This is a genomic window from Pantoea dispersa, assembly GCF_019890955.1.
GTDB lineage: Bacteria > Pseudomonadota > Gammaproteobacteria > Enterobacterales > Enterobacteriaceae > Pantoea > Pantoea dispersa.
On sequence record NZ_CP082346.1, the window covers coordinates 1030046 to 1086635 of the forward strand.

The 56590-nt window shown below is 55.9% G+C and carries 54 protein-coding genes, 1 other RNA gene and 1 pseudogene (2 of these 56 cut by a window edge); 32 read left to right on the forward strand and 24 right to left on the reverse strand.

All coding sequences use genetic code 11. The annotated features are described in order from the left end of the window. The 4 genes from K7H94_RS04695 to K7H94_RS04710 form a co-directional block, all read left to right on the forward strand. Window positions 1-230 carry the 3' portion of a DUF2002 family protein gene (locus K7H94_RS04695; RefSeq protein WP_021506475.1) on the forward strand. 109 nt of this gene lie to the left of the window's left edge, so 230 of the gene's 339 nt are visible here — the last part of the coding sequence; the start codon falls outside the window, past its left edge; it ends in the stop codon at window positions 228-230. A 133-nt stretch (window positions 231-363) separates the two neighbouring features. Beyond that, window positions 364-1779: an S-methylmethionine permease gene (mmuP, locus tag K7H94_RS04700; protein WP_058776476.1), complete on the forward strand. Its 1416-nt coding sequence runs from the start codon at window positions 364-366 to the stop codon at window positions 1777-1779. Beyond that, a complete protein-coding gene (gene mmuM, locus K7H94_RS04705; protein ID WP_222952023.1) occupies window positions 1769-2701 on the forward strand; it encodes a homocysteine S-methyltransferase in 933 nt (310 codons plus the stop codon). The genes mmuP and mmuM overlap by 11 nt, the downstream gene beginning before the upstream one ends. A gap of 99 nt (window positions 2702-2800) precedes the next feature. Further along, complete coding sequence (locus tag K7H94_RS04710) at window positions 2801-3223, forward strand: hypothetical protein (RefSeq protein ID WP_058758247.1); 423 nt, start codon at window positions 2801-2803, stop codon at window positions 3221-3223. Window positions 3224-3310: 87 nt separating this feature from the next. Here K7H94_RS04710 and speG read toward each other — a convergent pair whose 3' ends face one another. The 6 genes from speG to K7H94_RS04740 form a co-directional block, all read right to left on the reverse strand. Then, window positions 3311-3856: a spermidine N1-acetyltransferase gene (gene speG / locus K7H94_RS04715; protein ID WP_021506478.1), complete on the reverse strand. Its 546-nt coding sequence runs from the start codon at window positions 3854-3856 to the stop codon at window positions 3311-3313. Between the two features lie 89 nt (window positions 3857-3945). After that, window positions 3946-4611, reverse strand: coding sequence for an ABC transporter ATP-binding protein (locus K7H94_RS04720; RefSeq protein ID WP_222951724.1), 666 nt, complete (start codon window positions 4609-4611; stop codon window positions 3946-3948). Next, complete coding sequence (locus tag K7H94_RS04725) at window positions 4604-5437, reverse strand: ABC transporter ATP-binding protein (RefSeq protein WP_222951725.1); 834 nt, start codon at window positions 5435-5437, stop codon at window positions 4604-4606. Before K7H94_RS04725 ends, K7H94_RS04720 begins: the two co-directional genes overlap by 8 nt. Continuing rightward, complete coding sequence (locus tag K7H94_RS04730) at window positions 5427-6284, reverse strand: ABC transporter permease (RefSeq protein ID WP_088515751.1); 858 nt, start codon at window positions 6282-6284, stop codon at window positions 5427-5429. Before K7H94_RS04730 ends, K7H94_RS04725 begins: the two co-directional genes overlap by 11 nt. Continuing rightward, complete coding sequence (locus K7H94_RS04735; RefSeq protein WP_021506482.1) at window positions 6281-7333, reverse strand: ABC transporter permease; 1053 nt, start codon at window positions 7331-7333, stop codon at window positions 6281-6283. Before K7H94_RS04735 ends, K7H94_RS04730 begins: the two co-directional genes overlap by 4 nt. Beyond that, a complete protein-coding gene (locus K7H94_RS04740; protein WP_150058790.1) occupies window positions 7333-8901 on the reverse strand; it encodes an ABC transporter substrate-binding protein in 1569 nt (522 codons plus the stop codon). Before K7H94_RS04740 ends, K7H94_RS04735 begins: the two co-directional genes overlap by 1 nt. A gap of 751 nt (window positions 8902-9652) precedes the next feature. Between K7H94_RS04740 and mgtA the strand changes: the two genes are divergently transcribed. Continuing rightward, complete coding sequence (gene mgtA, locus K7H94_RS04745) at window positions 9653-12376, forward strand: magnesium-translocating P-type ATPase (RefSeq protein ID WP_222951726.1); 2724 nt, start codon at window positions 9653-9655, stop codon at window positions 12374-12376. A gap of 159 nt (window positions 12377-12535) precedes the next feature. Next, on the forward strand, window positions 12536-13213 hold the full coding sequence (locus tag K7H94_RS04750; protein ID WP_058781696.1) for an SDR family oxidoreductase: 678 nt from the start codon (window positions 12536-12538) through the stop codon (window positions 13211-13213). Between the two features lie 37 nt (window positions 13214-13250). On the opposite strand, the gene K7H94_RS04755 is transcribed toward K7H94_RS04750, so the two are convergent. The 4 genes from K7H94_RS04755 to K7H94_RS04770 form a co-directional block, all read right to left on the reverse strand. Next, window positions 13251-13907 carry an epoxyqueuosine reductase QueH gene (locus K7H94_RS04755; RefSeq protein ID WP_031279356.1) on the reverse strand — a complete coding sequence of 219 codons (657 nt, stop codon included), beginning with the start codon at window positions 13905-13907 and terminating at the stop codon, window positions 13251-13253. A 198-nt stretch (window positions 13908-14105) separates the two neighbouring features. Then, on the reverse strand, window positions 14106-14291 hold the full coding sequence (locus K7H94_RS04760) for a YegP family protein (protein WP_222951727.1): 186 nt from the start codon (window positions 14289-14291) through the stop codon (window positions 14106-14108). A 190-nt stretch (window positions 14292-14481) separates the two neighbouring features. Further along, entirely contained in the window at window positions 14482-14835 is a 354-nt protein-coding gene (locus tag K7H94_RS04765) for a hypothetical protein (protein WP_021506488.1), read from the reverse strand. A 261-nt stretch (window positions 14836-15096) separates the two neighbouring features. Continuing rightward, window positions 15097-16008, reverse strand: a complete 912-nt coding sequence (locus K7H94_RS04770) for an AraC family transcriptional regulator (RefSeq protein ID WP_222952024.1) — start codon at window positions 16006-16008, stop codon at window positions 15097-15099. Window positions 16009-16238: 230 nt separating this feature from the next. Here K7H94_RS04770 and K7H94_RS04775 point away from each other — a divergent pair, with 230 nt between their 5' ends. The 4 genes from K7H94_RS04775 (at window position 16239) to K7H94_RS04790 (ending at window position 18508) form a co-directional block, all read left to right on the forward strand. After that, on the forward strand, window positions 16239-16994 hold the full coding sequence (locus K7H94_RS04775; RefSeq protein ID WP_058758256.1) for an SDR family NAD(P)-dependent oxidoreductase: 756 nt from the start codon (window positions 16239-16241) through the stop codon (window positions 16992-16994). 68 nt (window positions 16995-17062) lie between these two features. Then, window positions 17063-17491 (forward strand): tautomerase family protein, encoded by a 429-nt coding sequence (locus K7H94_RS04780; protein WP_222951728.1) that lies wholly within the window; start codon window positions 17063-17065, stop codon window positions 17489-17491. Window positions 17492-17756: 265 nt separating this feature from the next. Then, a complete protein-coding gene (locus tag K7H94_RS04785; RefSeq protein ID WP_222951729.1) occupies window positions 17757-18215 on the forward strand; it encodes an STM2901 family protein in 459 nt (152 codons plus the stop codon). Then, entirely contained in the window at window positions 18209-18508 is a 300-nt protein-coding gene (locus tag K7H94_RS04790) for a DUF1493 family protein (RefSeq protein WP_150058786.1), read from the forward strand. Before K7H94_RS04785 ends, K7H94_RS04790 begins: the two co-directional genes overlap by 7 nt. A gap of 562 nt (window positions 18509-19070) precedes the next feature. Here the strand turns inward: K7H94_RS04790 and K7H94_RS04795 are convergent. The 5 genes and pseudogenes from K7H94_RS04795 to smpB form a co-directional block, all read right to left on the reverse strand. Further along, the gene (locus K7H94_RS04795) at window positions 19071-19775 is read right to left on the reverse strand and encodes a hypothetical protein (protein ID WP_222951730.1); all 705 of its coding nucleotides are present in this window, start codon (window positions 19773-19775) and stop codon (window positions 19071-19073) included. A gap of 599 nt (window positions 19776-20374) precedes the next feature. Beyond that, window positions 20375-22306 carry an ORC-CDC6 family AAA ATPase gene (locus K7H94_RS04800; protein ID WP_222951731.1) on the reverse strand — a complete coding sequence of 644 codons (1932 nt, stop codon included), beginning with the start codon at window positions 22304-22306 and terminating at the stop codon, window positions 20375-20377. A 114-nt stretch (window positions 22307-22420) separates the two neighbouring features. After that, a pseudogene (locus tag K7H94_RS04805) lies at window positions 22421-23500 on the reverse strand (integrase arm-type DNA-binding domain-containing protein); the annotation flags it as partial. Window positions 23501-23689: 189 nt separating this feature from the next. Then, window positions 23690-24054, reverse strand: a transfer-messenger RNA (tmRNA) gene (ssrA, locus tag K7H94_RS04810). Between the two features lie 43 nt (window positions 24055-24097). Next, window positions 24098-24580, reverse strand: coding sequence for an SsrA-binding protein SmpB (gene smpB / locus K7H94_RS04815; RefSeq protein ID WP_021506506.1), 483 nt, complete (start codon window positions 24578-24580; stop codon window positions 24098-24100). 159 nt (window positions 24581-24739) lie between these two features. Between smpB and K7H94_RS04820 the strand changes: the two genes are divergently transcribed. Both K7H94_RS04820 and K7H94_RS04825 read left to right on the forward strand, forming a co-directional pair. Further along, window positions 24740-25174, forward strand: coding sequence for a type II toxin-antitoxin system RatA family toxin (locus tag K7H94_RS04820; RefSeq protein ID WP_021506507.1), 435 nt, complete (start codon window positions 24740-24742; stop codon window positions 25172-25174). Then, complete coding sequence (locus K7H94_RS04825) at window positions 25167-25457, forward strand: RnfH family protein (protein WP_021506508.1); 291 nt, start codon at window positions 25167-25169, stop codon at window positions 25455-25457. Before K7H94_RS04820 ends, K7H94_RS04825 begins: the two co-directional genes overlap by 8 nt. A gap of 51 nt (window positions 25458-25508) precedes the next feature. On the opposite strand, the gene bamE is transcribed toward K7H94_RS04825, so the two are convergent. From bamE to nadK, 3 genes are all read right to left on the reverse strand, one after another. After that, the gene (gene bamE / locus K7H94_RS04830) at window positions 25509-25856 is read right to left on the reverse strand and encodes an outer membrane protein assembly factor BamE (RefSeq protein WP_021506509.1); all 348 of its coding nucleotides are present in this window, start codon (window positions 25854-25856) and stop codon (window positions 25509-25511) included. A gap of 184 nt (window positions 25857-26040) precedes the next feature. Then, window positions 26041-27702 carry a DNA repair protein RecN gene (gene recN, locus K7H94_RS04835; RefSeq protein ID WP_222951732.1) on the reverse strand — a complete coding sequence of 554 codons (1662 nt, stop codon included), beginning with the start codon at window positions 27700-27702 and terminating at the stop codon, window positions 26041-26043. 85 nt (window positions 27703-27787) lie between these two features. Continuing rightward, complete coding sequence (gene nadK / locus K7H94_RS04840) at window positions 27788-28666, reverse strand: NAD(+) kinase (RefSeq protein WP_222951733.1); 879 nt, start codon at window positions 28664-28666, stop codon at window positions 27788-27790. 122 nt (window positions 28667-28788) lie between these two features. Here nadK and grpE point away from each other — a divergent pair, with 122 nt between their 5' ends. After that, entirely contained in the window at window positions 28789-29367 is a 579-nt protein-coding gene (gene grpE / locus K7H94_RS04845; protein ID WP_222951734.1) for a nucleotide exchange factor GrpE, read from the forward strand. Window positions 29368-29412: 45 nt separating this feature from the next. Here the strand turns inward: grpE and ung are convergent, their stop codons facing one another. Next, window positions 29413-30090 (reverse strand): uracil-DNA glycosylase, encoded by a 678-nt coding sequence (gene ung, locus K7H94_RS04850; protein WP_127834787.1) that lies wholly within the window; start codon window positions 30088-30090, stop codon window positions 29413-29415. A gap of 263 nt (window positions 30091-30353) precedes the next feature. On the opposite strand from ung, the gene grcA reads away from it, so the two are divergent. Beyond that, window positions 30354-30737, forward strand: coding sequence for an autonomous glycyl radical cofactor GrcA (grcA, locus tag K7H94_RS04855; RefSeq protein WP_021506514.1), 384 nt, complete (start codon window positions 30354-30356; stop codon window positions 30735-30737). A gap of 186 nt (window positions 30738-30923) precedes the next feature. Here the strand turns inward: grcA and srmB are convergent, their stop codons facing one another. Further along, window positions 30924-32252: an ATP-dependent RNA helicase SrmB gene (gene srmB, locus K7H94_RS04860; RefSeq protein ID WP_222951735.1), complete on the reverse strand. Its 1329-nt coding sequence runs from the start codon at window positions 32250-32252 to the stop codon at window positions 30924-30926. Between the two features lie 137 nt (window positions 32253-32389). Here srmB and trmN point away from each other — a divergent pair, with 137 nt between their 5' ends. Further along, a complete protein-coding gene (gene trmN / locus K7H94_RS04865; protein ID WP_222951736.1) occupies window positions 32390-33139 on the forward strand; it encodes a tRNA(1)(Val) (adenine(37)-N(6))-methyltransferase TrmN in 750 nt (249 codons plus the stop codon). Here the strand turns inward: trmN and nadB are convergent. Continuing rightward, window positions 33136-34743: an L-aspartate oxidase gene (gene nadB, locus K7H94_RS04870; RefSeq protein ID WP_058758275.1), complete on the reverse strand. Its 1608-nt coding sequence runs from the start codon at window positions 34741-34743 to the stop codon at window positions 33136-33138. The two genes, trmN and nadB, sit on opposite strands and share 4 nt — an antisense overlap. A 442-nt stretch (window positions 34744-35185) precedes the next feature. Between nadB and rpoE the strand changes: the two genes are divergently transcribed. The 11 genes from rpoE (at window position 35186) to acpS (ending at window position 44527) form a co-directional block, all read left to right on the forward strand. Then, entirely contained in the window at window positions 35186-35764 is a 579-nt protein-coding gene (gene rpoE, locus K7H94_RS04875; protein WP_010617748.1) for an RNA polymerase sigma factor RpoE, read from the forward strand. 27 nt (window positions 35765-35791) lie between these two features. After that, window positions 35792-36448 carry an anti-sigma-E factor RseA gene (rseA, locus tag K7H94_RS04880; protein WP_127834454.1) on the forward strand — a complete coding sequence of 219 codons (657 nt, stop codon included), beginning with the start codon at window positions 35792-35794 and terminating at the stop codon, window positions 36446-36448. Further along, on the forward strand, window positions 36448-37404 hold the full coding sequence (gene rseB, locus K7H94_RS04885) for a sigma-E factor regulatory protein RseB (RefSeq protein ID WP_031279374.1): 957 nt from the start codon (window positions 36448-36450) through the stop codon (window positions 37402-37404). The genes rseA and rseB overlap by 1 nt, the downstream gene beginning before the upstream one ends. Continuing rightward, window positions 37401-37865, forward strand: a complete 465-nt coding sequence (rseC, locus tag K7H94_RS04890; RefSeq protein WP_021506520.1) for a SoxR-reducing system protein RseC — start codon at window positions 37401-37403, stop codon at window positions 37863-37865. The genes rseB and rseC overlap by 4 nt, the downstream gene beginning before the upstream one ends. Before the next feature lie 218 nt (window positions 37866-38083). Further along, on the forward strand, window positions 38084-39883 hold the full coding sequence (gene lepA, locus K7H94_RS04895; protein ID WP_031279376.1) for a translation elongation factor 4: 1800 nt from the start codon (window positions 38084-38086) through the stop codon (window positions 39881-39883). 9 nt (window positions 39884-39892) lie between these two features. After that, window positions 39893-40864, forward strand: a complete 972-nt coding sequence (gene lepB, locus K7H94_RS04900) for a signal peptidase I (protein WP_021506522.1) — start codon at window positions 39893-39895, stop codon at window positions 40862-40864. Window positions 40865-40982: 118 nt separating this feature from the next. Beyond that, window positions 40983-41663 (forward strand): ribonuclease III, encoded by a 681-nt coding sequence (gene rnc / locus K7H94_RS04905; RefSeq protein WP_021506523.1) that lies wholly within the window; start codon window positions 40983-40985, stop codon window positions 41661-41663. A 48-nt stretch (window positions 41664-41711) separates the two neighbouring features. Further along, complete coding sequence (gene era / locus K7H94_RS04910) at window positions 41712-42614, forward strand: GTPase Era (RefSeq protein WP_058758278.1); 903 nt, start codon at window positions 41712-41714, stop codon at window positions 42612-42614. 3 nt (window positions 42615-42617) lie between these two features. Further along, the gene (gene recO, locus K7H94_RS04915) at window positions 42618-43355 is read left to right on the forward strand and encodes a DNA repair protein RecO (protein ID WP_058775641.1); all 738 of its coding nucleotides are present in this window, start codon (window positions 42618-42620) and stop codon (window positions 43353-43355) included. Between the two features lie 60 nt (window positions 43356-43415). Then, complete coding sequence (gene pdxJ, locus K7H94_RS04920) at window positions 43416-44147, forward strand: pyridoxine 5'-phosphate synthase (RefSeq protein WP_021506526.1); 732 nt, start codon at window positions 43416-43418, stop codon at window positions 44145-44147. Further along, window positions 44147-44527 carry a holo-ACP synthase gene (acpS, locus tag K7H94_RS04925; protein ID WP_222951737.1) on the forward strand — a complete coding sequence of 127 codons (381 nt, stop codon included), beginning with the start codon at window positions 44147-44149 and terminating at the stop codon, window positions 44525-44527. The genes pdxJ and acpS overlap by 1 nt, the downstream gene beginning before the upstream one ends. Here acpS and K7H94_RS04930 read toward each other — a convergent pair. Together K7H94_RS04930 and K7H94_RS04935 are read right to left on the reverse strand one after the other, a co-directional pair. Beyond that, window positions 44524-44772 carry a YfhL family 4Fe-4S dicluster ferredoxin gene (locus K7H94_RS04930; RefSeq protein WP_058775643.1) on the reverse strand — a complete coding sequence of 83 codons (249 nt, stop codon included), beginning with the start codon at window positions 44770-44772 and terminating at the stop codon, window positions 44524-44526. The genes acpS and K7H94_RS04930 overlap by 4 nt on opposite strands. A 55-nt stretch (window positions 44773-44827) precedes the next feature. Next, window positions 44828-45667, reverse strand: a complete 840-nt coding sequence (locus K7H94_RS04935; RefSeq protein ID WP_021506531.1) for a MurR/RpiR family transcriptional regulator — start codon at window positions 45665-45667, stop codon at window positions 44828-44830. 216 nt (window positions 45668-45883) lie between these two features. Here K7H94_RS04935 and yfhb point away from each other — a divergent pair, with 216 nt between their 5' ends. Then, entirely contained in the window at window positions 45884-46522 is a 639-nt protein-coding gene (gene yfhb, locus K7H94_RS04940) for a phosphatidylglycerophosphatase C (protein ID WP_059009946.1), read from the forward strand. A 57-nt stretch (window positions 46523-46579) separates the two neighbouring features. Further along, window positions 46580-47074 carry a tRNA adenosine(34) deaminase TadA gene (gene tadA / locus K7H94_RS04945; RefSeq protein ID WP_071813580.1) on the forward strand — a complete coding sequence of 165 codons (495 nt, stop codon included), beginning with the start codon at window positions 46580-46582 and terminating at the stop codon, window positions 47072-47074. Here tadA and mltF read toward each other — a convergent pair. After that, on the reverse strand, window positions 47071-48528 hold the full coding sequence (mltF, locus tag K7H94_RS04950) for a membrane-bound lytic murein transglycosylase MltF (RefSeq protein ID WP_021506534.1): 1458 nt from the start codon (window positions 48526-48528) through the stop codon (window positions 47071-47073). The genes tadA and mltF overlap by 4 nt on opposite strands. Window positions 48529-48798: 270 nt before the next feature. Here mltF and purL point away from each other — a divergent pair, with 270 nt between their 5' ends. The 4 genes from purL to glrR form a co-directional block, all read left to right on the forward strand. Next, window positions 48799-52689, forward strand: coding sequence for a phosphoribosylformylglycinamidine synthase (purL, locus tag K7H94_RS04955; RefSeq protein WP_222951738.1), 3891 nt, complete (start codon window positions 48799-48801; stop codon window positions 52687-52689). 641 nt (window positions 52690-53330) lie between these two features. Further along, a complete protein-coding gene (locus K7H94_RS04960) occupies window positions 53331-54758 on the forward strand; it encodes a sensor histidine kinase (protein ID WP_215480607.1) in 1428 nt (475 codons plus the stop codon). 3 nt (window positions 54759-54761) lie between these two features. After that, on the forward strand, window positions 54762-55433 hold the full coding sequence (gene qseG, locus K7H94_RS04965) for a two-component system QseEF-associated lipoprotein QseG (RefSeq protein WP_021506537.1): 672 nt from the start codon (window positions 54762-54764) through the stop codon (window positions 55431-55433). A gap of 2 nt (window positions 55434-55435) precedes the next feature. Then, window positions 55436-56590, forward strand: the 5' portion of a protein-coding gene (gene glrR / locus K7H94_RS04970; protein WP_058758284.1) for a two-component system response regulator GlrR. Its footprint extends 177 nt past the window's final position; the window shows 1155 of its 1332 coding nt (coding positions 1-1155); its start codon is at window positions 55436-55438; its stop codon lies off the right edge, out of view.

A 56590-nucleotide genomic window follows, 5' to 3' on the forward strand; every position in this document is an offset into this window, starting at 1 on the left:
ATGTGAATCGCGAAGCCCGCATGGGGCGCACAGCGTTGATCATTCATCCGACCCTGAAAGAAAAAAGTCAGCATTTCGCTGAACCCGCATCAGAGATGAAAACCTGCGACCACTACACGCAGTTCCCTCTCTACCTGATGGGGGATTCGCAGGAGCACTACGGTATTCCCCACGGTTTTAGCTCGCGCATGGCGCTGGAGCGTTATCTGCAGGGCGTCTTCGGCGCCTGACTGGTGTGCCCCGTTGCGGCGGGGCCGCACACGCTTTCCCAATCCTTACCCTTTCCCACGTTGCAAATTGCCGCGCGGATGCGTATAACTCTGTGTCCATATAGAAGTTTAGACGTCCATATGGATATACAGAATGCAAACTGAACCGACGCCTTCGCAGGCAAACTTCAAGCGCAGCATGAAGGTGCGGCATCTGGTGATGCTGTCGCTCGGCGGCGTGATTGGCACCGGGCTGTTTTTCAACACCGGCTACATCATCTCCACCACCGGCGCAGCGGGCACGCTGCTGGCCTATCTGATTGGTGCGCTGGTGGTATGGCTGGTGATGGTGTGTCTTGGCGAGCTGGCGGTGGCGATGCCGGAAACCGGCGCGTTTCACGTCTACGCCGCGCGCTACCTCAGTCCGGCGACCGGCTACACCGTGGCCTGGCTCTACTGGCTCACCTGGACGGTGGCGCTCGGCTCCAGCCTGACCGCCGCCGGTTTCTGCATGCAGTACTGGTTCCCAACGGTGCCGGTGTGGCTGTGGTGCCTGGTGTTCTGTGTCGCCATCTATCTGCTGAATAGTGTCTCGACGCGCTTCTTTGCCGAAGGAGAGTTCTGGTTCTCCATCATTAAAGTGATCACCATCATTGCCTTTATCGTGCTGGGCGCAGCGGCGATGCTGGGGTTCATCCCGATGAAAGACGGCAGCGCGGCGCCGGGATTACATAACCTGACGGCTTCCGGCTGGCTGCCGCACGGTACGCTGCCGATTCTGATGACCATGGTGGCGGTGAATTTTGCCTTCTCCGGGACCGAGCTGATCGGCATTGCGGCGGGTGAAACCGAGCAGCCGCAGAAAGCGCTGCCGCTGGCGATTCGCACCACCGTGGCGCGCCTGATCATCTTCTTTATCGGCACGGTGTTTGTGCTGGCCGCGCTGATCCCGATGGATCAGGCGGGCATCGTTAAAAGTCCGTTCGTACTGGTGTTCGAAAAGATCGGCATCCCGTACGCGGCGGATATTTTCAACTTCGTGATCCTCACCGCGATCCTGTCAGCGGCGAACTCCGGACTGTACGCCTCGGGACGGATGCTGTGGTCGCTGGCCAATGAAAACACGCTGCCGCGCTGCTTTGCCCGGGTCAACCGGCGTGGCATTCCGCAGCTGGCCATCACCGTCAGTATGCTCGGTGGCCTGCTGGCGCTGTTTTCCAGCGTGATCGCGCCGGATACGGTGTTTGTGGCGCTGTCAGCGATTTCCGGCTTTGCCGTGGTGGCGGTGTGGCTGAGCATTTGCGCCTCACACTACATGTTCCGTCGTCGCTATCTGCAGGCGGGCAATGCGCCGCAGCAGCTGGCGTACCGCGCGCCGTTCTATCCGCTGGTGCCAATCCTCGGATTTACCCTGTGTCTGCTGGCGTGCATCGGGCTGGCCTTTGACCCGTCACAGCGCATCGCGCTATGGTGCGGCATTCCTTTTGTACTGTTCTGCTACGCTGCTTATTATCTGACGCAAAAACGCCAACACGCTTTCAACGCTAAGGAGACCGATGATGTCGCGTAACCCCATCGCTGCGGCCCTGACCCACACTGATACCCTGATTCTGGATGGCGCGCTGGCGACAGAGCTGGAGGCGCGCGGCTGTAATCTGGCCGATACGCTGTGGTCAGCCAAAGTGCTGATGGAAAATCCCGAGCTGATTTATCAGGTGCACTATGACTATTTCGCCGCCGGCGCTAATGTGGCGATCACCGCCAGCTATCAGGCGACGCCGCTGGGCTTTGCCGCCCGCGGACTGGATAGCGGCCAGGCCAGCGCGCTGATCCGCCAGAGCGTGGCGCTGGCCCAGCGCGCGCGCGACGATTATCGTGCTGCTTCTGGCAGCGAGGCACCGCTGCTGGTGGCCGGATCGGTCGGTCCTTACGGCGCTTATCTGGCCAACGGCGCCGAGTATCGCGGCGACTACGGCTTGCCGGCTGCTGAAATGAAGGATTTCCACCGTCCGCGCGTGGCGGCGCTGCTGGAGGCGGGCGTGGATTTGCTGGCGTGTGAAACGCTGCCGTCGTTTGGTGAAATTCAGGCGCTGATTAGCCTGCTGGCGGAGTTCCCGCACAGCAGCGCGTGGTTCTCCTTCACGCTGCGCGATGCGCAACACCTGAGTGACGGCACGCCGCTGAGCAAGGTGGCGGAAGTCATCAATGCCGCGCCACAGGTGGTCGCTGTCGGCCTCAACTGCGTGGCGCTGGAGAGCGTGACGCCAGCGCTGCAAACGCTACAGGCGCTGACGGACAAGCCGCTGCTGGTCTATCCTAACTCCGGCGAGCAGTATGATGCGGTCAGCAAAAGCTGGCACTCGGCGCCGTCTGGCTGCACGCTGCACGATAAATTCCCCGAATGGCAACAGGCGGGCGCACGGCTGATAGGCGGCTGCTGTCGCACCACGCCACAGGATATCGCGGCGATTGCCGCCTGTTGTCAACCGTAATAAAGCGCAGAAAAGCGCCACTGATAGCGCGATTGAGGCGGGTGAAAAGGTCGAGAGGGCAGTTTAGACTGTCCTTTCTGATTCTGAAGCGGACCTGCTATGAACCTGCGACATCTTCTTCCCGCCTGTGCGCTGCTGCTGAGCGGCTGTGCCACCATTGTTGGCACCGAAACGCAACCGGTAAAAATTGACTCTGTGCCGCAGGGCGCGCGTTTCACCGTGCAGGATGAAACCGGCCGCGCGGTGGCGCAGGGCTATACGCCGCAGACGGTGGATCTGGCGAAATCCAATGGCACCTATTTTGGTAAGAAACATTATCAGGTGATGCTGGAGAGTCCGGGCTATGTACCGCTGACGCTGCCCATCGAGGCCAGCGCCAACCTGTGGTACGTGCTGGGCAATATTCCGCTGCTCGGTTTCCCCGGCTGGCTGGTGGTCGATCCGTTTTATGGCGGCATGTATGACCTGAAGCCAGCGCACCCGCAGCCGCATCTCAACGTGGTCGGCGCGCGCGGCGGATAATTTGCACTGATGCGTAGCGGCGCGATTTATCGCGCTTAGTTAAATACGCGCAATAAATTGCGCCGCTACGGTTCGTGCCGAGGGTTATTATTGCGCGGTAGGCTTCACCATCGCATTACCGGATTTATGCTGCGCCAGGTACTGCTGCTGGAAAATGCACATGCGGATGGTGTTGCGGTACTCGCCGTTGATGAAAAACTCGTGCTTCAGCACGCCTTCCACCTCGAAACCGAGCTTGGTGTAGATATGAATCGCCTTCTCGTTCTCCTGATCGACAATCAGATACAGCTTGTAGAGATTGAGCACCGAAAAGCCGTAATCCATCGCCAGCTTTGCCGCTCTGCTGGCTAAGCCCTTGCCCTGATGCGCCGGGTCGATGATGATCTGAAACTCCGCCCGGCGATGCACGTGGTTGATCTCCACCAGCTCCACCAGCCCGGCTTTTTGCCCGTCGTGTTCCACCACAAAGCGCCGCTCGGTCTGATCGTGGATGTGCTTATCATACAGGTCAGAAAGCTCCACAAACGCTTCGTACGGCTCTTCAAACCAGTAGCGCATTACGCTGGCATTGTTATCCAGCTGATGGACAAAGTGCAGATCTTCCCGCTCCAGCGGACGTAATTTTACCGTCATACGGTGTTCCTTTAGATGACTGAATGGCTGTTGGGCAGCGGCGCAATCTGCCTTCGGGATAAACCGCGCCGCGTTGCGCTCATGCCATGCTAACCAACAATCCGGCCCTGCGCCATGCGCGCGGCGCGATCGCACATATGATCGATCACGTCAGGATCGTGGCTGACCAGCACCATCGTCAGGCCATCATTCTGTTTCAGATCGTTAAGCAGGTTCAGGATCTCGGCCTGTACAGACATATCCAGCGCCGACGTCGGCTCATCCAGCAGCAGGATCTTAGGCTCCAGCAGCAGGGCGCGCACAATGGCCACGCGCTGACGCTGTCCGCCGGACAGCTGATGCGGATAGCGATCCGCCAGCGCCGGATCCAGCCCGACATGGCGGAAGCCCGCGTTGATGCGATCGTCGATGTTATCGCGTCGCAGCAGCTTAAGCGGTTCCGCCAGCGTGCGGCGCAGCCGGTGGCGGGGATGCAGCGAAGCGTAGGGATCCTGAAACACCATCTGCACATCGCGCCGCAGCTGGCCGGTAAAGGGTTTGCCCGGCTGCACGGCGGTATTCGCCAGCGTCATCTGGCCGCGCCAGTGCGGATTCAGTCCGGCCATCACCCACAGCAGCGACGATTTACCGCAGCCGGAAGGCCCCACCAGACCGAAGCACTCGCCGGCCGCCACCAGCAGGTTCACATCGTGCACCACGGTGCGCAGTTCATAACCCTGTTTATGCGAGACGCTCAGGTTGGCTAATTCAATCATGCATTTTCTCCAGCGCCGCGCGATCCAGCACCGGCAGGCGTTCGCCGTGCGTCGCTTTACCCGGACGGCAGGCCCACAGCGTGCGGGTATAAGGATGGCTGGCGTCCGACAGCTGCGCCGCCGGCAGCGTGTCCAGCAGGCGGCCTTTGTACATCACCATCACCCGCTGACAGTGCTCGGAGACCTGTTGCAGATCGTGACTGATCAGCAGCAGGCCCATATTGCGCTGCTCCACCAGGCGACGAATCAGCGCCAGCACCTGATCGCGCATGGCGTGATCGAGCGCCGAGGTCGGCTCATCGGCAATCAGCAGATCGGGATCGGTAATCAGTGCGATCGCCAGCATCACGCGCTGGCCCATGCCGCCGGAGAGCTGATGCGGATAGCGCTTCATCAGCTGGCGCGAATCGGGCAGGCCCACCGCGTCCAGCATCTCGCACACTTTCTCTTTGCGCTCGGCGCGGCTCAGCTTGCGGTGCAGCACCAGCGGCTCTTCAACCTGCCAGCCAATGGTGCGCGTCGGGTTGAGCGCGTATTTCGGATCCTGCATGACCATCGCCACTTTGCCGCCGCGCAGGCCGATCCAGTCGCGCTCGCGCAGGTGCAGGGCGTCTGCGCCCGCCACCTGTAGCCGGTCAGCCTGCAGCTGCAGCGCGGGCGACAGCAGGCCCATCAGCGCACGCGCGGTCAGGGATTTGCCCGAGCCGGATTCGCCGACCAGCGCCACGCGTTCGCGGCCAAGGGTAAAGCTGATGTTATCCACCAGCAGCGCGTCGTGGCTGCGAATCGTCAGCCCCTGCGCATCAATTAACAGATCATTTGGCATGGCGGGTATCCAGTCGGTCACGCAGGCCGTCGCCTGTCAGGTTAAACGCCAGGCTGGCGAACAGAATGGCTGCGCCGGGCGCTGCCGCCACCCACCATTGGTCGAAAATCACTTTACTGCCTTCTGCTACCATCGAGCCCCATTCGGCGGTTGGCGGCTGCACGCCCATGCCGAGGAAGCCCAGACCGGCGGCAGAAAGAATAATCCCGCCGAGGCTCAGCGCGGCACGTACCACGGCGGTGGGCAGGCAGAGCGGCAGAATGTGGCCAAACATCAGGCGCAGGCCGGTAATACCCTGCATGCGCGCGGCGGCGAGGTAATCGCTGCGGCGCAATGCCAGGGTTTCCGCGCGTGCCTGCCGGGCAAACGGCGGCCAGCTGGTGAGCGCCAGTGCCAGCGCACCGTTCATCAGGCCCGGGCCCAGCATTGCCACCAGCGCCAGCGCAATCACCAGGTTGGGCAGCGACAGGAAAATATCGGTGATGCGCATCAGCACGCGTTCGGTCCAGCCGCCGACGTAGCCGGCGGTGATGCCGACTAACAGGCCAACCGGGATGGTCAGCACCAGAATCAGCGACACCAGCAGCAGCGTCGGACGTGCGCCGTAAATCACGCGCGACAATAAATCGCGGCCGAAGCCGTCGGTGCCGAACCAGTGCAGCGCCGACGGTGCCAGCAGACGTTGTTCAATCACCTGCGCGTTAGGATCAAACGGCGCCAGCAGCGGCGCCAGCAGCGCCATAGCCATTAGCACGATCACCAGCGTCAGGCCGATGGTCAGCGAAGTGATACGCGCCCGGCGCCGGCGCGGGCGCACGGTTTCCAGTTCATGAAGTTGTTGAGTCATCGGGTTCTCGGATCGGTTAACCAGGTGAGGGCGTCGGCCACGGCATTGAGCAGGATGAAGCAGCTGCCAATCAGCAACGTAGCGCCGAGAATCGCCGGAACATCCGCGGAAAACAGCGCGTTGGTCATATAGCGACCGACGCCCGGCCAGGCGAATACGGTTTCCGTCAGCACGGACCCTTCCAGCAGCGTGGCGTAGGAGAGGGCGATAACGGTGATCAGCGTGCCCAGCACGTTGGGGAAAATATGACGCAGCAGAATGCGCGCCCGGCCAGCGCCTTTCGCGCGCGCCAGCACCACATACTCTTTGCTGCTCTCTTCCAGCAGTGCCGCGCGCAGCAGGCGCGTAATGCCTGCCATCGCCAGCAGGCCGAGAATCACCACCGGCAGCCACAGATGGGCAATCGCGTTGCGAAACATTTCCGCATCGCCGGAGAGCCAGCTATCAATCAGTACAAAGCCGGTCTTCGGTTCGAGGGTATAAATCCAGATATCATCCAGCTGGCCCGGACCGGCGGACCAGTGCAGCACGGCGTAAAACAGCAGCAGGCCCAGCAGGCCGAGCCAGAACACCGGTACCGAGTAGCCCAGCAGCGAGATAAAGCGCGCCACGTTATCGATGACGCTGCCCGGTTTCCACGCCGCCAGCAGCGCGAGCGTCACGCCGAACACCGCAGCGAAAATCATCGAACAGGTCGCCAGCTCAAGCGTGGCGGGGAAGGTGCGCATCAGGTCGGCGCTGACTGGCTGATTGGTCAGGTGCGACAGGCCGAGATTGCCCTGCGCCAGATGGCTGATATAGCGCCAGAACTGCACCAGCACCGGCTGATCCAGTCCCAGGTCGTGACGCACCTGAGCATAGGTGGCCTCGCTGGCGTGATCGCCGGCGATTTGCTGCACCGGGTCGACTGGCGACAGGTGCGACAGCATGAAGGTAAACGCTAACAAACCCACCAGCGTCACCAGCAGCGACAGCAGGCTGGTGACGAGGCGGCTGAAGCGCTGCCAGAGTGGCCGGGCGAACCCGGCCGATGACGCTGACGCTGCCATTACTTCGAAACCTGCGCGTAATACACCATGTCCGGGTTGATCCCCTGCACATAGCCCTGCAGATTGTCGCGCAGCGCAATCAGGTTACGCGCCTGCAGGCCAATCACGTACGGCGAGTTCTTCAGCACTTCACGCTGCATCGCCTGATAAAGCGCAACGCGCTTATTGCTGTCGGCTTCGGCCGTCGCCGCCAGCGTCTGTTTGCTCAGCTCCGGGATGTGCCAGTCTGAACGATAAGCAATGGTTTTGCTGCCATCTTCCGGGTTGTAAGCGAAGGACGCGGCGTTGGTGTTCGGGTCGAAGTAATCCGCGCCCCAGGCGTTGAGCGTGGCTTCATACTGATGCGCCTTCACGCGGGTGGAGACTTCAGAGCTTAAGCCCGGCTGCACTTCCACCTTCACGCCGCCTTTGGCGAAGCTGCCCTGCAGCGCCTGCGCGATATCAAGGTACGGCGGCTGATTGCTGGTGGAGAGCTTAAAGCTGACGTTGGTCAGGCCGGCCTTTTGCAGAATCGCTTTGGCTTTCTCCGGATCGTAGCTGTAAGGCGTGTCGTTCAGCGCACCGAGGAAACCCTTCGGCAGGAAGGTCTGGTGCACTTCAAACTGGCCTTTCAGTAGGTCATTGGCGATACCTTTATAGTCGAACAGGTAACGTGCCGCTTCCCACAGCGCCGGGTTCTTCAGTACGGGACTGGCACCGACGTTGAACTGAATGTAGTAGAGCGACGCCATCGGAATCGCTTCGGTCTTCACGCCGGCTTTGCCCTTCAGCGCAGCGATCTGGTCAGCACCGAGGTTACGCGCGATATCGACATCGCCCTGTTCCAGCAGCAGACGGCGCGCTGCCGGCTCCGGCACGTTTTTGATCAGAATGTTTTTCAGCTTCGGTGCACCGGCCGGTGAGGTCGGGTTGGCGCTGAGCAGTATCGCTTCATGCAGCACCACTTTGCGAATCTGGAACGGGCCGCTGCCGGCCGAGTGGGTGCCGAGCCACGCGTGGCCGAAATCACCGTTTTTGGCGTTGGCCTGCGCGGTTTTTTCATCAACGATCGAGGAGACCGGCGCGGACAGCAGGCTCAGCACGTAGGCCGGGCTGACGTTGGCGCTCCAGCTAATCTGTACGTGGTCTTCATCGACCTTTTTCAGGAAGCTGTCGACGTTGTCTTTGTTCCAGCCGAGCTGGGTCAGAATAAAGGACGGATCGAGGTTGAGTTTCACCACGCGGCCCAGCGAGAAGATGACATCTTCCGGGCGCAGCGGGTTACCGCTGGCAAACTTCGCGTCTTTGCGCAGCGCAAACGTCAGGCTGCGGTTATCGCTGCCCGGCTGCCACGACGTCGCCAGCGTTGGCTTAAGATCGGTCGGATTGGCCGGATCGGACTGCACCAGGCGCTGATAAATGTTAGTGAACGCTTGCACCGTGGTCAGTTCAAAGCCCTGGGCCGGATCAAAGCTGTCCGCATCATCCGTAGACTGCGCAATCACCAGCGTATCTTTCGGCGTGGCGGCCTGCGCAGAGAAGGCGGCTACCAGCGACAGCGCCAGCAGTGAGGGAATAATTTTTTTCATGTTGTTTCCTTGCCTTAAAAAAGTAACGCGAGTTTACGAGAGCGCTACAGTGAAGAATAGTCAATTTATGGCTATGCATATGCCGTAAGGTTCTAAGCGGTGCGCTTCAGTTATAAGCAAGAGGGCGTAACGCGATCGGATTAATCTGGCGCACCTTATTCCCACGCGTTTTATCAACCAAATCGCAACGAAAATTAAATCAACCTGAACCCCGGAATAATTAACTTTACTTCGCTTTTCGCCCTCCTATAATAGCCGCAACTTCACACAGGAGAATTCAGTTGGACAGTCACCCTTATCGATGGCAATACAAGGCAAGCTGACGCGCGAATTCTTTTGTCGCTGCTTGCCAACATGGCGGGCAGCAATCCTCACCTGTTTCTGATGATTGTTCCCTGATAATGACACCATAGCGGGCTGATGCCCGTGGGAATAGCATCATGCACATGATTTTAAACGCACTTTTTCCTCCGCCTCGATGCGCGCGCTGATCTTCAGCGTGCTGAGCTTCCCTGCGCGTTAAGCCGCTTCAGGCTGCTGCTGCGCGCAGCGTTATTCAGGATTATGTTATTTCACTCGTTATTCAGCGAGCGACTTTCTTCGCCCATTATTTCCGGGAGGTAATATGGAAATTCCCGACAGGTTATTTTTAATTTAATCCGGTCACGCCGTGACAATTAATGTTTTCGACCTGTGCGCCTGGCGCGCAGGGATCGTTATTGCCGTAAAAAAATAAACGAGGAGTGTCATCATGACTGACATGAAACTCAACCAGGAAAAAAAAGCCTGGAACACCGTGCGTCCGGCACGTCAGAAAACCGCACGCTATCTGATTGAAGATGAAGCCGCTTTTACCGCCGACGAAACGCTGCTGCGCCTGCGCAGCGATGCGCTGGGGCTGGTCGAACGCGAAGCGGAAGCGCGGCTGCAGATTTATGGTCGCAATCAGGTGGAGCATGATAAAGCGCCACCGGCGCTGGTGCAGCTGATTCAGGCTTTCAATAATCCGTTCATCTATGTGCTGCTGGCGCTGGCGCTGGTGAGCTTTTTCACCGACTACTGGATGCCGCTGCGCCATGGCGAGGAGACCGATCTGACCGGTGTCATCATCATTGTGACGATGGTAACGCTCAGCGGTTTGCTGCGCTTCTGGCAGGAGTTTCGCACCAACAAAGCGGCACAGGCGCTGAAATCGATGGTGCGCACCACCGCCACCGTGCTGCGCCGGGAATCGGTACAGCAGGCGCCGCAGAAACAGGAAGTGGACATCACCAGCCTGGTGCCCGGCGACATCATTTATCTCTCTGCGGGCGATTTGGTGCCAGCCGATGTGCGGCTGCTCGACTCACGCGATCTGTTTATCAGCCAGGCGATTCTGACCGGCGAATCGCTGCCGGTGGAGAAATATGACGTTACCGGCCACGTGGCCAGCAAACAGGCCAGCGCCAGAGATAAAGATGCATCGTTGCTGGAACTGGGCAGCGTATGTCTGATGGGCACTAACGTCTCCAGCGGCAGCGCCAAAGCGGTGGTGGTGGCGACCGGCGGGGAAACTTACTTCGGCAGCCTGGCGAAATCGATTGTTGGTAACCGCACACAAACCGCTTTCGATCGCGGCGTGAACAGCGTCAGCTGGCTGCTGATTCGTTTCATGCTGGTGATGGTGCCGGTGGTGCTGCTGATTAACGGCCTGACCAAAGGCGACTGGCTGGATGCTTCTCTGTTCGCGCTGGCGGTGGCGGTGGGGCTGACGCCGGAAATGCTGCCGATGATTGTCAGCTCGAATCTGGCCAAAGGGGCGATTGCCATGTCGCGCCGTAAAGTGATTGTCAAACGCCTGAACGCGATCCAGAACCTCGGTGCCATGGATATTCTGTGTACCGACAAAACCGGCACGCTGACGCAGGACAACATTATTCTCGAGCACCATCTCGATTGTGCCGGGGTAGAGAACTCGCGCGTCCTGATGCTGAGCTGGCTCAACAGCCATTACCAGAGCGGCACGCCTAACCTGATGGACCGCGCCATCCTGCGTTACGGCAAAGGACGCATCAGCGCGGACATGAGCGACTACTACAGCAAAGTGGATGAGCTGCCGTTTGATTTTGTGCGTCGTCGCGTTTCAGTGGTGGTGCGTGACCGCCGCCTCAACCAGCAGATGCTGATCTGTAAGGGCGCGGTCGAGGAGATGCTGAGCATTGCCAGCGCCGAACGCGAAGGCAAACTGATTCAGCCGCTCAATGAAACCCGTCGTGCGGAGCTGCTGGCGCTGGCGCATCAGTACAATCAACAGGGCTTCCGCGTGCTGCTGGTGGCCAGCCGCGCGCTGGCGGAGCCAGGTCTGCAACAGGCGCTGAGCGTCGCGGATGAGCAGGGGCTGACCATCGAAGGGCTGCTGACCTTCCTCGATCCGCCGAAGGAGAGTGCGGCGAAGGCGATTACCGCACTGAACGAGAACGGCGTAACGGTCAAAGTGCTGACCGGCGATAATCCGGTAGTGACGGCGCGCATCTGCCAGCAGGTGGGCATCGACTGTGGCGAGATCCTCACCGGCGAGGCGATTGCGGCGATGAGCGATGAACAACTGGCGCAGGCCGCGGCGCGCAGCTCGGTGTTTGCCAAACTGACGCCGCTGCAGAAGTCACGCATTCTGCGTGCGCTGCAGCAGCAGGGCCATACGGTGGGTTTTCTCGGTGACGGCATCAATGATGCGCCGGCGCTGCGTGACGCTGATGTGGGGATCTCGGTCGACAGCGCGGCGGACATCGCCAAAGAGTCTTCTGACATCATCCTGCTGGAAAAGGATTTAATGGTGCTGGAAGAGGGCGTGATGAAGGGGCGCGAGACGTTCGGCAACATCATCAAGTACCTGAACATGACCGCCAGTTCGAACTTCGGCAATGTGTTCTCGGTGCTGGTGGCGAGCGCATTCATTCCGTTCCTGCCGATGCTGGCGATTCACCTGCTGATTCAGAACCTGATGTACGATCTGTCACAACTGGCGCTGCCGTGGGACAAAATGGATCGCGAGTTCCTGCGCAAACCACGCAAATGGGACGCGCGCAACATCAAACGCTTTATGCTGTGGATTGGGCCAACGTCGTCAATTTTTGACATCACCACCTTTGCGCTGATGTGGTACGTGTTCGCGGCGAATACCCCAGCGATGCAGTCACTGTTCCAGTCCGGCTGGTTTGTGGAAGGGCTGTTGTCGCAGACGCTGGTGGTGCACATGCTGCGCACGCGCAAAATTCCGTTTATCCAGAGCCGCGCGGCGCTGCCGGTGCTGCTGACCACCGCCTGCGTAATGATTGCTGGCATTCTGCTGCCGTTCTCGCCGCTCGGCGCGATGGTCGGTCTGGTGCCGCTGCCATGGAGCTATTTCCCCTGGCTGCTGGCCACGCTGCTCGGCTACTGCCTGGTGGCGCAGGGCATGAAAACGCTGTACATCAAGCGCTTCGGCCAGTGGTTCTGAGTGCAGGAGGCGCGATGAAGCAACGCAACCTGGATAAAACGGTGTGCCACCTGCTGATAATTATGGTGGTCATCGTCGTGCTAACGTTAGTGTTCCGGTAAGGACAACAGGGCAGGGTATCCTGCCCTTTTTCGTGGCACACCAACCAGCGAGAGACAGATGAGCCAACAACAGCGAGCATTGATTATTGGGGCGTCAAAAGGCATTGGCCTGGCCGTGGTGCAGCAACTGCTGCAGGCGGGCTGGCAGGTGACCGCCACCTACCGTTCCACGGCGGTTTCGTTTCAGCATCCGCAATTGCAGTGGCTGGCGCTGGATATCACCGATGGCGCGCAGCGTGACGCGCTGGTCCGGCAGCTCGGCGACGCACCCTTTGATTGCATCCTGATTAACGCCGGGATTCTCGGTCCGCACGCATCGCAGCTGCGCGACGTGGACGATGCGCAGCTTAGCGAGCTGTTCTTTACCAATGCGGTGGCGCCGGTGCGCCTGGCGGAGAGCCTGCTGCCGCTGCTGCGCGATAAACAGAGCGTGCTGGGCCTGACCACGTCGCGTCTCGCCAGCCTCAACGAGAACCGTGACGCGGCGATGCCGTTCTACTCAGCCAGCAAAGCGGCGCTGAATATGCTGAGCCGCGCGCTGGCGACGCAGATGCACCAGCAGGGCAGCACATTGCTGTCATTGCATCCGGGCTGGGTAAAAACCGACATGGGCGGTGAGGGCGCGGATATCACCGTCACCGAGAGTGCGCAGGGCATGGTCACGCAGCTGCAGCAGTTTAGCGGGCGTGGCGGCCATCATTACGTGGATTACCGCGGCCAGCTGCTGAACTGGTAATGCTTAGCCTGCTGGTTAGCGCCAGCAGGTTTTTTTCTTACTCATCCGGCGAATAGTACTGCACGCCGATTTCGATACGTTCGCGACCGCTTGCTACGCGGTGGCGGTTGGTATCGCGCAGCGAATAGATGCAGCCGCAATACTCCTGCTGATAGAAGCGCTCGCGCTTGCTGATCTCAATCATGCGCGACGAACCGCCACCTTTACGCCAGTTAAACTCCCAGTACAGCATATCCGGATAGCGCGCCGCCGCGCGTACGCCGCAGTCGTTGATTTGCTGCATATTCTTCCAGCGCGAAATGCCGAGTGAACTGGTGATCACCGGGAAGCCGTGTTCATGCGCGTACAGCGCGGTGCGCTCGAAGCGCATGTCGAAACACATGGTGCAGCGCACGCCGCGCTCAGGCTCCCACTCCATGCCACGCGCGCGCTCAAACCAGTTGTCTTTGTCGTAATCGGCATCAACAAAAGGCACGCCAAACTGCTCGGCAAAGCGGATGTTCTCCTCTTTGCGCAGCTCGTACTCTTTCAGCGGATGGATGTTCGGGTTGTAGAAGAAAATGGTGTAATCGATGCCGGAGGCCAGCATCGCCTCCATCACTTCTCCCGAGCAGGGAGCACAGCAGGAGTGCAGCAGCACTTTATTGTGGCCATTCGGCAAGGGCAGCGGCTGGCGTTGAAATGTATCGGACATAAAGTTAATTAATGGTTAAGGGCGATGCGGCAAGTGTAGGGGCAAAGGCCGGCCGATGCAAAGCGTCGGTGGCGTTTCAGGGGGGCTGTGGTGCTGCGTGGCCGCCGCTCGCAGGGATGAGTAGCGGCGCGATTGATCGCGTAATACATTGCGCCGCTTGCAGGGTCAATGACTCAGCTTTGCGCATCACTGCGCAGGTCAGGTCTCGTCGTGAATGGTGGTCGACGCACCGTTCTGCTGCACCGAGCGGATGCCGTTTTTCGCCGCCTGTTTTGAGCTGTACATCTCGCTGGTGGCGATGGTTTCGCCGTTGCTGGCTTTAAGCACAAACCAGTATTTCTGCGGCGATGCTGTATCACTCTTACTCAGTACGTAATATCCCATGTGCTTTCTCCTTGTGCCGGCACCCGATGGCCGGTTCGCTTACTATTCGCGCAGCCTGCTTATTAATCAATCACTGATTAGGAATTTGCCCGAATCCAGGAGCGGGATCGCAGCGTTTTGTATCAATCCGGTTGCTGGCAGGCACAAAAAAGGCCGCATCGCGGCCTTTTGGGGATAATAGTTAGCGCTATTACTCAGAGACTTTCTTTTTCAGATCGCTGGCACCTTCTTTGGTTTTATTCCAGCCTTTCTGCGCGCCTTCTTTGGTGGCGTCCCAACCTTTTTCAGTACCTTCTTTGGTGCTGTTCCAGGCTTTCTGCGAGTTTTCGCTCGCTTTGCTGGTCAGGCTATCGCTTTTGCCTTCGGCAGCATGTTTAGCTTTGAGCTGCTGCTCTTCACCCTGATGCTGCGCCTGATGCAGTTTCTCTTTCGCCGTATTGGCGCCCGCTTTGGCGTCAGCGACGGTTTCATCGGTTGCGTGTGTGGCGGCAAACGCCGTAGAAGTCAGAAGAATGGCGGATAACGCAATAATCGTCTTTTTCATAATATATTCCCTCATTAAGCATCATAAGTGTTATGAGCGTAGTTAAGAGTGGCACAGAGCGCAACGCAGGGCATTAGGAATAAACTGTAAGTGAATCGTACCGTTTCTGTGAGGGTTTCTGGCATAAGTGCGCAGCAGGGAGGACGCTTTCTCAAGCTTTCGTTCGTTACGGCTGACTGAGGTTAAAGCAGTCAGCGTCGTTCGGGTGATCAGATGTCACCCGCCAGGATGTATGTCCCGGCAGCATCAGACTCGAATAATTTATTGCCTTATCGGCTCAACGGACAGGGCTGAACGCTCGAGTGCGCGGGTTTCCCGAATATTCCGGGCTGGCGGTGAACCAAACAGCCGTGAATATTCACGGGTAAACTGCGTCACGCTCTCATATCCTACCGCATTAGCAGCAATACCGATCGCCGTCCCTTCCGTCAGCATCAGTCTCCGCGCTTCAAGCAGGCGCAGTTGTTTCTGGAATTGCAGCGGGGTGAGCGTGGTGACATGGCGGAAATGCGTATGAAACACCGAGAGGCTCATACCGGCGGCGTCAGCGAGGGTTTTCATGCGCAGCGGTTGCGCATAATTAGCCCGAATGATCGCGACTGCCCGCGCAATCCGCCGGGCATGGCTGTCAGTGCTGCCGAGGGCGCGCAGCGCGCTGCCGTGTCGTCCTGACAATAGCCAGTAATGTAACTCCCGCACCAACTGGCTGCCCAGCACGGCGAGCGCGCGCGGTCTGCTGAGCATGTTCAATAGGCGCAAAGCGGCTTCTGCCACATCTTCTTCGATCTGATCAATGCTGACGGGCAAATCCGTGGCAGCCTCCAGCCCGACCATATTTGCCATCAGTTCACTAATTACCGCCGCATCCAGTTCCACGACCAGAGAATAATAAGGGGTGTCGGCACTGGCGCTGATAACCTGACTCACGGTTGGCACGTCCATGGTGATCAGCAGGGATTCCCCCGCGCCAAAATCAAAACGATCGCTGCCCATGGTCACGCGTTTGCTGCCTTGCAGCACCATTGCGATTAGCGGTTTAGTGATAGCGAATTGCAACGCAGTAGGCGCGGTCTCGCGCAGAATGAATACCCCATCAACCGGCGTTGCGGCAACGCCCGCTCCGTTGTGGTGTTCATCAGCATAATGACTTGCCGCCTGCAGCAAGGACGCCATCCTCCCGGCAGAGTCAAATTCATTGTCTCCTGCAGGGCGTTCCTCATACGAGTGATCACGCTTTTTCATATTATCAGGCAATAAAATAAAAATTTACGGTGCAGCCATTCTAGCAAATACGGCATAAAATAAAAATATAAAAATAATCAGGCAATAATTAAAAATTATTGGGCAACCTCGTAAGTCTGTCGATTGTTAGAATCACTCTCCCACTATTGAGGAGATATTTCATGACAACCCTTTCTCTTGTTACTGGCGCCAGCCGGGGTCTTGGCCGTAATACCGCACTGAGCATTGCCCGCCATGGTGGTGATGTCATCGTGACTTATCGTACGGGTAAAGAAGCGGCGGATGCCGTGGTGAATGAAATCCAGGCGCTTGGCCGTAAGGCAGTTGCGCTGCAACTGGACACCAGCAACGTATCGTCCTTCCCGGGTTTCGTCGCCGCCGTGCGCAATATCCTGAAAGGTGACTGGGGACGCGAAACGTTCGACCATCTGATCAACAACGCCGGGCATGGGGAAATGGCCGACTTCACCGCAACCACGGAAGAGCAGTTCGACGCGCTATTTAACGTACACGTCAAAGGAGTGTTTTTTCTGACGCAGTCGCTGCTGCCGCTGCTGGTCGATGGTGGACGCATCGTCAACTTCTCTTCGGGGCTGACCCGCGTGTCGTTCCCGGGTTTCTCGGCCTACTCGGCTGCCAAGGGCGCAGTTGAAATTCTCTCCGTGTATATGGCGAAAGAACTGGGCAGCCGCGGTATCACCGTGAATACCGTAGCCCCGGGAGCGATTGAGACCGACTTTCTGGGTGGCGCGGTGCGTGACATCCCTGATTACAACCAGGCATTTGCTGGCATGACCGCACTGGGTCGCGTGGGCCTGCCTGATGACATCGGTCCGATGATTGCCAGCCTGCTGGGACCGGACAACCGCTGGGTCACCGGTCAGCGCATTGAAGTCTCCGGTGGGCAGTCAATTTAATTGCCCGATGATGGATTCCGCCCGGTGCGGAATCCATCCTGTTCCCCCGATGCAATAAGAGGTATTTGATGCCTAAAATGATCATTCATGCGCCAGCAGGCACCTTTGATGCGGCTGAGCGTCAACAGGTTGCCAGAGATCTGACGCAGTTGGGACTCGATTGCGAGGCGCTACCAAACTCCCCTCTGGTTCGTAGTACGGTATGGAGCTACTTTGCCGAATACTCTTCTGATGCCGTTTTTATGGGAGATAAACCCGCATGGTTGCCGATTGTGTCCCTCCAGATATATGTCATCAAAGGTGGCCTGGATGAGGAAGCAAAGAAAAAATTGATCGAGGGAGCAACCGCAATTCTGGATCGTCGTCCGTCAGGCACTTCTGTCGCGCCTGTCTATGTGGTGATACAGGAAATCGAAGAAGCCAACTGGGGGATATTCGGTCAGCAGGCCGATCTGGCAGCGCTTCGCGCCAGCGATGAAAATGCTGCGGCGATTTGAAGGAAATGTTTTTGATAGGGGTGGCAGGAAAGCTATCAGGGAATGGTGTGAAGATTACAGTGTTGCGGCTATTGAGTATGTCTGATGTTACTTACGCATGCTGAAGGAAAGATGTACATCAATATCAGATGTGATTACCTCAGCTAAGCTGGCTGAGTTGACATTCGGCAGAGCATAAGAAGGTAAGGAATAGAATGAAACAGGAATGGTAATTGCCCGGCCCTGGGTTTAAGATTTGACTCGTATAAAGCGAAAGGAGAAGGTAATGGATACCATCGAACAGCTAAATGGAACGTACTTTTATGGTGGGCTAACAAATCTCAGTGCGGGGGAATTATTCTTCTGGATTATGGTAGACGTAACCGCAGAACATTTCACTGGCGCGAAGGATGTTCTGGCGGCAGCAGCAATTTATAGCGGTCAGAACACTATCACCGTCAGAGGCAAGCTGGGTAGTGCTACGCCCGGCACAAGTTATGCCTTAAAGTATTCAAGGAAACTGCTTAGGGATATTCGGCTCCCTTTCCGCTTACCTACCAGGATTCAAAATCCCGCAAATCCGTTTGAAGTTAAAAGAATAATGACATCAAAGCTTTCGACGTTTGTAGGGCGTGCTATTCCTGTGATTGGCTGGGTGATCCTGGCGGGCGATGTGGCGCAAATAGGTTATCAGTCTATGGTACGTTACAATCGCATTGTTACAGAGGAAGATAAGATATGGTAAGGCAGGATATTGAGCAGGCAGTTTATTCACTTCTGGCCGAGTACAATGGTAGAAGCCTTCTTACCTTTCGACGTTATCCTTTAAAGCATTCTACTGATTTGAATAAAGATTTTCGTATGGATCCTCTTGATGCCTATGAGCTACTTGAAAGGTATTCTGAAAGGTTTGGCATTGATCCCAAATCAATTAATTTTCAGCGATACTTTCCAGATGATTTCAGCGAAGCGCATAAGCCACTTACTGTTCAACTCCTGATCGATTCTGCTGAAGCCGGAAGCTGGCTGGATAGTTAATGGACCATCCGAAGTGGCTTCATTGATATGAGCTTTAGACTCACAATGTTTTGTATTGCCTATTAACTTAACGTTAAATCGCGGATGCGAGGAGGAAGGGGGCGGCCGAGATGAAATTATTTCGGAGAGTCAATGCGCAGTTTGCAAATCGCCTTCAGATGTAAAGACCGCTTTTAAGCTGGCTGAGTATGAATAGGTGGCGCAATACGCCTTTGGTTTTTATCTGGAAATTTCAATTTGTTAGATAGTTAATGGTTCGAGGTGAGATGTACTCTAGTGTGCACTTGTGGTGCTCACCTCAGTCAAGATGACAGAAAGCGACCTGAGCCACTATGCGTAATGTATAGTTATTTGATGCTGCTATTGTCATTGGTCCGCTGTGTTCCACAAGCGAATTTTCTTGATACCATGTGATGGTAAAATTAAGATAATATTTACATCTAAGAATATTCCTCCTGCTGCTATAAAATCAAACACATGTTACTACATGGGTTTTTATAGAATGAATTCGAACTGCCCAAGCTGCTTAATATAAGCAAAAGCCAAGAAGCCGTTTCAAAACCTATTTTGAATCTACTTCTATTAATTCAGGATTGGAACTGAAAATGTCTGTATCTAATGTCGACACTAGACAAGAGTGAGAATCAAGCCGAAGGTACATTTTATCTTTTTTCTTCTCGCCGCAGTCTGACACAAAAGTAGAATCTGCAAGCAAAGCTATTTTGAAAAATGGACCTGATGCATAGGCAATTGAAAAAACAACGGGTAAGGTTATGGGTATAATGTAAAATGAACGCATTGCAAAAAAATAAAATTTTGACTTAATTATTTTATTCTTAACATTTGATGTTATAAAAATAGAGCTTAAAGATAGTATTTGTAGAAGAGTAAGCATAAGAAAACACAAGATAATAATGATTGAAAATACGAGTATGAGTGATAAGGGAAAAGCTAATGCTGCTGGGGAAAACTTTAAGTGTTCCTCTAATGCTCCAGTTTGATAACTAATCAATTTAATTGAAATTGTGTATGATACAAACCAGAGAACAACATTATAAAACTTGATGATATATGTATTTTTGGCTATTTTAATTATGTCTGGTAATATGGGGCGTATCATGAAAATGCTTATAAAAAAGATTGAAATAAAGCTAATGTATACATGACCAGTATAAAGAAAAAGGCTAATAGCTAACCAAGCTATGAACTCTAAGCACTTTCTCCAACGAGTGTATAACCATTGATGAATTAAAGATCTTGAATGCATGTCTTCTCCTTTTTATATATAAAAATAATTGGATATTAAATGGTGGATTTTTGTTCAGTACTACTAAATGTTATTTCGCTAAAATAAGATGTGTCCGGTAGTGATAAAAATAGTCTTAAATCTATTAAAATAGTCTTATGGTAGTTGATATCACTGGACAGATGCGCCTTGTTACTGTGTATCGAGCCATAAGATTATTAATTAAATGAATGATCCATTATCTTTTGTTCGCAACCTTAGCTATTTATTTGCATAGTTTCAATCTTTTAGCCCTCTGACCCTGCTCCGAAATCCTGCTCCATACAGAAATAGAATTTCGAGGCATGGTCACAAACCGACATTACTAACTGAAGGTTGTATCTTATATTGGGGCTGGTATCCGAAGCCTTTTTCTGGCCGGCCGCATTGTAAAGAATATGAATGTATGGCTTTGCAAGCAAAATTATGCATCGTTTTACCTCACTCAGATCATCTAGGGCCCAGAGTGCCCACATTATGTAGTTTCATAATGCGGGTTGGCGTGGCGGGAATAGCATCGCGCGCAAATATAAACTTATAATCTGGACTGTTAGGATAACTCCTTCCTCTTATTCTGAGGGTTATTCATCAAGATCACTCGCATAGTATCGATGTGGTTTTCTATTTTTGTCAATGCGGATATGGCCTTCTCTTTCTAATACCCGGCCTCCCCAAGCAGAAATTTTCTGTCTTGTACAACCAACTGCATCGGCTATTTCACGGGCTGTCATAGCCTCATCAAAAGTTAATTGAGTTATTAGACCCAATATTTTAATTTCAACCTCAGCGAAGTTTCCATGAGTTACTGGAGCATCCTGATGAATAATTTCAATGAGTTTTTCATCATCTTCGAAGCATCTTTTTATTTTTACTTTGATTAGTTCAGCTTCATCATATATTTTATTGCAGGCAGGGCATTTGTAACTTTTGCGTTTTGTCTTGACAAAGTATGGGTCGTACTTAGCTAGAACTTCGTCATAAATAAATCTTATTGGAGTGTAATCATCTTTTTTATTGGCGTATTTAATGTTGTTTTCTAAGCAAACGTCATAATCAATGGCATAAAGGTTATAGCTTCCGCCATGCTTAGAAACTACGTTCTCGGATATAAAGTGCAGCATGAAATTTTCACATAATACATTGAGATAATCTCTCCTAGAAGGATCGATCATCAAATGACTTGCTGCTCTGTCTGGAAATTTATTTTTTTCTTGTAAAGCCTTTTCTATTATTGAATTCCAAATATCCATATTAAATGGTGGTATCAAGCCCTTTTTAGAACTTCCAGTAAATTGTTTTTGATATGTTTTCCTTGCACATGTAATACCATAGTTTATTTCCGACAAACCAATTTTATGGTCTTGCGAATTGGCTCTGGCTTGAATGAAAGCATTTTGAAGTATTATTCCAATAGTCCGGGACACACCAAGGGTTTCTCGAGTTATTCGATAGAAAATATCCTCCCTATTTCCCTTGAATATATCGCTAAATTTTAAATTTGGACAAAACTTTTCAATTCTTTTATTGATTAATTGCTCTACGAAAACTTGCATTTTATTAATGCCAGCAATTGCCCCATCAAATCTTTCAACGTATTCATTGAAGTCAAGAGGGATGGCGAAAATATCTCTTCCAATAATTATTTTTTGACCAAAGTCGTACCGATCAGTTATTACGCCGACTTTAAAAAACATACCGATTCTTGAACCTAAAAATGATTTCAATAAAGAGCTGAATTTTTTTTGTGATTCAGGATTAAGGTCTGAATATTCATCTAAAAAGATGTAAATAGCATCAAGCTTTGCTTTGTTTTTTATGTGGCTAATCTTATTCAAGAAATCCTGAACATTCAGGCCTTTTATTTTTGTGTGGCTACTATTAGTCGATTTTTCAACTGAGTCTGTGATGCCTGCACTTATCTCTGCCTTGGTATAATCGGCCTTTGCTGAAAGGGTTGAATCAGTTTTTTGTTTTTGTTGGTTATTTTCTTCTACTTTTCGGCTCGAGCTGATTGTTATACCTTCAACAAGTATCTTCTCTATATAGTCAAGGTCATCTAACGCTGGGTTTTCTTTTTTAAAAAGAATAAGATGTTTTTCATTGTACATCAACGCTAGTTGTTTTTTTAAAGAGTCAATTATTTGTCTAATAAAATGAATTTCTATTAACTCTAGGTCACTAGTTGAGTCAAAGATATCAATGCATGTACTCAGGTCGATAAAAATGGGAAGGACTTTTTTTGTGCCGAGTAAAGAGGTTGTTCCTTTTAGCTCTGGTGATATAGATTTTAAGCACTCATAATAACCACGAAGAAGATTTGTTGTCTTTCCTGTTCCACGACGACCAGATATAAAATTGTCTTGTTTTTGGAGTAAGCCGTTTAATATCCCAAAGTAATCAATGAAATAATCCTCAAGGAGAGATAGTTCCTTAATGTTATCGAGTGAAATATAGTCAGCTCGCAAGATTGAATTAAATGCTGTGCTGATATTGTCTGTATCTAATGCATTCATAATAATAATGGTCCTTCATTAGTTATTTTCGTATTTAAAATTATTCCCTCCACTATCTCACTAAATGTTTGCGGAGAGTTAAATGATTTTTCGATTATAGAGTCGTCTAGTCTAATTATTATACGTAAGGGTTAATGCTGCTTCAATGACATCAGCATTAAAAAGCTTCATTCATAGCCGTGCTCGCGATTGCGCGTAAACCATGAACAACTACTATTCTAGTATAACTCAACCGTTTCAAAGCGGCATTACCGGTCTGACTATTAATAGGTTGCTCTGGATCATTTCTACTCGGAAAAACATGTTCACGATGCGCACTGATTGGTTTCATCACTTCCAGAATCTCTAATGCCTGAGGGGATAGAGGCACGGTATGCTCACGCTTACCTTCATGCGTTAGGCTGGGATGGTCCAGAGCTTTTCATTAAGAGCGATCTCTTACCAACAAGCACTTGAACCCTTAGAAGGACGTATGAGGATTAGGAGTTGCCACTCACAGACTGCGACTTGAAAACGACAAGTTTGATATAACTAAAGAATGCATCAGTTTGGTCAGGTCTTCCGGTCGTAGCGTTGGCATATTCTCTTTTTTGAGTCTCTCAAAAGCCATATCGACGCTAGAAGTAGGATTCGCATCTATCAGAGCAGTGGACGGAATGGATCATGATCTCGTTGATGCGCTGTACTAACTGGCGCACCGTTTCAAGAGCCCCCGCGAGCTTTTATCGGCTCCAATCCTTGAATGATCGTTCTAGCCTTGATGCCTGTATAGCATTTCACCAATCATTGGGAAATTGTCTTTCTCTAGCGATCGCCAAATATCCTTCGCATAATCCTCAGTAACGCTTTTGCTTTTAAGCAGGAACCATCTCCCGGCCACAACCGAAAAATGCTATCCAGTTCTATTTGTCGCTGCTCACTAACTTCCTCTTACTGCTTCTGCGGAGCGATTCCTTGCGCAAGCATCGAAAGATATTGGCCACGCATTTGGCGTGCGACAGCGAGCGTTAAGGCAGGGTAAGAGCCAAGACTAAGATTTGTGCGACTGCTGCTATTTGGTCGCTAGTAGCGAAAACGCCACAGCTTCTTACCGGATGTTTTGACGAGCATGAAAAGGCAGTCACCATCATGCAGCGTGAAGTCTTTCTCTTGAGGCTTAGCTTTGAAAATTTCGTTATTTGTGAGAATGGGCATCCATGGCCGGACTGATTTCCGTCCATAACTGGTACACGTTTTGGCCCACATTATAGCGTGTACCAATTATCTCTGGATTCAGGCGGATCGTTTCGGAAGATTACAGGCACAAAAAAGCCCGCAGGGCTTGCGCCATGCGGGCTCTTAGGACTTCATCGGATGACTCTGGTAATCACCGATGGAGAATTTTGGTGGAGCTGGCGGGAGTTGAACCCGCGTCCGAAATTCCTACATCCTCGGTACTACATGCTTAGTCTGGTCTTTACATTCGCTTGCCAGCTGCGGACAGACACGCCACTAACAAACTAGCCTGATTAGTTTTAACGCTTCAACCCCAGGCAGGGCATCCACGCGATCTCTTTTAGGTTTGACCTCTCTTGATCCCCGTCCTAAGAGCGGAGGCTAGGGAGAGAGGGCTCTAAGCAGGTTATTAAGCTGCTAAAGCGTAGTTTTCGTCGTTTGCGACTATTTTTTTGCGGTTTTTTAGCGAGGCCTACCGCACCTCGGCATGCACCTTGGGTTTCGCGAATCCCGTCGAATCCAGAATCAGCCCCAAGACTTCTTACTCTAGCAAAAAATTATAAAAGATTCCAGTGGTTAACGGCTGGCATTCTTCATAATTCGTGCTTTGTCCATCTTCCACTCGCGATCTTTGATGTCCGCGCGCTTGTCGTGTTCTTTCTTACCGCGTGCCACGCCAATCTTCAGTTTGGCCCAGGCGTTTTTCCAGTACAGCGACAGCGCGACCACAGTGTAACCTTCGCGGTTAACGCGGCCGTACAGGGAATCCAGCTCACGCTGGTTCAGCAGCAGCTTGCGGTTGCGCGTGGGATCGCACACCACGTGGCTTGATGCCACTGCCAGCGGCTGAAAAGTGGAACCGAACAGATAGGCTTCGCCATCGCGCAGCAAAATATAGCTGTCGCTGATGTTGGCTTTACCGGCACGCAGTGATTTGACTTCCCATCCTTGCAACGCCATGCCGGCCTCGAACTCCTCTTCAATGAAGTATTCATGGCGAGCGCGTTTGTTGAGGGCAATAGTGGCTGAACCGGGTTTGTGAGCTTTTTTCTTTGTCATAGTGCGGCGTAGTCTACATCACTCAGTCTGTGGGCGCATCCCCTGTCCTGCGGGGCGGTAAAAAACACACTATTTTAGCACAGCTGGCAAAGGCGTGAATTTTTGTTTGGTAGCTTAAAATGGTATAATTCAACGGTTTTGTGACCAACAGGAACCATTATGGCCCAGATTAGCCGTTCAGCGCTGGTCCCGTATAGCGCTGAGCAGATGTACCGGCTCGTGAATGATGTGGATGCTTATCCTGAATTTCTTCCGGGCTGTACCGGCAGCCGCGTGCTGGATAACAGCGGTAACCAGATGACCGCCGCGGTGGATGTCTCCAAAGCCGGCATCAGTAAAACCTTTACCACGCGTAACACCCTGACCGATAACCAGAGCATTCATATGCAGCTGGTCGATGGGCCGTTCCGCAAGCTGACCGGCGGCTGGAAATTTATCTCGCTCGGCGACGATGCCTGCAAGGTTGAGCTCAGCCTCGACTTTGAGTTCACCAATATGCTGGTCGAGATGGCGTTTGGCCGCATCTTTAAAGAGCTGGCCAACAGCATGGTGCAGGCGTTTACCCAGCGCGCCAAAGAGGTTTACCGTGGCTGATATCAGCGTTGAAGTGGTGTACGCGCTACCGGATAAACAGTATCTGCGTGAGGTTAGCCTGGAAGAGGGCGCCACGGTTGAGCAGGCGATTCAGGCATCCGGACTGCTGACGCTGCGCAAAGATATCGACCTGAGCAGCAACAAGGTCGGCATTTTCAGCCGTCCGGTCAAGCTGAGCGATACGCTGCAGGATGGCGATCGGGTAGAGATTTATCGCCCGCTGATTGCCGATCCAAAAGAGATGCGCCGGCAGCGGGCAGAGCGCGCGGCAACCAAAAAGTAAGTTTACAGGCATTAAAAAAGGCGCTCAGGCGCCTTTTTTGTTGCGGCTCACTCAGTCTTCAGTGCCGGTGAGGCGCGGTTTGTTATCGATGTTGGTCAGCGTACCGTTGCTGTCGAAGGTCAGCGTCAGCGTCTGCTGCTTCACGCTTTCATGACCTGGCTCCTGACGGAACACGTAATACCAGACGTTGCTGCCAAACGGGTCGTGCATCATCGGCGTACCGAGCGTGTAGGCAACCTGCTGCTGCGTCATGCCGGTGTGAATCTTCGAAACGTCGTTGGCGACCAGGTAATTCCCCTGATTGATATCCGGACGATACACAACGCGCTCAAGGGTGGAACATCCGGCGGTCATCATCAACATTACCACTGCCGCGGCAGTCAGCGTTTTACAGCGCATCTATACATTCCTTTTCTGGGGCCAAACGCCTTTCATCAGGCAGTTTTGTTGCCATCAAATTCTGAACTCTGCATACGGCAGGCTTTATTATGGCGATATGACTGCCGATAATAATAAACCTTTGAGCTATTGGAAACCTCTACAGAGCAAGCATATGACCACCAGGCCGCAAAAAAGTGCGGTGTCAGGCTGCTAAAAGTTCTTTTGCGTTCGCCAGCGTGTTGCGTGTGACTTCGCTGCCGCCAAGCAGGCGCGCCAGTTCCTGCAGACGCGCACGCTTATCCAGCGGCTGCATGTGGGTTTCGGTCATCGCACCGTCGGTTTCTTTGCTGACGAAGAAGTGCTGATGACCACAGCCCGCGACCTGCGGCAGGTGAGTCACACACATCACCTGAGTCGATTCGCCCAGCTGTCGCAGCATCTGACCAACGACAGCGGCCGTCGGACCGCTGATACCGACGTCAACCTCATCGAAAATCATCGCCGGAGTTTCCATTTTCTGTGCGGTGATCACCTGAATCGCCAGCGCAATACGTGACAGTTCACCCCCTGAGGCCACTTTACCCAGCGGCTGCAGCGGCTGGCCCGGGTTGGTGGTGACACGGAAATCAATGCGGCTGGCACCTTCAGCCGTCAGCTGATCGGCATTGAATTCCAGCATAATGGCAAATTCACCGTGCGGCATGGCGAGGGTGCGCATGCTATGCGTAATCAGCTGGCTCAGCTCCTGCGCCGAGGTGACGCGTTGCTGATGCAGGGCTTCGGCACAGGCCAGCGCGGCCTGATGATGAGCCACGACGTCGCTCTGCAGGCTTTCCTGATCGCTCTCCTGCTGCGACAGCTGTTCCGCTTCATCCAGCAGTTGCTGATACAGCACCGGCAGCGCTTCCGGTGAAACATGGTGCTTGCGCGCCAGCGCAATCTGCCGCGACAGACGCTGCTCCAGCTCGTACAGGCGATTAGGATCGAGATCGAGCCGTTCACAGTAGTGGCGCAGCTCATCGCTGGCTTCACTTAACTGAATCGCGGCTTCTTCCAGCAGGTTAAATACGCCGCTGACTTTATCGTCCAGCGAGACCAGCTCACTCAGCATATTACGCGCGCTGTAGAGCAGGCTTTGCAGGTTGGTGTCATCGCTGTCGGCAAGAATTTGCAGCGCCTGCTGGCTGGTTGACAGCAGCTGACCGCTGTTCGCCAGGCGCTTGTACTCTTCATCAATCTGCTCAAACTCGCCTGGCTGCGGCGCAAACTCGTTGAGTTCTTTCAGCTGATACTGCAGCAGTTCGCGGCGGGCTTCACGCTCCTGCGACAGCTGCTGATGCTGTGCCAGCGCGCGGCAGCTGTGGTGCCAGCGCTGATAGTGCTGACGCATCTCCGCCAGCCGATCGTCGTGCGCGGCGTAGGCATCCAGCAGGTGTTTCTGGTGATCGGTTTTAAGCAGCAGCTGATGCGCATGCTGACCGTGGATTTGAATCAGTAACTGACCGAGTTCGCGCAGCTGCGACAGCGGTACGGACGTGCCGTTGATAAAGCCACGTGAGCGGCCATCGGCACTGATCACGCGGCGCAACAGACATTCGTTGCCGTCGTCGAGCTGGTTCTCCACCAGCCAGCGCTGGGCAGAGGGTGACGCTTTCAGCTGGAAGCGTGCGCAGATATCCGCGCGGCTGGCCCCCTGACGCACCATGTCTGCTTCAGCACGGCCGCCAAGGCACAGGCCCAGCGCATCAATCGCGATGGATTTCCCTGCGCCGGTTTCGCCGGTGATCGCTGTCATGCCACGATGAAAGTCGATCTCCAGTTCACGAACGATTGCAAAATTACTGATGGTCAGTTGTGCCAGCATACAATCACCTGTATGTAAAAACAGATATGGTTTTTCATACAGTATAAACTGGTTTTTTATCCAGTAAAGTAGCCGGCAGGCCTTTTCAGAATAATTTTTTTGACCATCCGAGTTTTGAGCTTAAGGTATTAAAATAATTATAATTTTTTGGATGAATTAAATTGAGGTGATTGGCGCTGCGGCGAATCAGCACATCTTCTCCTTCCTGAATCGGCAGGGCGATCTGGCTGTCACAGCTGATCTCCAGGTCGCTGCGCAGCGAGGAAAAACGCAGGCGAATGGTGCTGCTACTGTTGATCACCAGCGGACGCGCCGACAGCGTGTGTGGGAACATCGGCACCAGCGCAATCGCATCGAGCGACGGCGTTAAAATCGGCCCGCCTGCCGACAGCGAATAGGCGGTTGAACCGGTTGGCGTGGAGATAATCAACCCGTCCGAGCGCTGGGAAAAGGCGAACACTTCGTCGATATAGACCTCAAATTCAATCATGTGCGCTACTTTGCCCGGATGCAGCACCACTTCATTGATGGCGCTGCCGATGCGCGGCGAACAATCTTCTTTGCATACCTGCGCTTCCAGCAAAAAGCGGCTTTCCACGAAGTAGTCGCCCTGCAGCACGTCATCCAGCTGCTGCTGCGCGTTATCCGGATCGAGGTCCGTGAGGAAGCCGAGATTACCGCGGTTGATGCCAATCACCTTGATGTCGTAACGAGCCAGCACGCGCGCGGCGCCCAGCATGTTGCCATCGCCGCCGACCACCACCGCCAGATCGGCGTACTGGCCGATGTCCGCCAGGCTGCCGGTACGCACATCCTGCAGGTTCAGCTCGCGGGCGATTTGCTGTTCCACGATCACGTCATAGCCTTTGTCAGTCAGCCAGCGCCAGAGCATTTCATGGGTGGTTAACGCAGTGGGATGGCGCGGATGGCCGACGATCCCAATGCAGTTAAAGTGTTTGTTCATTTAGCGGGTGTTCCTCATAAGCCAAAACGGCCAGGCAATGTGATGGGTTCACTTGAAACCGTCAAACTGATCCCCATAATAAGCCAACCAGCGAGATGAATGTGCAAAACGCGGAGAAATTCATGAGTAGTAAAGAACAGAACACCCCAAACGAGCAAGTCTCAGACGAAATTCAACAGGAACAACAGCAGCCGGAAGCGGAGACAGCAACTGAGGTGGATCCGCGTGATGAGCGTATCGCCCAGCTGGAAGCGGAATTAGCGCAGGCGCAGGGTGGCGTGCGTGACGCCCAGCTGCGCGCGCAGGCTGAGATTGAAAACATCCGTCGCCGCGCCGAAATGGACGTGGAAAAAGCGCACAAGTTTGCGCTGGAAAAGTTTGCCAACGAGCTGCTGCCAGTGATTGATAGCCTGGAGCGCGCGCTGGAAGTGGCGGATAAAGAGAACACCGAGCTGGCTTCGATGATTGAAGGCATCGAGCTGACGCTGAAATCACTGCTGGGTGCGGTGCGCAAGTTCGGCGTGGAAGTGGTGGGCGAAACTAATGTGCCGTTCAGCCCGGACGTGCATCAGGCGATGTCGATGATGGAGTCTGAAGAAGTGGCGCCAAACCACGTGCTGATGGTGATGCAGCGCGGTTACACCCTCAACGGTCGCCTGCTGCGTCCGGCGATGGTTGCGGTATCAAAAGCCAAAGGCTAAGCCGCTCCCGTTTAACAACGGCCGCTGATGCGGCCGTTTGTGTTTTCAGGGCAGCACCGGCGTCCAGTCAATGGGCGTCTGGCCGGCCTGGCTCAGCAGCGCATTGGCTTTGGAAAAATGCTGACAGCCAAAAAAGCCGCGATGCGCCGAAAGCGGCGAAGGATGCGGTGCTTTCAATACGTGATGACGCTGCGCATCAATGATGCTGCCTTTCTTCTGCGCGTGCGATCCCCACAGCAGAAAAATCACCCCTTCGCGATGGGAGTTGATGGCACTGATCACATTGTCGGTAAAGGTTTCCCAGCCGAAACGCGCGTGCGAATGCGCTTTGCCGGCTTCCACGGTTAACACCGTATTCAGCAGCAGCACACCCTGTTTCGCCCAGCTTTCAAGAAAGCCGTGCTGCGGGCGCTGAAAGCCAGGAATGTCCTGTTCCAGCTCTTTGTACATATTCAGCAGCGACGGCGGAATGGCCACGCCCGGCAGGACCGAGAACGCCAGGCCATGCGCCTGATTCGGGCCGTGGTACGGATCCTGGCCGAGGATCACCACTTTGATATCGCCCAGTTCGGTGAGACGGAACGCGTTGAACACGTCCTTTTGCGGCGGATAGACCGTCACGCCCGCCGCACGCTCTTCGGCTACCGCTTTTAGCGTTTCCACGAAGTAAGGTTTTTCTTTCTCTTCAGCCAGCACATCGTGCCAGGTCAGCTTCTCAGCCATCATTGACTCCCTGCAAATTGATGCCTTTAGCTTAGCGTGTCCGGCGGGGCAGCAGAAGGGTAAAAATAAGTTGAACAATTGCAGAAAAAGTTAATGATAAAAGTTGTTGTAAATCAATTTATTAGATTAGAAGCAAAAATTCTGGCCGGACGAAATTGATACAGGTCAAAACGAGCCGGTCAGCGCGGTGATATACCAGAGCATCACATAACCCGAAGAACCGCGCTGTGCTCCTGCCGCAGCGCTAAGCCCTGGAGGCCTCTATGATTACCGGTATTCAAATTACTCAGGCACAAAATCCGCAGCTGCTGAACTCGTTCTGGCTGCTGGACAATGAGAAAGCCGAAGCCCGCTGCCTGTGCGCAAAAGGCGATTTCACGGAAGATCAGGTTGTTGCAGTCAGCGACCTTGGCGAGATTGCTTACCGTGAAATTCCACTGGAGCAGAAACCTCAGGTGCGCGTTGAAGGCGGTCAGCACCTCAATGTTAACGTGCTGCGCCGTGAAACGCTGGAAGATGCGGTGAAGCATCCGGAAAAATATCCGCAGCTGACCATTCGCGTGTCGGGCTATGCGGTGCGCTTTAACGCGCTGACGCCAGAACAGCAGCGTGACGTTATCACCCGCACTTTTACCGAAAGCCTGTAATTGATCGGCTGACGAAAACGCACACAGCAATACAGGCCGCGCCGGTGCTTAATGGCGCGGCTTTTTTTATTTCCTGAAGAGAGAAGAGGGCCGACTGAGGGATTTTACGCCGCGAAACTGCGATTTCAGCAGGCCAGAAAGCCAAAAATCGCCTCAGGGAGGCGATTTAATTGCCGCGATGCTGTTTTATTCCGCACCGCTCTCCGGTATGCTGCTGCCGCTTGGCTTGCGGCGTTTACCGATATTTTTGGTATCGCGGTGACGTTTCTTCACGCGCGGTTTCTCTTCTTCTTTCGCTTTCTTCTCTTTGCGCTTCTCAAGCGCCTTTTTCGACGGTTTACCGGTGACTTTAGCACTCGGTGCACGCGTTTCCGGACGCAGCTCATCAATTACGCGCGATTTCAGCGGCTCGTTGACGTAGCGGCTGATTTTACCCAGCAGCGGATGGTCATGTGCCTCTACCAGCGAGATCGCGGTACCTTTGCGTCCGGCGCGGCCGGTACGGCCAATGCGGTGCAGATAGACATCGGCGGTGCGCGGCAAGTCATAGTTGATGACGTGAGTAACGTTATCAATGTCGATACCGCGCGCGGCGACATCGGTCGCGACCAGCACGTTAACGCGCCCGTCATTCAGGCGTTTGATCGCTTCGTTACGGTTAGCCTGTACCATTTCGCCTTCGAGGTAGCTGCTGCGCAGGCCGGCTTCGTGCATCCAGGTCACCAGCTCATGCAGGCGCTCACGTTTGCGCACGAACACGATGGCGCGCTTCACTTCCGGCTGCTTCAGCAGATGCACCAGCAGTTTGGTTTTGTGCTCAAGGTTGTCGGCGCGGTAATACCACTGCTGAATCTTTTTGCGCTCGCTTTTGCTTGGATCGGCTTCAATCGCTACCGGATCGTTCAGCAGGCGCTCGGCGAAATCTTTGATGTTGTCGCCTTCCAGCGTGGCCGAGAACAGCAGCGTCTGTTTGCGCCAGCGCGTTTCACCGGCAATGGTCTCGATATCCTGCGCAAAGCCCATGTCCAGCATGCGGTCGGCTTCGTCCAGAATCAGCGTTTCTACCGCGCGGCAGTCAAAGTTCTCTTCTTTGATGTACTGCAGCAGACGGCCGGTGGTCGCGACCACGATGTCCTGATTTTCACTGAACACTTCCGCGTGGTTCATATAGGCCACGCCGCCGGTGATGGTGGCGATATCGAGATGGGTATGTTTGGCCAGCTCGCGCGCCTGGTCGGCAACCTGCATCGCCAGTTCACGCGTCGGCGTGAGGATCAGAATGCGCGGCGGCCCTGATTTTTTACGCGGGAAATCGAGCAGGTGCTGTAAAGCGGGCAGCAGGTAGGCTGCGGTTTTCCCCGTTCCGGTTGGTGCCGAACCCAGAACGTCACGGCCTTCCAGCGCGGCAGGAATGGCCTCAGCCTGAATGGCAGTCGGGCGCGTGAAGCCTTTATCCTGCAGGGCTTCCAGCAGGCTTTCGTCGAGTTCGAGTTCGGAGAATGTGGTTACGGTCATGGTCTACCTCAGTTTGGGGCGCTGATTATAGACAGTTCAGCCACAATCTTCATCTGTTTGTGTTGCACAGGTGAAGGTGAATTCACTTCGCGACCACGTTACACTTCCGGCAGGAGCAAATTCAATGGTCGTTAAGCATGTCTCAGCCGCAACCGCCAGCGCGGGCGATGTTAAGAAAAGATGGATTCACGTTTAAGCAATTTTTTGTCGCGCACGATCGCTGTGCCATGAAGGTCGGTACCGATGGGGTGCTGCTCGGCGCCTGGGCGCCGGTGGCAGGCGTACGGCGCATACTGGATATCGGCTGCGGCAGCGGCCTGATTGCGCTGATGCTGGCGCAGCGCACGCCGGATGACGTCAGTATCGATGCTGTCGAACTGGAGTGCAGCGCCGCCGCGCAGGCGCAGGAGAACGTCGCCGCGTCGCCGTGGGCGCATCGCATTGCGGTGCATGCGCAGGACATCGTCAGCTGGAGTGAGCAGGCAGAAAAACGCTACTCACTGATTGTCAGCAATCCGCCGTTTTTCACCCCGGGTATGGCCTCGGCCAGCGTCGAGCGCGATACCGCGCGCAGCACGGCAACGCTTGATCATCCCACCCTGCTGCGCTGTGCGGCACAGCTGATTGAAGAAGAGGGGCTGTTTTGCGTGGTGCTGCCCGCGGATGTCGGCGAAAACCTGATTGCACTGGCGCGCGCCGAAGGCTGGCATCTGCGTTATCGCTATGATGTGGCACCTTACGCGCAGCGACCGCCGAACCGGCTGGTGCTGGGCTTTTCACCTGCCGCAGGCGAACTCGTGCAGGAGCGTCTCGCCATTCGTGATGAAGATAAAAGCTATTCGGCGGACTGGCTGAGCCTGGTAACCGATTTCTATCTGTTCCGCTAGGCTACCGGCTGCAGCACCGTAGGCTGTGCCTCGGGCAGCGTATGCGGATAGTCGCGGGTGAAGTGCAGCCCGCGGCTCTCTTTGCGCGCCAGCGCACAGCGCACCATCAGCTCTGCCACCTGTACCAGATTGCGCAGCTCCAGCAGATTGTTGGAGAGGCGAAAATGCGCATAGTATTCATCAATTTCCTGCTGTAGCAGCGTGATGCGGCGCAGGGCGCGCTCCAGCCGCTTGGTGGTACGCACGATGCCCATGTAGTCCCACATTAACAGCCGCAGCTCATGCCAGTTGTGCTGAATCACCACCCGTTCATCGGCATCGTCGACGCGGCTTTCATCCCACGCCGGCAGGTGATCGACGGCGTGCATCTGCGGCAGACGGCGCACAATATCTTCGGCCGCCGACCAGCCATACACCAGACACTCCAGCAGCGAATTCGATGCCATGCGGTTAGCGCCGTGCAGACCGGTATAGCTGACCTCACCAATCGCATACAGCCCGTCGACATCGGTGCGACCATGCTGATCCACCATCACGCCGCCACAGGTGTAATGTGCGGCCGGCACAATCGGAATCGGCTGCTGTGTCAGATCGAGGCCAAACGTCAGCAGCTTGTCATAGATCATCGGAAAGTGGGCACGCACAAAGCTGGCCGGCTGATGGCTGATGTCGAGATACATGCAGTCGACGCCCAGGCGCTTCATTTCGTGATCGATCGCGCGCGCCACGATATCGCGCGGTGCCAGTTCGGCGCGCGCATCGAAATCCGGCATAAAGCGCGAACCGTCCGGGCGCAGTAGCCAGGCACCTTCGCCGCGCAGCGCTTCGGTCAGCAAAAAGTTTTGCGCCTGCGGATGAAACAGGCAGGTAGGGTGAAACTGATTGAACTCCAGATTGGCCACCCGGCAGCCGGCGCGCCACGCCATCGCGATGCCGTCGCCGGAAGCGACATCCGGATTAGTGGTGTACTGATACACCTTCGCCGCACCGCCGGTGGCCAGCACCACGCTGCGGGCGCGGCAGGTTTCAACCTGTTCGCGATTGCGATTCCAGATCCATGCGCCCACCACGCGCCGCGTTCCGGGCAGGCCAATTTTATCGGAGAGGATTAAATCCACCGCGTTGGCACGCTCAATAACGCGAATATTGGGATGGCTGAGCGCCTGGCTGACCAGCGTGGTTTCGACCGCGCGCCCGGTGGCGTCGGCGCTGTGTAAAATACGGCGATGGCTGTGACCGCCTTCGCGCGTCAGGTGATAGCGCGCGTTACCGTTATCCTGGGGCTCGCGATCAAACGCCACGCCGTTATCGATCAGCCACTGTACGCACGGGCGCGCATTGCTGGCGATAAAATTCACCGTCTCACGATCACACAGGCCTGCGCCTGCAATCAGCGTATCTTCGACGTGTGATTCAATGCTGTCGTTTTCATCAAACACCGCCGCAATCCCGCCCTGTGCATACAGCGTGGAGCCTTCGCTAATCTGCGCTTTACTCAGCACCGTTACCTGATAATGCGGTGCCAGCCGCAGCGCCAGAGATAAACCGGCCGCGCCGCTGCCAACAATCAGTACATCACAGCTATGATCGGGAATGGGGTTCATGATGTTTAATTTACTAAACAAAAGGTCCCCCGAGCATAAGCCCGGACGCCGCTGGTGTGAAGTATTTTGAACAAAAAACGCGGGAAAATTCGACGCAATAATCAGATTGTAATGCGATTTCAGTAAGTTATGTCTGAAAATAAGCGATTAGTGTTTTTTATACCAAACACGCTGAAAATTCAGGGAATAAAGGTGAAAAATGCGGCGTCATAGGGTACTCTGCCAGCGATTATCGGTGCCGCCAACGACACCACCAGTGCGGTAAGTCGCTACACTGAAAGACCATCAACAACAACGATGTCAGGGCACCGGTACAGAAAATATCAGGTCGTGGTGAACTTCAGGCCAGAACGGGACTCTAAGCGCATGCTTGCTCACAATAAATGAGATGTGCTGGCAGTTCACTTACGCATAAAAGAGATTTGGGGAGACATTACCTCGGATGAGCGAGCAGTTAACGGATCAGGTTCTCGTTGAGCGGGTTCAGAAAGGAGATCAAAAGTCATTTAATTTACTGGTGATCCGATACCAGCATAAAGTGGCGAGCCTGGTTTCACGTTATGTCCCGTCAGGCGATGTGCCTGATGTGGTTCAGGAATCTTTCATTAAAGCGTATCGCGCACTGGAGTCGTTCCGGGGTGATAGCGCCTTTTACACGTGGCTGTACCGCATTGCGGTCAACACCGCGAAGAATTATCTGGTGGCTCAGGGGCGCCGGCCGCCGTCCAGCGATGTGGACGCGATTGACGCGGAAAATTTCGAAAGTGCAGGTGCGCTAAAAGAAATTTCGAACCCTGAGAACTTAATGTTGTCAGACGAACTGAAACAAATTGTTTTTCGGACGATTGAGGCGTTGCCTGAAGATCTGCGTATGGCCATCACCCTGCGGGAACTGGATGGTCTGAGTTACGAAGAGATCGCCGCCATCATGGATTGTCCGGTAGGTACCGTACGTTCACGTATCTTCCGGGCCCGGGAAGCCATTGATAATAAAGTTCAACCGCTTATCCAACGTCAGTGATAACGGCTACTGGAAGGGTACCAAAACATGCAGAAAGAAAAACTTTCCGCTTTAATGGATGGTGAAACTTTAGATAACGAGCTGCTGGCGTCGTTATCGAAGGATGCAGATCTACAAAAAAGCTGGGAGAGCTACCATCTGATCCGCGACACCCTGCGGGGCGATGTGGGCGAAGTGCTGCATTTTGATATCTCCGCACGCGTTGCTGCCGCGATCGAAAACGAGCCGGTGCGCAAAGTGACTACGTTGATCCCGGAAGCACAGCCGGAGCCGTCGCGCTGGCAGAAAATGCCGTTCTGGCGTCGCGGTGGCGGCTGGGTTGCTCAGGTCACGCAGATCGGTGTGGCGGCCTGTGTGTCGCTGGCGGTGATCGTCGGTGTGCAGCACTACAACAGCTCACCAGCGGGTAGTGCGACGGAAACGTCGGATGCGCCAGCCTTTAATACCTTACCGATGATGGGTAAAGCGTCACCGGTCAGCCTGGGCGTGCCGTCTGATGCTTTTGACACCAACAGCTCAAATCAGCAGGTGCAGGAGCAGCGTCGCCGCGTGAATGCCATGCTGCAGGATTACGAACTGCAACGCCGTCTGCATGCCGATCAGGTGCAGTTTGAAAGCAATGCGCCGCAACAGGCGCAGGCTAACGTTCCCGGAACTCAGTCGTTAGGAACTCAACAGCAGTAATGAAGCAGCTTTGGTGTGCCGTTAGCCTGCTGGCAGGCAGCCTGCTTTGGTCATCTACCGCCCCGGCGCAGACATCTGCGTCCGGGGCGTTGTTACAGCAGATGGAGCAGGCCAGCCAGAACCTCAACTACGAATTCGCCTATATCAATGTCTCACGTCTGGGCATTGAATCCCTGCGTTACCGCCATGCGGTTATCGACAATCGCGTATTCGCCCAGCTATTACAGATGGACGGACCGCGCCGTGAGGTGATCCAGCGCGGCAACGACATCAGCTATTTCGAACCGGGTCTCGATCCGTTCTCGCTGCCGGGCAACCACATTATTGATGCGCTGCCGGCGCTGATGTTTGCTGACTTCTCGCGCCTCGGCGATGCCTACGATTTTATTCCGGTAGGGCGTTCCCGCATGGCCGATCAGATGTGCGAAGTGGTGCGCATCGTGTCGCGAGACGGCACGCGTTACAGCTACGTGGTGTGGCTTGACGTCGATACCAAATTGCCGCTGCGGATTGATTTGCTGGATCGCGACGGTGAGACGCTGGAGCAGTTCCGCGTCATCAGTTTTGCCGTCGATGAAGGCGTGCGCAATCTGATGCAGGGGCTGGAAAAAGCCAATCTGCCGCCGTCGCTGTCGTTACCGGCGGGCGACAAAGTGCAGCTCAGCTGGCAGCCAGGCTGGTTACCGGCCGGCATGAAGCTGATTTCGCAAAGCCGGCGTGATATTCCGGCGATGAACAAAACCGTAGAATCCCGTCTGTACAGCGATGGCCTGTTCAGTTTCGCTATTAACATCACGCCTGCCGATAAAAGCAGTTCGCCCCAGTCATTGCGCACTGGGCGTCGTACGGTGCAGACCGAAGTGCGCGATAATCGTGAAATTACCGTGGTGGGCGAATTGCCGCCGACCACCGCCAAACGTATCGCGGACAGCATAGATTCAGGTGCCACAAAATGATGAGAGAATGGGCCACTGTAGTGGCATGGAAAGAGGGCGTCGCTACTCTGCATTCGGAAGCGAAAACCTCCTGCAACAGTTGTTCAGCGCGCAAAGGCTGCGGCAGCCATGCGCTCAACCAACTGGGACCGAAAAACGCCCATGTGATGACCATCGCCAGTCCGGAGCCACTGCAGCCGGGCCAGCGCATTGAGCTGGGCATTCGCGAAAGCAGCCTGCTCGGTTCTGCACTGCTGGTGTATATGACGCCACTGTTTGGTCTGTTCCTGGTCGCGGGCCTGTTCCAGATGCTGTTCCACAGCGACCTGGCGGCGGCCTGCGGTGCGCTGCTGGGTGGCGTTGGCGGCTTTATTGTTGCCAAAGGGGTTTCCAGCCGGTTTGGCGATCGCGAAGCGTTCCAGCCGGTGATTCTCAGCGTTGCGCTCCCGCCTGATGCGCTACGGGTGGAAAACCACAGTTGATCCCCGTTCAGGCCGCGTATTGCGCGGCCTTTTCATTTCGTCTTAATCGCTGAATTCTGTTGCGATTCCCCGCAGTTCCATTCTTTAACGCGCGGCGTTAACAGTGTAATATGCGTCGTCATTAATGAGGCTGACAGGGTTCCGGGTAAAGCTCACTTGCCTGAATGTGTCTGTGCTCACGTTTTCAACTGATTTTCTACGTGAAGATATTCATATAAATGAAGCACATACGAAATTTCTCCATTATCGCTCACATTGACCACGGCAAATCAACGCTCTCTGACCGTTTGATTCAGATTTGCGGTGGCCTGAGCGATCGTGAGATGGCGGCGCAGGTTCTGGATTCGATGGATCTGGAGCGCGAGCGCGGCATCACCATTAAAGCGCAGAGCGTTACGCTCGATTACCACGCGCCAAACGGTGAAACTTACCAGCTCAATTTTATCGACACCCCAGGCCATGTTGACTTCTCTTATGAAGTTTCCCGCTCGCTGGCGGCCTGTGAAGGGGCATTGCTGGTGGTTGATGCAGGTCAGGGCGTTGAAGCGCAGACCCTGGCGAACTGCTACACCGCCATGGAAATGGATCTGGAAGTGGTACCGGTACTGAACAAGATCGACCTGCCTGCGGCCGACCCGGAGCGCGTGGCGGAAGAGATTGAAGATATCGTCGGCATCGACGCCGCGGATGCGGTGCGTTGCTCGGCGAAAACCGGCGTCGGCGTACCGGATGTGCTGGAACGTCTGGTGCGCGACATTCCGCCGCCGGAAGGCGATCCGGAAGGCCCGCTGCAGGCGCTGATCATCGACTCATGGTTTGATAACTACCTCGGTGTGGTCTCGCTGATCCGTATTAAAAACGGCACGCTGCGCAAAGGTGACAAAGTCAAAGTGATGAGTACCGGCCAGGTGTACAACGCTGACCGCCTCGGCATTTTCACGCCAAAACAAATTGACCGTACCGAGCTGAAGTGTGGCGAGGTAGGCTGGCTGGTGTGTGCCATCAAAGACATCCTCGGCGCACCGGTGGGCGATACCCTGACGCTGCAGCGCAATCCAGCGGACAAAGCGCTGCCGGGCTTCAAAAAAGTGAAGCCACAGGTGTATGCCGGTCTGTTCCCGGTAAGCTCTGACGACTACGAAGCTTTCCGTGATGCATTAGGCAAGCTGAGCCTGAACGACGCCTCACTGTTCTATGAGCCAGAGAGTTCCACCGCGCTGGGCTTTGGCTTCCGCTGTGGCTTCCTCGGCCTGCTGCACATGGAGATCATCCAGGAGCGTCTGGAGCGTGAATACGATCTCGACCTGATCACCACCGCGCCAACGGTTGTGTACGAAGTGGAAACCACTGACGGAGAAGTGGTGTACGTCGACAGCCCATCGAAGTTGCCGCCGCTGAATAATATTGCTGAACTGCGCGAACCGATCGCTGAGTGTCATATGCTGCTGCCGCAGGAGTTTCTGGGCAACGTCATTACGCTGTGTATCGAAAAACGCGGTGTGCAGACTAACATGGTTTACCACGGCAAACAGGTTGCGCTGACCTATGAGATTCCGATGGCAGAAGTGGTACTCGACTTCTTCGACCGTCTGAAATCAACGTCGCGCGGCTATGCGTCGCTGGACTATAACTTCAAACGTTTCCAGACCTCTGACATGGTGCGCGTTGACGTCCTGATTAACTCAGAACGCGTTGATGCGCTGGCGCTGATTACGCACCGTGATAACTCACAGTATCGTGGCCGCGAGCTGGTGGAGAAGATGAAAGATCTGATCCCGCGCCAGCAGTTCGATATTGCGATTCAGGCAGCAATCGGCAACCACATTATCGCTCGCTCAACAGTGAAGCAGCTGCGTAAAAACGTCCTGGCGAAATGCTATGGCGGTGACGTCAGCCGTAAGAAAAAGCTGTTGCAGAAGCAGAAAGAAGGTAAGAAGCGAATGAAGCAGGTCGGCAACGTTGAGCTGCCGCAGGAAGCATTCCTTGCCATTCTGCATGTCGGTAAAGACAGCAAATAAGGAACTTTAATGGCTAACATGTTCGCCCTGATTCTGGTGATTGCCACTCTGTTAACCGGCATCATCTGGTGTATCGATCGCTTTAAGTGGGCCCCGGCGCGCCGGGCAAAGCAGGCGGCGGCACAGGCTCAGGCAGGTAATTCGCTCGACAGCAAAACGCTGGCCAAAGTGGCCGCGCAGCCGGGCTGGGTTGAAACCGCAGCGTCAGTGTTCCCGGTTCTGGCGGTGGTACTGATCGTGCGCTCGTTTATCTTCGAACCGTTTCAGATTCCTTCTGGCTCGATGATGCCGACGCTGCTGATTGGCGACTTCATCCTGGTGGAGAAATTTGCTTACGGCATCAAAGATCCGATCACGCAAACCACGCTGATCCCGACCGGCCATCCGCAGCGCGGAGATGTCGCGGTGTTCAAATACCCGAAGGATCCGAGCGTGGATTACATCAAGCGCGTGATCGGTCTGCCGGGCGACAAAGTGGTGTTTGATCCTTACAGCAAAACCCTGACCATTAACCCAGGCTGCGGCACGGGCAAGTGTGACACGGCGCTGCCAGTGACCTATACCAACATTGAGCCGAGCGATTTCATCCAGACCTTCAGCGGCTTTGATGGTAACGAAACCGGCAACGGTTTCTACCAGGTGCCGCAGGGCGAAACGCTGCGGGGCGGCCTGCGTCTTGGCACGCGCAAAGAGACGCTGGGCAACGTCACGCACGATATCCTGCTGGTGAACGAAGCGCAGAGCCAGGCGAGCATGTATTATCAGCAGCCGGGTCAGCCGCAGGCCACGTGGATTGTGCCGCAGGGGCAATACTTCATGATGGGCGATAACCGTGATAACAGCGCCGACAGCCGCTACTGGGGCTTTGTGCCCGAGAAGAATCTGGTCGGCAAAGCGGTTGCTATCTGGATGAGCTTTGAGAAACAGGAAGGACAGTGGCCGACCGGCGTGCGACTGAGTCGCATTGGCGGTATTCACTGATTTAAAAACGGTTGGCTTCCTGCGAGTCAGGGAGCCACTGCACACCAAACAGAACGTGCTGGACCTTCAGCCCTGTTTGGTATGCAGAGTCACAGACGCACAGAACAACTGGAATCGCATGAACCCCATCCTCATTAACAAGCTGCAGCGCAAACTGGGCTACACTTTTACTCATCCGGAATTACTGCAGCAGGCTCTGACTCACCGCAGCGCCAGCAGCAAACATAACGAGCGTCTTGAATTTCTTGGCGATTCTATCCTCAGCTATGTGATTGCCAACGCGCTGTATCACCGCTTCCCGCGCGTGGACGAAGGCGACATGAGCCGCATGCGTGCCACGCTGGTACGCGGCAATACGCTGGCCGAAATGGCGCGCGAGTTTGAGCTGGGCGAATGTCTGCGTCTGGGGCCGGGCGAGCTGAAAAGCGGCGGGTTCCGCCGGGAATCCATCCTCGCGGATACCGTAGAGGCGCTGATCGGCGGCATCTTCCTCGACAGCAATATTCAGACGGTCGAGAAGCTGATTCTCGACTGGTACCAGAATCGCCTTGAGCAGATCAGCCCGGGCGATAAGCAAAAAGATCCGAAAACGCGCCTGCAGGAGTATCTGCAGGGCCGTCATCTGCCGCTGCCGTCTTATCTGGTGGTACAGGTACGTGGCGAAGCGCACGATCAGGAATTTACCATTCACTGTCAGGTGAGTGGGATGGCTGAACCGGTGGTGGGCGTGGGCTCCAGCCGCCGTAAAGCAGAGCAGGCCGCCGCCGAACAGGCGTTAATCAAGCTCGGCCTCGAATAAATTGTCATTTCGCAGCCTCAGCAGTGAGGCTGCCCAATCAGGACCCGAATGAGCGAACTCGAAACATACAGCGGCTTTATCGCGATTGTCGGCCGGCCTAACGTCGGCAAATCCACCTTACTGAACCAGCTGCTGGGGCAGAAGGTGTCGATCACCTCGCGCAAGCCGCAAACCACGCGCCACCGCATCATGGGTATTCATACCGAAGGCGCTTATCAGGCGATCTACGTGGATACACCCGGCCTGCATATGGAAGAGAAGCGGGCGATCAACCGCCTGATGAACCGTGCTGCCAGCAGCTCCATCGGTGACGTTGAGCTGGTAATTTTTGTGGTGGAAGGCACGCGCTGGACGCCTGATGATGAGATGGTGCTGAACAAGCTGCGTGACGGCAAAGTGCCGGTGGTGCTGGCGGTAAACAAAGTCGACAACATCCAGGATAAAAGCATCCTGCTGCCGCACCTGCAGTTCCTCAGCCAGCAGATGAACTTCCTCGAGATCGTGCCGATCTCCGCGGAAACCGGTAAAAACGTGGATGCCATTGCTGAGATCGCCCGCAAGCGCCTGCCGCTGTCGGATCACCACTTCCCGGAAGACTACATCACCGATCGCTCGCAGCGTTTCATGGCCTCAGAAATCATCCGTGAAAAACTGATGCGCTTCCTCGGCGCAGAGTTACCGTATTCGGTTACCGTGGAGATCGAGCAGTTCGTCTCTAACGAGCGCGGCGGCTATGACATCAACGGTTTGATTCTGGTCGAGCGTGAAGGGCAGAAGAAGATGGTGATTGGCAACAAAGGTGCCAAAATCAAAACCATCGGTATCGAAGCGCGTAAAGACATGGAAGAGATGTTCGAGGCGAAAGTTCATCTCGAGCTGTGGGTCAAAGTGAAATCGGGCTGGGCGGACGACGAACGTGCGCTGCGCAGCCTGGGTTATACAGACGACTAATTGATGGAAGGCTGGCAACGCGCCTTTGTGCTGCATAGTCGCCCTTACAGCGAAACCAGCCTGCTGCTCGACCTGTTCAGCGAAAGTCAGGGACGCGTCCGCGTCCTTGCCAAGGGCGCACGCTCGCGCCGTTCACAGCTTAAAGGCGCACTGCAACCCTTCACACCGCTCCTGGTGCGCTGGGGCGGCCGTGGCGAAGTCAAAACCCTGCGTAACGCCGAAGCGGTGTCGCTGGCGCTGCCGCTCAGCGGCATCACGCTCTACTGCGGCCTGTATGTTAACGAGCTGCTGTCGCGGGTGCTGGAGCAGGAAATTCCCTTCTCCGAACTGTTCTTCGATTATCTCTCCTGTATCCAGACGCTGGCGGCGGCCAATGGTTCGCCCGAGCCAGCGCTGCGCCGTTTTGAGCTGGCACTGCTGGGCCATCTGGGCTACGGCGTTGACTTTCTGCACTGCGCCGGCAGCGGCGAAGCGGTCGACGACAGCATGACCTACAGCTATCGCGAAGAGAAAGGCTTTATCGCCAGTCTGGTGGTCAATCAGCGCAGTTTCACCGGCCGCCAGCTGCGTGCGCTGTGGGAGCGCGAATTTCCCGATGCTGATACGCTGCGTGCCGCCAAACGCTTCACGCGCATGGCGCTGAAACCTTATCTGGGCGGTAAGCCGCTGAAGAGCCAGGAGCTGTTCCGTCAGTTTGTGCCGAAAAAACGACCGAACGTGGCAAACGACGAGCGCGGGTGATGCACCTGACAGGCTCCGCGCGTTACACTGCAAACATACTGAACACATTTAAGGATTGTCATGGCTGAGTTGCTGTTAGGGGTCAACATCGATCACATCGCCACCGTACGTAACGCGCGTGGCACAAATTATCCCGATCCGGTACAGGCCGCGTTTGTCGCGGAGCAGGCGGGCGCAGACGGCATTACCGTGCACCTGCGTGAAGATCGCCGTCACATCACCGACCGCGACGTGCGGATTCTGCGCGACACCATTCATACCCGCATGAATCTTGAGATGGCGGTCACCGACGAAATGGTGGGCATCGCCTGCGACATCAAACCGCATTTTGTCTGCCTGGTGCCGGAAAAGCGTCAGGAAGTGACCACCGAAGGCGGCCTTGATGTGGCCGGTCAGCAGGATAAAGTCAACGCGGCAGTCAAACAGCTGAGCGAGGCGGGCATTCTGGTGTCGCTGTTTATCGATGCCGATCAGCGCCAGATTGAAGCGGCGGTCGCCAGCGGTGCGCCTTACATTGAAATCCATACTGGCGCCTATGCTGAAGCAGCGGAAGGACTGGCACGCGATGCCGAACTGGCGCGTATCGCCAGCGCTGCGACCTTTGCCGCCAGCCGCGGCCTGAAGGTCAATGCTGGCCACGGTCTGACGTATCACAACGTCCAGCCGATTGCTGCGCTGCCGGAAATGCATGAGCTGAACATTGGTCACGCGATTATCGGTCGTGCGCTGTTCAGCGGTCTTGCTGCGGCGGTCAGCGACATGAAGGCGCTGATGCGGGAAGCGCGCCGCTAATGGCCATTCTGGGGCTGGGCAGCGATATCGTCGAGATCGAGCGTATCGCCGGCGTACTTGAACGCTCCGGCGATCGTCTGGCGCGCCGCGTGCTGAGCGAAGCTGAGTGGCAGCAGTATCAGGCGCATCAGCAGCCGGTGCGCTTCCTCGCCAAACGTTTTGCGGTGAAAGAGGCGGCGGCAAAAGCCTTCGGCACCGGCATTCGCGGCGGCTTAGCGTTTAATCAGTTTGAAGTGTACAACGATGCGCTGGGGAAGCCTGGCCTGCGTTTCTTTGAACAGGCCAAAGTGATTGCCAGCCAGCTGGGCGTGCAGCATGTGCACGTCACGCTGGCCGACGAGCGTCACTACGCCTGCGCCACGGTGATTATCGAAGATTAAGCGTGCAGCAGCACAAATTTCTCCCACAGCGCGTCGCGACTTTCCACGTGCTGTGGGTCTGAAAGAATAGTGTTATCAATCGGGCAGACGCTCTGACAGGTCGGCTCATCATAATGACCCACGCACTCAGTGCAGCGGTCAGCGTCGATCTGATAGATCGATTCACCCATGCTGATCGCCTGGTTCGGGCACTCAGGCTCGCACATGTCGCAGTTAATGCATTTGGTGGTGATCAGTAAGGCCATCAGGTGAGTCCGTTAACAACAATAAAAGCGCGGTTATTATACTCACCTCAGCTCATCAGACCAGCTTTTTCACCAGCTCCTCGCTGTGACGAATATGGCTGGAGGCGCGTTCCGGATCGTTTTGCACCAGCGCCATAAACAGCAGATCGGTCAGCGCCAGCTGGGCGCTGGTGGAGGAGATGGCCGCACTGCGCGTGCTCTGCTCCTCGGCGACGGTGTACAGGCAGACCGTCGCGCACTGCTGCAGCGAATTCGGGGTAAAGCCGGTGAACGCCAGCACATCGGCGCCAATCGCCGCCGCTTCCTGCGCCGCGAGGTTGATCTCGCGACGTTCGCCGGTGTAGGAGATTGCCAGCAGCACATCGCCGGGTGCCATCGCCTGAACGCTGGCCAGCAGCGCGTGCATGTCCTGCTCGGCGACGGCGTTGATGCCAATCTTCATCAGCTTCCACGAAAAATCTTTCGCCACCAGCCCGGAAGCGCCAATGCCGACCAGCAAAATGCGGTTGGCGTTTTTCAGCAGCTGCAGCGTTTCCGTGAGTTTCTCTTCGCTGTTGATATCCAGCGTGGCGCGAATCGCCGAAATTTTTTCCGTCAGCAGCTTTTCGCCGACAACTTTAAGCGGATCGTCACTCAGAATGTGGTTGTGCACGGTGATGGCATCGCGGTCGGCCAGCGACTCACTCAGCGCCAGCTTCAGCGCCGGAAAGCCTTTGTAACCCAGTTTCTGGGCGAACTTCACCACGCTCGACTGGCTGACGCCTGACTCTTCCGCCAGTTTTTGTGAACTCAGATGCCGTGCCCGATCAGGCTGCGACAGCAAAAAATCCGCCAGCCGACGCTCGTTCAGCGCCAGGCGTGGGTAGAGCTGGCGAATTCGCAGCAATGAACTCATGTCCGATCCTTAATCCATAGTCCCGCACACAGCTTAGCCGCTCGCGGAAGGAAATGTCTGGCCAGGAATGTCAGATGACATCGCGCCGACGCAGAGAATAAACTATTCAAATGGCATTGTAGCCACTGGAATTAAAAATGACAGCTTTCGCCCCGGCGCGCGATGCTGGCTACACTGTAGAGCAGGTATCGCCGCGTTTAGAAAAAGGAGTCGGGTTTGACAAAGGGTTCGCATCGCCGCGTGGTATTTTTTGACCTGGACGGCACGCTGCATCAGCAGGACATGTTTGGCACATTTATGCGTTATCTGCTGCGCCGCCAGCCGCTCAATCTGGTGCTGGTGGTGCCGCTGCTGCCGGTCATCGGCATAGGTATGCTGATAAAGGGCCGCGCCGCGCGCTGGCCGATGAGCCTGCTGCTGTGGGCTATCACCTTTGGCCATCGTGAGGCCACGCTGCGCCAGCGTGAGGCCGAATTTGCCCGCTGGTTTCGCGAGCGCGTTACCGCGTTTCCGGTGGTGCAGCAGCGGCTGACTGACTACCTCAGCAGTGAAGACGCCGATGTCTGGCTGATTACCGGCTCGCCGCAGTCGCTGGTGGAGCAGGTCTATTTTGATTCCGCGTTTCTGCCGCGCGTAAAACTGATCGCCAGCCAGATGAAGCCGGGCCGTGGCGGCCGGGTATTAGCCATGCGCTGTCTCGGCCATGAAAAAGTGGCGCAGCTCGAGGAAAAAATCGGTACACCGCTGCAGCTGTACAGCGGCTACAGCGACAGCAAGCAGGATAACCCGCTGCTGTTTTTCTGCCAGCATCGCTGGCGCGTGACGCCGCGCGGTGAACTGCAACAGCTGGAGTGAATCGCAGCTGGATTCCGTCTATAATGCGCCGCCTTGTTAAACCGCAGGAGTTGCCCGTTGAACCCACAAACTGATGAATACTGGATGCGCCACGCGCTTGAACTGGCGCGGCGTGCGTGGGAGCAGGGCGAAGTGCCGGTCGGTGCGGTACTGGTGCAGGGTGACAGAGTGATTGGCGAGGGCTGGAACCGGCCGATTAGCCAGTGCGATCCCACCGCGCATGCCGAGATTATGGCGCTGCGTCAGGGCGGAAAAGTGATTGATAACTACCGGCTGCTCGACACCACCTTATACGTAACGCTGGAGCCGTGCGTGATGTGTGCCGGTGCCATGGTGCACAGCCGGATTACCCGTCTGGTCTATGGCGCGAAGGATGAGAAAACCGGTGCCGCCGGTTCGCTGCTGGATGTGATCGGCCATCCGGGCATGAATCATCAGATCGAGATTGCGCATGGCGTGCTGGCCGAGGAGTGCGCCACGCTGCTGAGCGACTTTTTCCGCATGCGGCGCGAACAGAAACGTGCGCAGCGACAGGCGCTGCGCGCCGATTAGTTCATCGCAATCTTCGGTTCGACAGCCGGATAACCGGCACCGAGTTCCGCTTCCAGCGCCGACTGCTGCGCCAGCCGTTTCTCCTGCTCCTGCAGATAGCCTACCAGGCTGATCTGATACTTACGGATGTTCTCAACGTAGTTATAAGCTTCGTGGCCGCGCGCATAGCCGTAAGTGGTCTGCGCGTAATAGCGCTTCTGGCTCAGCATCGGCAGGCGCAGCTTAACGTCGGCCCAGCTGTCCGGATTGCCACCCTGTTTGAGGGTCAGCCGGCGTGCATCCAGCATATGTGCGTAGCCCATGTTATAGGCCGCCAGCGCAAACCAGATGCGTTCATCTTCCGGAATGGTCTCCGGCACTTTTTCCATCATGCGCCGCAGGTATTCGCTGCCGCCGCGAATGCTCTGTTCCGGATCGAGACGATCGTTCACATCGAGGCTGTCAGCGGTATTGCGCGTCAGCATCATCATGCCGCGGACGCCGGTGGGCGAGGTCGCCTGCGGATTCCAGTGCGACTCCTGATAGGAAATCGCCGCCAGCAGGCGCCAGTCGATACTGGACGCGTACTTCTCAAACAGCGGCTTGATATCCGGCAGCGTGTTATCAATTGCGCGCAGGAAGGTGCGGGTATCGACATAATCAAAGGTGCCGACGTGGCCGAGATACTTCTCTTCCAGCCGCGCCATGGTGCCTTCTTCCCCCATCTGACTGTAGAAGTCGAGCATGGCGGCGTTCAGGCTATCGTCATCGTTACGCGGCAGATACCAGGTCACCGGCTCTTCATCGGTAATATCAAACGCCACCGCCAGCTGTGGATGGATACGCTGCAGCAGGCCGATGGTCACCGAATCTCCCACGGTATAGTCGAGCTTGCCGTCGGCAACCGCTTCCAGCAGCGCTTTCTGGCCCATATCGGTGGAAATGGCCCAGTCGAGATCGGGATAGCTGTCCGCTTTGGCGGAACGTAACGTTGACAGATAGGCCGAACCGGACTGCACAATCAGCCGGCCTTTCAGATCACCAAGGTTTTTGGGCCGCGGCTTGTCGATGCGATACACCAACTGCTGCGACACGGAATAGTAGCTCGGGCCACTCTGATAACGGCTGAGGCGCTCGCTGTTGTAGATCAGCCCGGCGGCCAGCAGGTCGGCTTTGCCGTCGTCGAGATCGTCAAACAGGTCGCCGAGGTTGGGCCGCACCGTGACTTCCAGCTTCACGCCAAGATAATCGGCGAAACGCTTCGCCAGCTCGTAGTCCATACCGGCTGGTGCATTATTGATGGTGTAGTAAGTCAGCGGCGAGTTGACGGTACTGATGCGCAACACTCCCCGCGATTTGATCTGTGATAACGCGTCTTTTCCGCCCCCGTACCAGGGGATGGACGGCCACAGCGCCAGCGCAAGCAGCACGGTGATCAGACCGATAAACAGATAATTTAATTTCAGGCGTTTCAAATAGTTGTCTCGTAATGGCTCACAGGCCTCTGTCTTTTAAAGGCAGTATTTATGTTGTTTTGCACTCCCAGAGCGAGGGGCATTTTGCGCAACAAAGCGCAACAGGGCAACTTATATAGCAAGATTTGCGCAAAATTCAGGCAAATCCTGAGGCTCAGTTTTTCTGCGCAAACGGTTTCGTAACCCGTGCCATTTCTCTATAATACCGCCCGTTTTCCCTGTTGCGCCCCATGAAGCGTCGCCCGGCGCTTCGAAGACGAGAGATCTTTAATGATGGAAATTCTGCGTGGTTCGCCCGCTCTGTCGGCATTTCGTGTAAACAAACTGCTGACCCGCTTTCAGGACGCTCATCTGCCGGTGAGTGATATTTACGCCGAGTACGTCCATTTCGCCGATGTCAGCGCACCGCTCAGCGCGGAACAGCAAGCCCGCCTGCAGCGTCTGCTGAAATACGGTCCTTCTCTCGCCGAACATGCGCCACAAGGGCGTCTGTTGCTGGTGACGCCGCGTCCCGGCACCATTTCTCCCTGGTCATCGAAAGCCACCGATATCGCCCACAACTGCGACCTGCCACAGGTATTGCGCCTGGAGCGCGGTCTGGCCTTCTATGTACAGGCGCCGCAGCTGACTGACGCGCAGTGGCAGCAGCTGGCCAGCCTGCTGCACGACCGCATGATGGAAACCGTGTTCACGGAGCTCAGCGCGGCAGAACAGCTGTTCGCGCATCATGAGCCGCAGCCGCTGAAAAGCGTAGACGTGCTGGGCGGAGGGCGCGAGGCGCTGGAGCAGGCTAACCGCACGCTCGGCCTGGCGCTGGCCGATGACGAAATTGATTACCTGCTCGATGCCTTCACCAGACTGGGCCGCAATCCGAACGACATCGAGCTCTATATGTTCGCTCAGGCGAACTCTGAGCACTGTCGTCACAAGATTTTTAACGCCGACTGGATTATCGACGGCGAAAAACAGCCGAAATCGCTGTTTAAAATGATTAAAAACACCTTTGAGCAGCATCCGGAACACGTCCTGTCGGCATATAAAGACAATGCCGCGGTGATGGAAGGCTCTGAGGTCGGGCGTTTCTACGCGGATGCGCAGCAGGGCGAATACGAGTTCCATCAGGAAGCCGCGCATATCCTGATGAAGGTGGAAACCCACAACCACCCGACGGCCATTTCGCCATGGCCAGGTGCCGCCACCGGTTCCGGCGGGGAAATCCGTGACGAAGGTGCCACCGGACGTGGCGCGAAGCCGAAAGCGGGTCTGGTCGGCTTCTCGGTTTCCAACCTGCGTATTCCCGGCTTTGAACAGCCGTGGGAAGAGGATTTCGGCAAGCCGGATCGCATTGTTACCGCGCTGGATATCATGACCGAAGGCCCGTTAGGCGGCGCCGCGTTTAACAACGAATTTGGTCGCCCGGCGCTGAACGGCTATTTCCGTACTTATGAAGAGCAGGTCAACAGCCACAACGGCGTTGAACTGCGCGGCTATCACAAGCCGATCATGCTGGCCGGCGGCATTGGTAACATCCGCGCCGATCACGTGCAGAAGGGTGAAATCGTGGTTGGCGCGAAGCTGATTGTGCTGGGTGGTCCGGCGATGAATATCGGCCTTGGCGGTGGCGCGGCGTCCTCTATGGCGTCCGGCCAGTCGGATGCCGATCTCGACTTCGCCTCGGTGCAACGTGACAACCCGGAGATGGAGCGTCGCTGTCAGGAAGTGATTGACCGCTGCTGGCAGCTGGGCGAAGCCAACCCGATTCTGTTTATTCACGACGTTGGTGCCGGTGGCCTGTCTAACGCCATGCCGGAGCTGGTGAGCGACGGTGGCCGCGGCGGCAACTTCAACCTGCGCGACATCCTCAGCGATGAACCAGGCATGAGCCCGCTGGAAGTGTGGTGTAACGAGTCGCAGGAGCGTTATGTGCTGGCGGTTGCGCCGGACAAACTGGCGCTGTTCGACGAGTTGTGCCAGCGCGAACGTGCGCCGTATGCGGTGATTGGTGAAGCGACCGAAGAGCAGCACCTGAACCTTGCCGACAGCCATTTCGAAAACAAACCGATCGACATGCCGCTCGACGTGCTGCTGGGTAAAACGCCAAAAATGACGCGCGACGTGACCAGCCAGCAGGCGAAAGGTGATGCGCTGGTGCGGGACGGCATTACCATTGCCGATGCGGTAAACCGCGTGCTGCACCTGCCAACCGTGGCGGAAAAAACCTTCCTGGTGACAATCGGTGACCGCAGCGTAACCGGCATGGTGGCGCGCGATCAGATGGTCGGGCCGTGGCAGATCCCGGTGGCGAACTGCGCCGTGACCACCGCCAGCCTTGACAGCTACCACGGTGAAGCGTTTGCCATGGGCGAACGTGCGCCGGTAGCGCTGCTTGATTTCGCTGCGTCCGGCCGCCTGGCGGTGGGCGAAGCGCTGACCAACCTGGCCGCGACCGCGATCGGTTCACTGAAGCGCGTGAAGCTGTCGGCAAACTGGATGGCTGCAGCCGGTCACCCGGGCGAAGACGCTGGCCTGTACGCCGCGGTAAAAGCGGTGGGCGAAGAGCTGTGCCCGGCGCTGGGGATCACCATTCCGGTGGGTAAAGACTCCATGTCGATGAAAACCCGCTGGCAGCAGGGCACTGAACAGCGCGAAATGACTTCGCCGCTGTCGCTGGTCATTACGGCTTTTGCACGCGTTGAAGATGTGCGTCGCACCGTAACGCCACAGCTGCAGCCGGAAGGCGACAACCTACTGCTGCTGGTGGATCTCGGCAACGGTGCTAACACCCTCGGCGCCACGGCGCTGTCACAGGTGTATCGCCAGCTGGGCGACAAACCGGCCGACGTGCGCGATGCCGCGCAGCTGGCTGGCTTCTTCAATGCAATTCAGACGCTGGTCAGCGAGCAGAAACTGCTGGCTTACCACGACCGCTCGGATGGCGGTCTGCTGGTCACGCTGGCTGAGATGGCCTTCACCGGCCACTGCGGTATTGAGGCGGATATCGCCGCGCTGGGCAGCGATGCGCTGGCAGCACTGTTTACGGAAGAGCTGGGCGCCGTACTGCAGATTAACGCTGCCGACCGCGCGGCCGTGGAAAAAGTGTTTGCCGATCACGGCCTGAGCAGCAATGTTCACGTCATCGGTAAAGCGCTGCCGGGCGACCGTTTTGTTATCCGCTCCGGCGACAGCGCGGTGTACAGCGAAAGCCGTACCACCCTGCGTACCTGGTGGGCTGAAACCACCTGGCAGATGCAGCGCCTGCGCGATAACCCGGCCTGTGCCGATCAGGAACATGAAGCGAAGAAAGACGATAACGATCCTGGCCTGAACGTGCAGCTGACCTTCCGTCCGGAAGAGGATGTGGCGGCACCGATGATCGCCACCGGCGCGCGTCCGCGCGTTGCCGTGCTGCGCGAGCAGGGCGTGAACTCGCACGTTGAGATGGCCGCTGCCTTCCACCGCGCAGGCTTCACCGCGGTTGACGTGCACATGAGCGATCTGCTGGCGGGCCGTCGTGGTCTGGAGGAGTTCCACGCGCTGGTCGCCTGTGGCGGCTTCTCCTACGGCGACGTGCTGGGTGCGGGCGAAGGCTGGGCGAAATCGATTCTGTTCAACAGCCGCGTGCGTGACGAGTTTGAAAACTTCTTCCATCGTCCGCAGACGCTGGCGCTGGGCGTGTGTAACGGCTGCCAGATGATGTCGAATCTGCGTGAACTGATTCCGGGCAGCGAGCTGTGGCCACGCTTTGTGCGTAACCAGTCCGAGCGCTTTGAAGCACGCTTCAGCCTGGTGGAAGTGGCCGCCAGCCCGTCACTGCTGCTGGACGGCATGGTCGGTTCACGCATGCCGATTGCCGTCTCGCACGGTGAAGGTTTTGTTGAAGTACGTGACGGTGCGCATCTGGCTGAGCTGGAAGCGAAAGGGCTGGTGGCGCTGCGCTTCGTCGATAACTTCGGTAAAGTCACCGAGACCTATCCGGCGAACCCGAACGGCTCACCGAACGGCATCACCGCCGTGACCAACGAAAGCGGGCGCGTCACTATCATGATGCCGCATCCGGAGCGCGTGTTCCGCACCGTCAGCAATTCGTGGCATCCGGCGGAGTGGGGCGAAGACAGCCCGTGGATGCGCATTTTCCGCAACGCGCGCAAGCAGCTGGGTTAAACCTGAATCCTGTCTCTTACCGGTGCTCATTCACGGGCACCGTGCCAAGGCCGCTCAACGCGGCCTTTTTTATTTTTTGTCGCGTGGGCACCGCTGTCGATCCGCTGTGATTCCCTGACCTCTGTGGCATGTCGGAAAATGACGACAATCCCATGACTGAATTGTCGCTAAAAGGTGACATTTAAATCGTTGTTTTTTATAGGCGCAAAGTTAGCGCGTTAAAGCCGTTGCTAATCGGCGACACTTTTTCCAGACCAGCCGGTCCGAAAGCGTCGTTAATTCCCTCTCTGAGCTGGCAGTATGCTGATTAACAAGGCTATTTATTTTCTGGCACGATAGTTGCTATACTCATTACGTTGCTCATTCTCCTGTCTATGATTGCCCCGCACTGCGGTTGAGCTCATAAAATATCGAATGACGCACCAAACGGAGCCTGCCGTCCACCCAACCGATAATCGCTTGCTTTGCAACGTTATCAAGCACCGGACGCAACGTTGAGTTAGGCTCCACCTATTTTGCAGGCGATGCTGCGGCGTCGCTCTCACGGCAGGCCAAAAGGCCTGCCGTTTTCGTTTTCAGCCTTTCTAACCTTGCCGGACTTCGCTAGCATGCCTGCAACTCACCTTAAAGGAAGCGCGGTTGTGAAGAGATGGCGTCTGTTTCCCCGATCCCTGCGGCAACTGGTTTTAATGGCCTTTCTGCTGGTGCTGCTGCCGCTGCTGGTGCTGGCATGGCAGGCGTGGGAAAGCCTTTCAGCATTGAGTAATCAGGCGGCGGACACTAACCGCAACACCTTCACCGACGTGCGTCGCAGCGAGGCGATGGCGCGTACGGCGCTGGAGCTGGAGCGTAGCTATCGCCAGTATTGTGTGCTGGGCGATGCCAGTCTGGCACGCCTGTATCAAACGCAGTGGAGCCGCTACGGCCAGATGCTCAGCAGCCATGCCGCCAGCCTGCCCGATTTGCCAACGTTCAAAATATTGCAGAGCGCGCTGCCGCAGCTGGAAAAGCTGCAGTGTGATAACGGCAATCTGCTGGCACCGGCGGCGAGCGCGCTGGAGGCATTCTCCGCCGCCAACACCCGCATGGTGCAGGCCACGCGTGAAGTGGTGTTTTCACGCGGCCTGCAGCTACAGCGCGAAATTGCCGATCGCGGCCAGTTTTTTGGCTGGCAGGCGCTGATACTGTTTTTAATCAGTCTGGTGCTGGTACTGCTGTTCACCGGCATGATTATCGGCCCGGTTAAGCGCGTCGAACGCATGATTAACCGGCTGGGCGAGGGCAAAACGCTGGGCAATAGCGTCAGTTTTCGCGGGCCACGCGAAATTCGCTCGCTGGGACAGCGCATAGTCTGGCTCAGCGAACGTCTTAGCTGGCTGGAAGCACAGCGGCATGAGTTTCTGCGCCACCTGTCGCACGAACTCAAAACGCCGCTGGCCAGCCTGCGCGAAGGCACCGAACTGCTGGCCGATCAGGTTGCCGGCCCGCTCAATGCAGAGCAGCAGGAAGTTGTCGCCATTCTCGACACCAGCAGCCGTCATCTGCAGCGGCTGATTGAACAGCTGCTCGACTACAATCGCCGGCTGGCGGACAGCCCGCTGCGGCTGGAACCGGTGGCGATTGACGCTATCATTGATAGCGTCGTCAGGGTGCACTCACTGCCCGCCAGCGCGCGCCAGATGCATACGCATATCGATCTGCAGGCCCGCTATTGTCTGGCGGAACCGACGCTGTTGCAGCGGGTGATTGATAACCTCTACTCGAACGCCGTGAACTACGGTAGCGAATCCGGTAACATCTGGCTGCAGAGCCAGCAGAAGGGCAACCAGGTGTGGATTGAGGTGGCCAACACCGGCACGCCGATTCCGGCTGAAGAGCAGGCGATGATCTTTGAGCCCTTTTATCAGGGGAGCCAGCAGCGCAAAGGGCCGGTGAAAGGCAGCGGGCTGGGATTAAGCATCGCCAAAGATTGCCTGCGCAGGATGCAGGGTGATTTGCAGTTGGTCACGCGCACGGACGCGGACGTCTGTTTTCGTATCATTTTGACTACCAGCGCCGGGAATGCCTGATTAATGAAACTCACATCCAGCCGATTTCTCGTCGGCGCACTGATCGCCATCGGCCTGAGCGCCTGTCAGGCGCCACCCCAGAGCAGTACGCCGCGCGGTGCGGTGAACCTGCCGGAGCCGGACGTGCGCCTGGCGGATTATCTGGCCACCGATTGCCAGAATGTCTGGCAGATTGAAGCACCGGCGGCCATGAGCAATCCACTTTACTGGCAGCGCGCTATCGACTGCGGTGAGCGGTTGTCTGCTGCCGAAGCGCGGGCGGAAGCGCGGCGCTGGCCGGTACAGAACTGGGCGCGCGCCTTTAAGCAGGGCATCCTGCTGGCGAACGGCAACGTGACGCCGGTGGAGCGCCGTCAGTACGTTGATACGCTCGACAGCTACAGCGCCGATTATCCGGCGGCGGTGCGTCCGCTGCTGCAGCTGTGGCGCAGTAACCAAGCCGCGCAGCTGGAGCTGAGCGAGGCGCGCGGCCGCTACGCCGCGCTGCAGCAAAGCAATGACGCCGAACTGGATCGCCTGCGTCAGCAGCAAACGCAACTGCGGCAAACGCTGGACGATACCCAGCGTAAATTGCAGCGTCTGACTGACATCGAGCGTCAGCTGTCATCGCGCAAAGCGCCGGACAGCGGCGACAGCACACACGGTGCCAGCGATGCCCAAAGCGAGGAGCAGTAACCATGAAACAGGCCGCACGCTTACTGCTGGTGGATGACGATCCGGGCTTACTCAAGCTGCTCGGTATGCGTCTCAGCAGTGAAGGCTATCAGGTAGCGACCGCGGCCAGCGGGCCGGAAGCCCTGCGTCATCTGCAGAAAGAGAAAGTCGATTTGGTGATCAGCGATCTGCGCATGGATGAAATGGATGGCCTGGCGCTGTTTGCTGAAATCCAGAAGCGTCATACCGGACTGCCGGTCATCATCCTGACCGCGCACGGCTCGATTCCGGACGCGGTAGCCGCCACGCAGCAGGGCGTGTTCAGCTTTCTGACCAAACCGGTAGACCGCGATGCGCTATACAAAGCGATTGACGAAGCACTGGCGCAGCGCGCGCCGGTCAGCGACGACGGCTGGCGCGAAGCGATCGTCACGCGTAATCCGCTGATGCTGCGGCTGCTGGAGCAGGCGCACATGGTGGCGCAGTCTGACGTCAGTATATTGATTAACGGTCAGAGCGGCACCGGCAAAGAGGTGCTGGCGCAGGCGATTCATGCTGCCAGTCCGCGCGCCGGCAAACCTTTCATTGCCATCAACTGCGGCGCGCTGCCGGAACAGCTGCTGGAGTCTGAGCTGTTTGGCCACGCTAAAGGCGCCTTCACCGGTGCCGTAAGTGCGCGCGAAGGGCTGTTTCAGGCGGCGGAAGGCGGCACGCTGTTTCTCGATGAGATTGGCGACATGCCGCAGGCGCTGCAGGTGAAGCTTCTCCGCGTGCTGCAGGAGCGCAAAGTGCGCCCGCTGGGCAGCAACCGCGATCTCGACATCAACGTGCGCATCATCTCTGCCACGCACCGCGATCTGCCGAAGGCGATGGAGAAGAAAAGCTTCCGCGAAGATCTCTATTATCGTCTCAACGTGGTAAATCTCAGGATCCCGGCGCTGCATGAACGCGCCGAAGACATCCCGCTGCTGGCCAACCATCTGCTGCGCCAGTCGGCCGATCGCCACAAACCGTTTGTGCGCAGCTTCTCAGTCGATGCGATGAAACGGCTGGTGAGCGCCAGCTGGCCGGGAAATGTGCGCCAGCTGGTTAACGTGATTGAGCAGTGCGTGGCGCTTACTACGTCGCCGGTGATTGGTGACGCGCTGGTAGAGCAGGCGCTGGCTGGCGAGAACACG

What these genes read in the sequence shown, in the direction of transcription:
- mmuP (WP_058776476.1), top strand. Translation starts at nt 364, where the DNA reads ATGCAAACTGAACCGACGCCTTCGCAGGCAAACTTCAAGCGCAGCATG.
- mmuM (WP_222952023.1), top strand. Translation starts at nt 1,769, where the DNA reads ATGTCGCGTAACCCCATCGCTGCGGCCCTGACCCACACTGATACCCTG.
- K7H94_RS04710 (WP_058758247.1), top strand. Translation starts at nt 2,801, where the DNA reads ATGAACCTGCGACATCTTCTTCCCGCCTGTGCGCTGCTGCTGAGCGGC.
- speG (WP_021506478.1), bottom strand. Translation starts at nt 3,856, where the DNA reads ATGACGGTAAAATTACGTCCGCTGGAGCGGGAAGATCTGCACTTTGTC.
- K7H94_RS04720 (WP_222951724.1), bottom strand. Translation starts at nt 4,611, where the DNA reads ATGATTGAATTAGCCAACCTGAGCGTCTCGCATAAACAGGGTTATGAA.
- K7H94_RS04725 (WP_222951725.1), bottom strand. Translation starts at nt 5,437, where the DNA reads ATGCCAAATGATCTGTTAATTGATGCGCAGGGGCTGACGATTCGCAGC.
- K7H94_RS04730 (WP_088515751.1), bottom strand. Translation starts at nt 6,284, where the DNA reads ATGACTCAACAACTTCATGAACTGGAAACCGTGCGCCCGCGCCGGCGC.
- K7H94_RS04735 (WP_021506482.1), bottom strand. Translation starts at nt 7,333, where the DNA reads ATGGCAGCGTCAGCGTCATCGGCCGGGTTCGCCCGGCCACTCTGGCAG.
- K7H94_RS04740 (WP_150058790.1), bottom strand. Translation starts at nt 8,901, where the DNA reads ATGAAAAAAATTATTCCCTCACTGCTGGCGCTGTCGCTGGTAGCCGCC.
- mgtA (WP_222951726.1), top strand. Translation starts at nt 9,653, where the DNA reads ATGACTGACATGAAACTCAACCAGGAAAAAAAAGCCTGGAACACCGTG.
- K7H94_RS04750 (WP_058781696.1), top strand. Translation starts at nt 12,536, where the DNA reads ATGAGCCAACAACAGCGAGCATTGATTATTGGGGCGTCAAAAGGCATT.
- K7H94_RS04755 (WP_031279356.1), bottom strand. Translation starts at nt 13,907, where the DNA reads ATGTCCGATACATTTCAACGCCAGCCGCTGCCCTTGCCGAATGGCCAC.
- K7H94_RS04760 (WP_222951727.1), bottom strand. Translation starts at nt 14,291, where the DNA reads ATGGGATATTACGTACTGAGTAAGAGTGATACAGCATCGCCGCAGAAA.
- K7H94_RS04765 (WP_021506488.1), bottom strand. Translation starts at nt 14,835, where the DNA reads ATGAAAAAGACGATTATTGCGTTATCCGCCATTCTTCTGACTTCTACG.
- K7H94_RS04770 (WP_222952024.1), bottom strand. Translation starts at nt 16,008, where the DNA reads ATGGCGTCCTTGCTGCAGGCGGCAAGTCATTATGCTGATGAACACCAC.
- K7H94_RS04775 (WP_058758256.1), top strand. Translation starts at nt 16,239, where the DNA reads ATGACAACCCTTTCTCTTGTTACTGGCGCCAGCCGGGGTCTTGGCCGT.
- K7H94_RS04780 (WP_222951728.1), top strand. Translation starts at nt 17,063, where the DNA reads ATGCCTAAAATGATCATTCATGCGCCAGCAGGCACCTTTGATGCGGCT.
- K7H94_RS04785 (WP_222951729.1), top strand. Translation starts at nt 17,757, where the DNA reads ATGGATACCATCGAACAGCTAAATGGAACGTACTTTTATGGTGGGCTA.
- K7H94_RS04790 (WP_150058786.1), top strand. Translation starts at nt 18,209, where the DNA reads ATGGTAAGGCAGGATATTGAGCAGGCAGTTTATTCACTTCTGGCCGAG.
- K7H94_RS04795 (WP_222951730.1), bottom strand. Translation starts at nt 19,775, where the DNA reads ATGCATTCAAGATCTTTAATTCATCAATGGTTATACACTCGTTGGAGA.
- K7H94_RS04800 (WP_222951731.1), bottom strand. Translation starts at nt 22,306, where the DNA reads ATGAATGCATTAGATACAGACAATATCAGCACAGCATTTAATTCAATC.
- smpB (WP_021506506.1), bottom strand. Translation starts at nt 24,580, where the DNA reads ATGACAAAGAAAAAAGCTCACAAACCCGGTTCAGCCACTATTGCCCTC.
- K7H94_RS04820 (WP_021506507.1), top strand. Translation starts at nt 24,740, where the DNA reads ATGGCCCAGATTAGCCGTTCAGCGCTGGTCCCGTATAGCGCTGAGCAG.
- bamE (WP_021506509.1), bottom strand. Translation starts at nt 25,856, where the DNA reads ATGCGCTGTAAAACGCTGACTGCCGCGGCAGTGGTAATGTTGATGATG.
- recN (WP_222951732.1), bottom strand. Translation starts at nt 27,702, where the DNA reads ATGCTGGCACAACTGACCATCAGTAATTTTGCAATCGTTCGTGAACTG.
- nadK (WP_222951733.1), bottom strand. Translation starts at nt 28,666, where the DNA reads ATGAACAAACACTTTAACTGCATTGGGATCGTCGGCCATCCGCGCCAT.
- grpE (WP_222951734.1), top strand. Translation starts at nt 28,789, where the DNA reads ATGAGTAGTAAAGAACAGAACACCCCAAACGAGCAAGTCTCAGACGAA.
- ung (WP_127834787.1), bottom strand. Translation starts at nt 30,090, where the DNA reads ATGGCTGAGAAGCTGACCTGGCACGATGTGCTGGCTGAAGAGAAAGAA.
- grcA (WP_021506514.1), top strand. Translation starts at nt 30,354, where the DNA reads ATGATTACCGGTATTCAAATTACTCAGGCACAAAATCCGCAGCTGCTG.
- srmB (WP_222951735.1), bottom strand. Translation starts at nt 32,252, where the DNA reads ATGACCGTAACCACATTCTCCGAACTCGAACTCGACGAAAGCCTGCTG.
- trmN (WP_222951736.1), top strand. Translation starts at nt 32,390, where the DNA reads ATGTCTCAGCCGCAACCGCCAGCGCGGGCGATGTTAAGAAAAGATGGA.
- nadB (WP_058758275.1), bottom strand. Translation starts at nt 34,743, where the DNA reads ATGAACCCCATTCCCGATCATAGCTGTGATGTACTGATTGTTGGCAGC.
- rpoE (WP_010617748.1), top strand. Translation starts at nt 35,186, where the DNA reads ATGAGCGAGCAGTTAACGGATCAGGTTCTCGTTGAGCGGGTTCAGAAA.
- rseA (WP_127834454.1), top strand. Translation starts at nt 35,792, where the DNA reads ATGCAGAAAGAAAAACTTTCCGCTTTAATGGATGGTGAAACTTTAGAT.
- rseB (WP_031279374.1), top strand. Translation starts at nt 36,448, where the DNA reads ATGAAGCAGCTTTGGTGTGCCGTTAGCCTGCTGGCAGGCAGCCTGCTT.
- rseC (WP_021506520.1), top strand. Translation starts at nt 37,401, where the DNA reads ATGATGAGAGAATGGGCCACTGTAGTGGCATGGAAAGAGGGCGTCGCT.
- lepA (WP_031279376.1), top strand. Translation starts at nt 38,084, where the DNA reads ATGAAGCACATACGAAATTTCTCCATTATCGCTCACATTGACCACGGC.
- lepB (WP_021506522.1), top strand. Translation starts at nt 39,893, where the DNA reads ATGGCTAACATGTTCGCCCTGATTCTGGTGATTGCCACTCTGTTAACC.
- rnc (WP_021506523.1), top strand. Translation starts at nt 40,983, where the DNA reads ATGAACCCCATCCTCATTAACAAGCTGCAGCGCAAACTGGGCTACACT.
- era (WP_058758278.1), top strand. Translation starts at nt 41,712, where the DNA reads ATGAGCGAACTCGAAACATACAGCGGCTTTATCGCGATTGTCGGCCGG.
- recO (WP_058775641.1), top strand. Translation starts at nt 42,618, where the DNA reads ATGGAAGGCTGGCAACGCGCCTTTGTGCTGCATAGTCGCCCTTACAGC.
- pdxJ (WP_021506526.1), top strand. Translation starts at nt 43,416, where the DNA reads ATGGCTGAGTTGCTGTTAGGGGTCAACATCGATCACATCGCCACCGTA.
- acpS (WP_222951737.1), top strand. Translation starts at nt 44,147, where the DNA reads ATGGCCATTCTGGGGCTGGGCAGCGATATCGTCGAGATCGAGCGTATC.
- K7H94_RS04930 (WP_058775643.1), bottom strand. Translation starts at nt 44,772, where the DNA reads ATGGCCTTACTGATCACCACCAAATGCATTAACTGCGACATGTGCGAG.
- K7H94_RS04935 (WP_021506531.1), bottom strand. Translation starts at nt 45,667, where the DNA reads ATGAGTTCATTGCTGCGAATTCGCCAGCTCTACCCACGCCTGGCGCTG.
- purL (WP_222951738.1), top strand. Translation starts at nt 48,799, where the DNA reads ATGATGGAAATTCTGCGTGGTTCGCCCGCTCTGTCGGCATTTCGTGTA.
- qseG (WP_021506537.1), top strand. Translation starts at nt 54,762, where the DNA reads ATGAAACTCACATCCAGCCGATTTCTCGTCGGCGCACTGATCGCCATC.